Here is a 55,883-nt window from a genome sequence, read left to right on the forward strand (position 1 = left end):
CCCCCCCGCCGTTGAGGATGCCGCCCAGCAGGATCCCGCCGAGCATTGCACCGCCCACGCCGTTGCTGCGGCGCCCGTAGCCGACTCCGCCGTACCCGGGGCCGCCGTAGCCCATGGGGGAGGTGAACTGGTCCACGTCCTGCTGCGCCGCGCGCTGGGCGGCGTCGGCCAGACGGATGGACTGGTTGGCCTCGTTGAGGGCCCGTTCGGGATCGGAGTTCTGCAGCTCGTGGGCGATCTCGAGGTGGCGCTCGGCCTCCGCGAGCTCGGTGCGGGCCCGCGCTCCCACCCCACCGCGGCGCGCCCACACGTAGTCGGACGCGGTGGTCAGGCTGGCCTGGGCGCTCACCAGGGCGTGGGAGAGCGTCTCCCGTGCGGAGCGGGCGCGGTCGTTCGCGGAGCGGACGTCCTGCAGTCCCTTGTCCAGCTCCGCCTTGGCCTGCGCGAGCCGGCGGGTGGAGCCGATCGGGTCGTAGCGGCCCGTGGCCATCTGCTGTGTGACCGTCTCCAGCACGGAGCGCACGCCGGCGGCGGCGCCCGCAAGCTCGGGGCGGGAGCCCTGCCGCACGAGGCCCTCGGCCTCGGCGACGTCCCGCTGCGCGATGCTCACGGCGTCCTTGAGGGACTCCTCCGCGCGGGCGAGCTCCCGGCGGGCGTTGTCCACGGAGTCGACGAGCCGGGCGGCCTGCCCCTGCGCCTCCTCCGCCGCGCGGATGTCCAGCACGGCCTCGGAGATCTGCCCCGCGTCCAGGTGCTGCTGCGCCCGGGTGGTGGAAGCCTCGGCGAACTCGAGCCGCTCCCGCGCCTGCTCGCCGTTGTCGCGGACGGACGCGAGAGCGGCGTCGTCGTACTCGCCGTGCAGCGAGACGAGCTGGGCCTCGACGTCCCGCAGCCGCGGCGCCGTGGCGGCCACCGCGGAGCGGACGCGCTCGAGCGCCTCCGGGGCGCGCGTCTCCAGCTGGCGCAGCCCGGCGAAGTTCTGCTCCTGCTCGGCCAGGGGAGCGCGGGCCTGCCGCGTGCGCTCGATGATCTCCCCGAGCCACGCGCGCTGGTCCGCCTCGCTGTCCGGAATGTGGTCCTCGAGCTTCTGCTGCAGCTCGAACGAGGCGCGCATGTGCTCCTTGGCGCGGGCGAGCGCCTCCTCGAACGGGCGCGTCTGCTCGCTGCCGTACTGCAGCTGCGCGAACGCGAGCTCCTGCTCCGAGTGCTGGATGGCGTTGTCCGCCTCCACGAGCGCGGACCCGGCCTGCTTGTGCAGCTCGGGCAGCGGGACCAGCGGGCGCTGGGGTGCCGCGCCACCGCGTGGGCCCTCGCCCCCGGACGGTCCGCCGGGGCCCGGCTGCCCGCCCTGCGCACGACGCCGCCGCGAGCGCATCACGGTTGCGGCACCCACCCCGGCGGCCGCCACACCGCCCGCCAGCAGCAGGCCGGTCACGGCGCCGCCGGCGCCCGCCCCGCCGAGCTCCCGGTCGATCCCGTCCACGGCGCCCTGGGCGGCAGCGTCCCAGTCCCCGGTGCGCAGCGCGGGCGCGATGTGCTCGTCGTAGATCTTCTGCTGCTCGGACCGCGACAGCGGGCCGGAGGAGTTGGCCACGAAGCGCGCCTGCTTGGACTGCGTGGCCACGGCCAGGACGGCGTCGTTGGTCCCGAAGCCGTTGGTCCTCGCGAACTTCTGGACCCACTCACCGGGGTCCGTGGGATCCGTGAAGGTGTCCACGTACACCACGTAGAGGGTGATGCTGTGCTCGTTCGCCAGCTCCGAGATGTCGTTCTGCAGGCCCGAGGTGTCCCCGAGTGCGCCGCTGGTGTCCACCACGCGCTGGCCGGGATCCACCCGGGAGGGCGGCTCCGCGTGCGCGGCCGGGCCCGCCACCAGGCAGGCGCCCGTGAGCAGAGCGGCGGGAATCGTGCGGTGCCAGGCGGTGCGTGGTGTCATGACCCTCGTTCCGATTGGATGTCAGCCCGGTGGACGTGCGGCGCCCGGTGCGCCCGGGGAAGGTCCCGCCGTCCGGTTCACAGGATACGCGTCGGTGTCAGCGGGGTCACACGCCGGTGGTCCGGGACCCCTCGGCGTTGTCGTGGCACCTTCGCGGAGGACGTCCAGCGCCGCCCCAGTCGGACCGGGCATACTGGTGGTCCGCAACCTGTCGGGCCGGTCACCGGTACCCCGCTCTACGAGGAGAGAACATGGCTGATTCCCACGATCCGCGCACCGGAGGCGATCCCCAGGGACCGGTGCCCCCGTACGGCCAGTACGGCGCGGGCCAGCAGGGCGGTGCCACGAACCCCCAGGACGGTTCGGGGTGGCAGTCCCAGGAGACCCGGCCGATCCCGCCCGCCGGGGCAGAGGGCTCCCCCCAGTACGGCGGCGCCTCGTACGGCGACGCGCCCGCCGACGGCCACTACGGGAGCGGACCGTACGACGGCGCGGGGTACAGCGGCGCAGCGTACAGCGGCGGGGGGTACGACGACGGCTCCGGGGCCGGCTACCCGCCCGCGGCAGGGGGGCCGGGATGGGACGGGCAGGAAGGCGGTGCCTATCCCGCCCAGGACGGGGCGGCGGCACCGAAGCGGAAGTTCTCCGGAGGGACCATGATCGCCGGGATGGCCCTCGCCGGGCTGCTCGGTGCGGGTGTGGCGGTCGGTGCCGGTGCGGTGGGGGACAACAACGCCACCGGCGGCACCAGCAGCTCGCCCGTGATCGTCAACGACACCGAGTCCGTCAACGAGATCACCGCCGCCACCCAGAAGGCCTCCCCGTCCGTGGTCACGATCTCCGCGGCGTCCGGCAACGAGGCCGGCACGGGCTCGGGCGTGCTGCTGGACGACCAGGGCCACGTGCTGACCAACACCCACGTGGTCACCCTGGACGGTGCCGCCTCGGACGCCAAGATCGAGGTGCAGGCCGCTGACGGCTCCGTGCGCAAGGCCACCGTGGTGGGCACCGACCCCGAGTCCGACCTCGCGGTCATCAAGATCGACCCCAGCGGTCTGACCCCCGCGGTGCTCGGGGACTCGGACAAGCTCAACGTGGGAGACGCCGCGATCGCCATCGGTGCGCCGCTGGGACTGAGCGGGACCGTCACGGACGGCATCGTCTCCACGCTCAACCGAACCATCGCCGTGGCGTCCTCGGCCGCCGAGGACACCCCGGACGACTCCCAGCAGAGCCCGGGCGGTCCGCAGGACTTCTTCTTCAACTTCCCGGACAACGGGCAGTCCGGCTCGCAGTCCGCCAAGTCCAGCGTGTACCTGAACGTGATCCAGACGGACGCGGCCATCAACCCCGGCAACTCCGGTGGCGCGCTCGTGAACTCCGCCGGTGAGGTGATCGGCATCAACGTGGCGATCGCCTCCGCGGGAGGTTCCTCGGGCGAGTCATCGGCGTCCGGCAACATCGGCGTGGGCTTCTCGATCCCGTCCAACACCGCCAAGCGCGTGGCGGACGAGATCATCAAGGACGGCAAGGCCACGCACGGCTACCTGGGCGCCTCGGTCTCCCCGTACGTGCCCTCCGGCAGCTCCTCGGACCAGTTCTCCTCCGGCGCCAAGGTGCGCTCGGTGGAGTCCGGATCTCCCGCCGCGGACGCTGGGCTGAAGCCCGACGACGTGATCACGTCCTTCAACGGCAAGCCGATCACGGACGCGGACGCCCTCACGGCAGGGGTGCGCGAGCTCGCCGCGGGCTCGGAGGCCGAGGTCGTCTTCAAGCGCGGCAACGACGAGCAGAAGGCCACCGTGACCGTGGGCAACGCCGCGGACCAGAAGAAGTAGCCGCGTCCCTGCGGTGACGGGCCGGCAGCCACCGGTCCGTCACCGCAGGGGCCGCGTCACATCAGGTGCCACGCCAGGGACGGTGCGCGGCGGCAGGGAACGGGCCGGGCGGCGTCGTCCCCCGTGGATCACACCCCGTCCGGGAAGCCCAGCTGGCGCCACGCCTCGTAGAGGGCGATCGAGGCCGAGTTTGCGAGGTTCAGGGAGCGGCGCCCCGCCAGCATGGGGATCCGCACCCGCTCGTGGACGCGCTCGTCCGCGAGCACCTCGTTCGGCAGTCCCGTGGACTCGCGTCCGAACAGCAGGACGTCCCCGTCCCGGTAGGCCACGTCCGTGTGGCGCGTGCTCGAGTGGGACGTGAACGCGAAGACCCGCGCGTCGCCGAGGGCGTCCCACAGTGCCTCGACCGTGGGGTGGACGTCCATCACCGCGAGGTCGTGGTAGTCCAGGCCCGCGCGGCGCAGGTTGGCGTGGTCGAAGTTGAAGCCGAGCGGCTCCACGAGGTGCAGACGGGCACCCGTGCACGCGGCGAGCCGGATGGCGTTGCCGGTGTTGCCGGGGATCTCGGGGGTGTGGAAGACGAAGTGGAGCATGGCTGCGAGTCTAGGCCCCGTCTGCGCCCCGCACGCGGCGGTCCCGGCCCCCTGGGGATGCCTGACCGGCCGTGCGCGGCGCGGCGCCGGTCGTAGGATGGGCCCATGCCCACGCCCCGCGTCTACATGGACCACGCCGCCACCACGGACATGCTGCCGGAGGCCGTGGAGGCCTACCTGGAGCAGGCCAGGCGGGGCGGCAACCCCGCGTCCCTGCACTCCGGCGGGCGGTCCGCGCGCATGGCGCTGGAGACGGGGCGGGACGCCGTCGCGGCCGCCATGAACGCGGAACCGGTGGAGATCATCCTCACCTCCGGGGGCACCGAGGCGGACAACATGGCGGTGCTCGGCCTGTTCCGCGCCGCCCGTGAGGCGGACCCACGACGCACCGTGATCGTCCTGTCCGCCGTGGAGCACCACGCCGTGTCCGAGGCCGCGGAGTGGCTCGCGGCGCACGAGGGCGCGGAGCTGGTCTGGCTCGACGTCGACGCCACGGGACGTGTGGACCCCGGGCAGCTCGAACGGCTGCTGGCCGAGCGCGCGGCGGAGGTTGCGCTGGTCACCGTGATGTGGGCCAACAACGAGGTGGGGACGGTGCAGCCGGTGGCCGAGCTGGCCGCCCTGTGCGACGCCGCCGGGGTGCCCTTCCACGTGGACGCGGTCCAGGCGTTCTGCGCCGTTCCCGTGGACGCCCACCTGCCCGGGATCAGCACGCTCGCGGTCTCCGCGCACAAGCTCGGCGGGCCCATGGGGGTGGGCGCCCTCTACGCGCCGCGCACCGTGCGTCTCGCCGCCACGAGCTTCGGCGGCGGACAGGAGCGCAGCGTCCGCTCGGGCACCGTCAACGCCGCCGGCGCGGCGGCCTTCGGCGCGGCCGTGGAGGCCGCGCAGCGCGGGTTCCGGGACGAGTTCCTGCGCCGGGCCACCCTGCGCGACGCCCTCGTGGCGGGCATCCGGGAACGCGTCCCCGAGGCGGTGCTGCGCGGACCAGAGCCCGGCAGCCCGGCCGAGGAGTGGGAGCACCCCACCCGGCTGCCCGGCAACGCACACGTCACGTTCCCCGGGTGCGAGGGCGACTCCATGCTGTTCCTGTTCGACGCCGCCGGGGTGGCCCTGTCCACCGGCTCGGCGTGCAGCGCCGGGGTGCCCCGGGCCTCGCACGTGCTGCTCGCCATGGGCGTGGACGAGCAGACCGCCCGCGGGGCGCAGCGCTTCTCCCTGGGCCACTCCAGCACGTCGCAGGACGTGGACACCGTCCTCGACGCCCTCGTGGACGTCCACGCCCGGGCCCGCGCGGCAGGGCTGTCCGGACACGTGCCGGCGTCCTTCACGTCCTGAGCCGCTGCGCCGCGGGGAATAGCCGCCCCGGGGTGCGGGTTGTTAAGGCGTCTCGTCCAACCACAACCTTCCGAAGGGGACCCCGTGCGCGTTCTGGCAGCAATGAGTGGCGGTGTGGACTCCGCGGTGGCCGCGGCCCGTGCGGTGGACGCCGGGCACGACGTCACGGGTGTGCACCTCGCCCTGTCCCGGACCCCGGGCACGCTGCGCACGGGCGCTCGCGGCTGCTGCACCATCGAGGACTCCCGGGACGCGTGGCGCGCGGCGGAGAAGCTCGGCATCCCGTACTACGTGTGGGACTTCTCCGAGCGCTTCCAGGCGGACGTCGTGGACGACTTCGTGGCCGAGTACGCCGCCGGACGCACCCCCAACCCGTGCATGCGCTGCAACGAGAAGATCAAGTTCGCGGCACTGCTGGAGAAGGCCCTGGCGCTCGGCTTCGACGCCGTGTGCACCGGCCACTACGCGAAGGTCGTGGAGGACGCGGACGGCCACAAGGAGCTGCACCGCGCCGCGGACTGGGCCAAGGACCAGTCCTACGTGCTGGGCGTGCTCACCGCCGAGCAGCTCGAGCACGCGATCTTCCCCCTCGCCGAGACCCCCTCCAAGGCGCAGGTGCGCGCGGAGGCGGAGGAGCGCGGGCTGTCCGTGGCCACGAAGCCCGACTCCCACGACATCTGCTTCATCCCGGACGGGGACACCCGCGGCTGGCTCGCGGAGCACATGGATCTGGACCCCGGGCGGATCGTGGACACCGAGGGCAACGAGCTCGGGGAGCACCGGGGTGCGCAGGCCTACACCGTGGGTCAGCGCCGCGGCCTGCACATCGGCCGCCCGGCTCCGGACGGCAAGCCGCGGTTCGTGCTGGAGATCCGCCCCAAGGCCAACGAGGTGGTGGTGGGTCCCGAGCAGCTGCTCGCGATCGACGTCATGGAGGGCATCCGTCCCTCCTGGGCCGGGCTGCCCCCGCGGGAGGTCGCGGCACTCGGCGACGACCCCGAGGCCCGTTCCGAGGAGTTCGAGGTGACCGTGCAGGTCCGCGCCCACGGGGATCCCGCACCGGCCCGCGCGTGGCTCACGCGTTCCGAGGGAACCCCGCGGCTGCACGTCCGTCTGGACACGGCCCAGCGCGGTGTGGCCCCGGGTCAGACCATGGTGCTCTACCAGGGCACCCGCGTGCTCGGCCAGGCCACGATCGACGCCGCGTTCGCGGACCGCGCCCACCACGCGTCCGTCTGAGCGGAGTCCGTTCACCGCCGGCGGGGCGGTCACGACGACGCCGCGGGGCTGTGTGCCAGGGCTCGCCCGCCCTCCGGGGCGGGTGCCGGGTGCCCAGCGAAGAGCGCGCGGGGTCGGGTCCGCGACCCCGTTTAGAGTGGTGGTCATGAGTTCCGCGACCGATCCCGCAGACCACGCACCCCTCGATCCCGCCGCGGGCGGGGCGGGGCTCGGTGACACCGCGTCCGCCCGGCAGCGGCTGGACGCGATCCGGGGCACGATCGACAACATCGACGCCGCGCTGATCCACCTGCTCGCCGAGCGCTTCAAGGCCACCCAGCGGGTGGGCACGCTCAAGGCGGAGAACGACATGCCGCCCTCGGACCCGGAGCGGGAGAAGGCCCAGATCGAGCGGCTGCGCAGTCTGGCGGTGGCCGCCCACCTGGATCCCGAGTTCGCGGAGAAGTTCCTGAACTTCATCATCAGCGAGGTCATCCGCCACCACGAGGCCATCTCCGAGGACCACCAGCGCGGAACGGACGCATGAGCGGGTTCGCCACGGACGCCGTCACCGCCACCCTGACCCGGCCCCTGCGCGGCACGGACCTCGTGGAGACGTTCACGGTGCTGCGGGGCGAGCTCGGGGCCCCGCACCGCGCGGCCGTCCCTCTTCTACCGGACCGCGGGCCGCACGCGGAGCTCGCGGCGCGCACGTGCGCGATCCTGGAGTCCCTGCACGCGGACCGGCAGCCGCACGGCTGGCGCGTGACCGGCGTCGCCGGGGACGACTCCCGCCAGGCCCGCGGACTGCTCGCGAGCGACCTCAACGCGGTGGCCGACGTGCTCGGTGCGGAGTCCGGGGCGGACTCCGCACCCGTGGTGCTCACCCTCCTGGGGCCGGTGTCGCTCGCGGCCACCGTCCACGTGCGCAACGGTGAGAAGCTGCAGTCGGACCCCGGGGCGCGGCGCGACCTGACGGAGTCCTGGTGCGCGGGGATTGCTGGTCTGATGGCTGCGCTCCGGCGCAACACCGACGGCCGCGGCGCGGTGCTCGTGCTCTCGGAACCCGAGCTGGACAGGGTTCTGGAGGGCACCATCCCCACCGCGAGCGGCTACCGGACCCTGCGTGCCGTGCCCCGCCCGGAGGTCCGGGCCGCCCTGACCGCGGCGGTCGGCGCGTGCCGTGACGCTGGCGCCGCGTCGGTCGTGCTCGACGCCGGAGCGGCCGGCGTGCACTGGGCACCCCGCTGCGGTGCCGACACCGTGGTGGTGCCCCTTCCCTCGGGGAGCACGCGGGAGTGGGAACCTCTTGCGGCCCTGCGCGAGGCGGGTCTGCGGCTGTGCTTCGACTCCGCGGGGACCACCGAACCGGCACGAACCACCGTCGAACGGCTGCTCGGTCCGTGGCACGAGCTGGGCATGGAACCGGCGGCTCTGCTGGGAACCATCCTGGCGCCGTCGTCCCGGATCAGTGAACTGGCGCCCCCGCAGCTGCCCGACGCGCTGCGGCGGGTGACCGGGGCGTGCGGCGCGCTCACGGAGGCGTGCAACGAGGGTTGACCCCGCTCAGGCCGTAGAATCGGCACACAGGACGCGGGTCGTCGGCCGCGGCCGACCCCGGAGCAGGAACGAGGGCGAAGGCAGGCCATGAAGGCGAGAATTCTGGTGGTGGACGACGACGCCGCGCTGTCCGAGATGATCGGCATCATCCTGGCGTCGGAGGACTTCGAGCCGGTGTACTGCTACGACGGTTCGAGCGCCCGTGAGGTCTTCCGCTCGTCGGAGCCGGACCTGATCCTCCTCGACCTGATGCTCCCCGGAATGGACGGCATCCAGGTGTGCCAGCAGATCCGCGCGGAGTCGGACGTGCCCATCGTGATGCTCACCGCCAAGTCCGACACCGCGGACGTGGTGCGCGGGCTCGAGGCCGGCGCGGACGACTACGTCCCCAAACCCTTCAAGCCCGCCGAGCTCGTGGCGCGGGTCAAGGCGCGGCTGCGTCCCATGGACCGCGGGGCCACCCAGGAGATCACGCTCGGCGACATCGTCATCGACGTCACCGGCCACACCGTGACCCGGGGCGGGGAGGAGATCTCCCTGACGCCGCTGGAGTTCGACCTGCTCGCCACCCTCGCGCGCTCGCCGCACCAGGTCTTCAGCCGCGACGAGCTGCTGCGGGACGTGTGGGGTTACCCCCACGCGGCGGACAACCGGCTGGTCAACGTGCACGTGCAGCGGCTGCGCTCCAAGGTGGAGCGCGACCCCGAGAACCCCGAGGTGGTGCTCACGGTGCGCGGCATCGGGTACAAGGCCGGCGGGCACCCGCATAAATGACGGCGAGCGCAGCACCGCCGGCGTCGACCCCGGCACCGCGCCGCCGCCCCAAGAGGTTCCGCAGGATCCGCCTGGGGCGCCGCGTGCTGTTCCGCCGCTGGCGGCAGTCGTTGCAGTTCCGCGCCATCGCGATCGCCCTCACGCTGACCTCCGTGGCGTTCCTCGCCACGGGCAGCTTCCTCTCCCACCAGATTGCGGACCGGCTGTTCACGGACCGGCTGAACCAGGTGCTCGAGGAGGCGCGCACGGACATCAGCGTGGCCCAGGCGAGCTTCGACGCCTCGGACGCCTCGGACCGCACCGAGGTGCAGGCGCTGATCAACTCGACCATGGGGAGCCTGAGCCAGGACACGGACGCCGCCGACCACCGGTGGATCCTGATCCCCCTGGACCAGGGCTCGGGGCAGTCCTTCGTGGGGGTCCAGGCGGAGAGCTCCTGGATGACCTCGGCCACCGTTCCGCAGCAGCTGCAGCAGCGCGTGGCCAACGCGGACGGCACCTACTGGCAGCCGGCCTCGGCCCGGATGACGGAGAACGGTGCCGAGCAGCCCGTCATCGTGGTGGGGGACGTGGTGCAGCTGAACCAGAACTCGCGCTACGGGCTGTACTTCGTGTACGACTTCTCGGATCCGCAGGCCACGCTGGACTCGATCCACGCGGTGCTGCTGCTGTCCATGGTGGCGCTGCTGCTGCTCGTGGGCACCATCGTCTGGTACGTCACCCGTGAGGTGGTCCGCCCCGTGTCCAACACGGCACGCGTGTCCCAGCGGCTGTCGGAGGGCGACCTCGACGTGCGCATGCAGGTGCGGGGGACCAACGAGGTGGCGCAGCTGAGCCGCTCCTTCAACCGCATGGCGGACTCCATCCAGACCCAGATCACGCAGCTGGAGCAGCTGTCCTCGATGCAGCAGACCTTCGTCTCGGACGTCTCCCACGAGCTGCGCACGCCCCTGACCACCGTGAAGATGGCCGCGGAGGTGCTCTACAACGCCCGCGAGGACTTCGATCCCGTCAACCGCCGCTCCGCCGAGCTGCTGCACAACCAGGTGGACCGGTTCGACTCCATGCTCTCGGACCTGCTCGAGATCTCCCGCTTCGACGCCGGCGCCGCCCGCCTGGACATGGCCTCCACCGACATCTTCTCCGTCATCTACGACGTGGTGGAGGCCGCGGCCCCCATCGTGCTGCGGTCCGGCTCCGAGCTCACCGTGCGTTCCACCCTCACCCGGTGCGTGGTGCAGATGGACCAGCGCCGCATCGACCGGATCCTGCGCAACCTGGTGACCAACGCCCTGGAGCACGGAGAGAGCCGACCCGTGGACATCTACGTGGCCGCCAACGAGAACTGCGTGGCCGTCGCGGTGCGGGACCACGGCATCGGGATGACCGAGGAGCAGACCGCGAAGGTGTTCAACAGGTTCTGGCGCGGGGACCCCGCGCGGGCGCGCACCGTGGGCGGCACCGGTCTGGGGCTCGCGATCGCCACGGAGGACACCCGGCTGCACGGCGGCCGGCTGGAGGTGTGGGCCGAGCCCGACAACGGGGCGTGCTTCCGACTCACGCTGCCGCTGCTGCACACCCAGTCCCTGGACCCCGAGCTGGTCAACCCGCTGGACATGCCGCCCGCCGAGAGCTTCACCGAGTCCACCGCCCGGGTCACCGACACGGGATCGCTGCAGCTGACGGCTCCGCCCGTGCAGCCCGCCATGGAACCGGACACGGGACAGATGCTGATTGCGTTCCCGCCGGCACCGGGGGGCGGCTCCGGGGGCGAGCGGGCGACGCCGTCCGACGCCGGGAGCACGCAGGACGAGAACGGTGGCCGGACCGAGGACGTCCGGGGGAGCGGATCCACGGCGGCTGGCCGCAGCGAGGGGACGGAGAAACCATGAACCACGGGTGGACCACACCCCGGCGCCCGGACACCGTGGGCGGCACCACGCGCCGTCGACGATGCGCCGCAGCCGCCCTCGCGGTGGGGCTGTCGCTGACGCTGTCCGCGTGCGGGGCCATGCCCCGTTCCGGGCCCGTGCACAAGGTGGTGGAACCCACCGAGCAGTCCCAGCAAAGCGCCATGGCGTACAACCCGCAGGCCCCGCGGCCCGGTGCGTCCGCCCAGGAGGTCGTGGAGGGCTTCCTGGCGGCGGGCGTGGGGGCGCAGGACGACTACTCGGTGGCCCGCCAGTACCTCACGCCGCAGCTGGCGACCACGTGGAAGCCGGACGCCCGGGTGCTGATCCACTCGGGTGAGCCCACCACGGTGCCGCGGCTGAACGAGGGCGAGTTCCGCACCACGATCGAAGTGGGTGCCGTCCTGGACGCCGAGGGGGTGCGCACGGCTCAGCCCCGGGGGAGCACGCGCGTGCTGGACTTCGCGCTGACCTCGGTGGACGGTCAGTGGCGCATCTCCCAGGCCCCGGACGGCGTGATCATCCCGGACACGGACTTCGCGCAGATCTTCTCGCCCGTGGACCTGTACTTCTACTCGGCCAACGACAGCACCACCGTGGTCCCTGACCCGCGATGGTTCGCCAAGCGGCCCACGGCGTCCACGGCCGCGGTGCGCGCGCTGCTGAGCGGGCCCGCGTCCTACCTCGAGGGCTCTGTGTCCAGCGCGCTCCCGCAGAGCGCCACCCTGTCCAAGTCCTCGGTTCCCGTGTCCGGTGGGACCGCGGCGGTGGACCTCAGCATGTCCGGTTTCGATCCCGCGGACGTGGAGCAGGCCCGCCGGATGGACCAGCAGCTGCGCGCCACCCTGCAGTCCGTGCCGTCCGTGGAGGACGTGGACCTCACGGTCAACGACGCGCCCGTGGACACCTCCGGGCGTGCGGGGGCAGACTCCACGCGGTCCGTGACCGTGCCCAACCGCCAGGTCGGCGTCTCGGACAACCAGCTGGCGTTCTACCAGGGAGGACAGACGGAGCTCGTCCCCGGTCTCTCACTGCCGGACGGGGCCAAGGTCACCAAGCCGGGAATGGACACCGAGGCCTCGACCTTCGCGTTCGTGGACGCTGCGAGCGGCGCGATGTACACGGTGTCCTCCGGCGAGCAGGCGCAGCGTCGCTGGACGGGCACCGCGCTCACCCGCCCCAGCTTCGACCGGCAGGGCTGGGTCTGGGGATCCGACCGCTCCGGCACGGTCCACGCCGCGCCGGCAGCCGCCGAAGGCTCCGGGCGCACCGTCGGAGCAGACTGGTTGAAGGACCAGCACGTCGCGTCACTGCGCATCTCCAGGGAGGGCAACCGCGCCCTGGTGGTCACCACGGACGAGTCCGCCCAGCGCTCCACGCTGTGGATCTCGGGCGTGGTGCGTGATGACTCCGGCCGGCCGGTGGAGCTGGAGAAAGGCAACGCCGTAGCTGCGGACGTGGACGTGAACACGGCGCAGTGGATCGGCTCGGACGAGTTCGTGACCACGGCGCTGAACCAGGACAGCAACGCCCAGCCCCGCCGGTACTCGGTGTCGGGGACCTACGAGGACCTGCCCTCCCTCACCGGCGTCACGTCCATCACGGGCGGCAACGGACCTGCCGCCGTCTACGGCGCCTCGGACGGCAAGCTCTACATGCTGACCGGCAGCTCGTGGGCGCTGCAGAGCGAGGACGTCACGGACACCTCCTTCGCGGGGTGACCGCGCCGGGGCCCGGCGCACCACCGGCACCACCGTGCGCAGAGCACTGCCCAGTGCCGGTCAGGGCTGGTGGTTCCGGAATCCTCGGGCTGGACTGGACGGATGACAGCCGACCGCACTGGACCACCGCCGCGCTCTGCCGCGATCCCACTCCCGGCACCCGGGCTTCACCCCGGTTCCCCGAGCCGAGGGCAGTACCGGCCCCCGGGCACCGCCCCGGTGCGTGCTCCGCGTCCAGCGCCACCGCCGGACACCCGTGGTCTGCAGGGCACCACTGCCGCGCACGGCCACGGTCTTCCGCCGGTTCCTCTCCCGCTCCGCCACCCCGCGCCACCACGGCCGGCCGCCGAGGCCGCCCGGCCAGGCTCGTGGGGCGGGGCCGTCACACCGCAGTGGTTCACCGCCGGCACCCGGGCGCGCTGGGACCGCGCGGCCGCCCGCCTCGTCGACTGGTGTGCACAGGCCGTGGAACTGTTCCTCCCCGTCTCGTGCGCGGTGTGCGGGGAGCCCGGTCGTACGCTGTGCCGCCCGTGCCGTCTCGTGCTGCGCCGCTGCACCGCCGCCCCCGGGCAGGTCACCGCGCCGGAGGTGCTGCGGGACCAGGGAGTCAGCGTCTTCGCGGCAGGGGAGTACGAGCACGAGCTCGCGGCGTGCCTGCTGGCGTACAAGAACGGTGGTCGCACCGATCTGGCCCCCGTCCTCGGGGTCGTGCTCGGGGCTGTCCTCGCCGCCGCGGCGCGGGACGTGAGGGAGCACGGCCGCGGCCCGCTGCTGTGGGTGCCCGTCCCCACGAGCGCCCGCGCGCGTCGTCGTCGGTGGTTCGACCCCGTGGCCTGCCTGCTCGACGCCGCCGCGCTGCCTCCCGGAACTCGCGTGCACCACGCGCTGCGCCACAGGGGAGGCACGGTTCGCGGCGCGCGAGGTCCGCAGAAGGGCAGGGGGAGGAGGCAGCGGGCGCGGGCCGTGAGGGGGTCGATGCGCGCCCAGGACGTGCGGGGACGCACCTGCGTGGTCGTGGACGACGTCCTCACCACGGGAGCCACCATGGCAGAAGCCGTCCGGTGCCTCACCAGGGCCGGCGCTCACGTGCCCGCGGTGGTCACGATCGCCGGGGTGCGGGCCGGGCGTTCACCCCGGGAGAACTCCCAGACGTCGGACGCCGTTGTCCGTGAATTTCCCTGAGGTTTCATCTAGCGTTGGACCACGGGAAGCAATGAAGGTGTCCCGTGTGGGAGAGCAGCACGTCCCGCGCCATCCTCAAGATGTGGAGGGTCTCATGGAACTGAACATCCAGGGCCGCAACGTCACTTTGCCGGACCGATTCAAGGAGTACGCCGAGGAGAAGAGCGAGCGTTTTCAGCAGCTCGGCGACAAGGTCCAATCCATCGAGGTCAAAGTCACCAAGGACAACGGCGCCTCCGGCCACCAGGGCATGCGCGTGGAGATCACCGTGGTCGGCCGCGGACCGGTGCTGCGGGCGGAGGCCCGCAGCGACGACAAGTTCGCCGCGTTCGACGAGGCGTACGGCAAGCTCGTGGAGCAGCTGCGGCGCGCCCGGGACCGCCGGAAGATCCACCGCGCCGGGCACCAGAAGCCGGTCGCGGTGCACGAGGCCACGGGCTCGCTGCCCGTGGTGCCCTCCGGCTCCTTCGTGGGCTTCGCGAGCGAGCAGGAGCTCTCCGCGGCCGAGGACGAGGCCTTCAGCCCCGACTACCCGCTGAGCGACACCCCCACACCCGTGGAGATCCGCCGCAAGCGCTTCCCCGCCCACCAGATCACGGTGGACGAGGCCGTGGACCAGATGGAGCTGGTGGGCCACGACTTCTTCCTGTTCGTGGACAGGGAGACCCAGGAGCCATCCGCCGTCTACCGCCGCAAGGGCTGGGAGTACGGTGTGATCAGCCTGAGCCAGGACGGGCGGTCCGAGCAGGAGAAGGTCCGGGCCTACCAGTCCGAGACCTCCGCCGCGGATTCCTGAGCCACCCCTGACGCGCGCCCACGCGCGCACCATGTCACGAGCGGGCCCCGCGACCACGTCGCGGGGCCCGCTCCACTGTGAGGGACCGCTCGGAGTCCCTCACGTACACTGTTCGGCGGTGCACCCTCTGTTCTGCCCGGTGCCCACCAAAGATCTCTGAGGAGCGAACACACGTGGCGTCATTCCTGGAAACGGTTCTCCGCACGGGCGACAAGCGCGTCCTGAAGCGACTGAGGACGTACGCGGACGCCGTGAACAGCCTCGAGGACGGGTTCAAGGAACTCACGGACGCGGAGCTGCGGGCAGAGACGGACGCGTTCCGGGAACGCATCGCGGACGGCGAGTCGCTCGACCGGCTGCTGCCTGAGGCGTTCGCCGCTGTGCGCGAGGCGGCGTCCCGGACCCTGGGCCAGCGCCACTTCGACGTGCAGATCATGGGCGGTGCGGCACTGCACCTCGGCTACATCGCGGAGATGAAGACCGGTGAGGGCAAGACCCTGGTGGCCACGGCCCCGGCGTACCTCAACGCGCTCTCGGGCAAGGGCGTGCACGTGGTGACCGTCAACGACTACCTGGCCGAGTACCAGGCCAACCTCATGGGCCGCGTCTACCGTTTCCTGGGCCTGGAGACCGGGGTGATCCTGGGTGGTCAGGAACCCTCGGTGCGCCGCGAGCAGTACGCCGCGGACATCACCTACGGCACCAACAACGAGTTCGGCTTCGACTACCTGCGCGACAACATGGCGTGGACCAAGGACGAGCTCGTCCAGCGGGGCCACCACTTCGCGATCGTGGACGAGGTGGACTCCATCCTCATCGACGAGGCCCGCACCCCGCTCATCATCTCCGGCCCTGCCTCGGGGGAGGCCAACCGCTGGTACCGCGAGTTCGCGACCGTGGTGAAGACGCTCTCCCCGGAAACCGACTACGAGGTGGACGAGAAGAAGCGCACGGTGGGTGTGCTCGAACCGGGCATCGAGAAGGTCGAGGACTGGCTCGGCATCGACAACCTGTACGAGTCCCAGAACACCCCGCTGATCGGATTCCTCAACAACGCGATCAAGGCCAAGGAGCTGTTCCGCAACAACAAGGACTACATCGTCTCGGGCGGCGAGGTGAAGATCGTGGACGAGCACACGGGTCGCGTGCTCGCCGGGCGGCGCTACAACGAGGGTGTCCACCAGGCCATCGAGGCCAAGGAGGGCGTGGACATCAAGCCCGAGAACCAGACGATGGCAACCATCACCCTGCAGAACTACTTCCGCCTGTACGACAAGCTCTCCGGCATGACGGGCACCGCCCAGACCGAGGCCGCAGAGTTCATGAACACGTACGAGATCGGCGTGGTGGCCATCCCTCCGCACCGTGGCATCGCGCGCGAGGACAAGCGGGACGTGGTCTACAAGAACGAGGCCACCAAGTACGCGGCCGTGGTGCGCGACATCGAGGAGCGCCACGCGAAGGGTCAGCCCGTGCTCGTGGGCACGGCCTCGGTGGAGAAGTCCGAGTACCTCTCCCGGCTGCTCGCCAAGCGCGGTGTGCGCCACGAGGTGCTCAACGCCAAGAACCACGCCCGGGAGGCCGCGATCGTGGCCCAGGCCGGACGCAAGGGCGCGGTCACCGTGGCCACCAACATGGCGGGGCGCGGCACCGACATCATGCTCGGCGGCAACGCGGAGTTCAACGCCGTGGAGAAGATGGCGGAGCTGGGACTGGACCCGGAGCGGGACGCCGAGGAGTACGAGGCGCGGTGGCCCGAGGTGCTCGAGGCTTGCGAGGAAGCCACCCGGACCGAGCACGACGAGGTCCTGGAGGCCGGCGGGCTCTACGTCCTGGGCACGGAGCGTCACGAGTCCCGCCGCATCGACAACCAGCTGCGCGGGCGCTCGGGGCGTCAGGGCGATCCGGGGGAGTCCCGGTTCTACCTGTCGCTGTCCGACGACCTCATGCGCCTGTTCAACCCCGGTGCCGCCCAGCGGCTCATGGCGATCGCACCGGATGACGTCCCCGTCACGGGGCGGCTCATCACCTCCGGGATCGCGAACGCACAGAACCAGGTGGAGGGCCGCAACGCCGAGCAGCGCAAGAACGTGCTGAAGTACGACGACGTCCTCAACCGCCAGCGTGAGGTGGTCTACAAGGACCGCAGGCGGATCCTCATGGGAGACGACATCGAGGACCAGATCCGGCAGTTCACGGAGGAGGTCATCTCCTCCGTGATCGTGGAGCGCACCGGCAGGGGCCACCCCGAGGACTGGGACATGGACGGCCTCTGGGATGCACTGCGGGCCATCTACCCCGTGTCCCTGACCCCCGAGGAGGTCGCCGAGGAGGCGGGCGGGCTCCCGCGCCTGACCAGCGAGTTCCTGCAGGAGCAGATCCTCTCGGACGCCAGGGTGATGTACCAGGAGCGCGAGGAGGAACTCGGCTCCGAGGCCATGCGCAACCTGGAGCGCCGGGTGCTGCTGTCGGTCATCGGCCGGCGCTGGCCCGAGCACCTCTACGAGATGGACTACCTCAAGGAGGGCATCGGGCTGCGGGCCATGGCCCAGCGCGATCCCCTGGTGGAGTACCAGCGGGAGGGTCATGCGATGTTCCAGGACGTCATGGCCGCCATCCGCGAGCAGACGGTGGTGACTCTGTTCCACCTGGAGGTCCGCAAGCAGCGCACGGGAGCGGACGGTGGAGCCGTGGAGCTGAGCACCCCCCAGCGCCCGGCATTCCTGAAGTACACCGCCCCGGACGAGGACGGCACGCCCACGGCAGCCGTGGAGCGGGAAGGCTCCCCCGGCGTCGGTTCCTCGGACACCGTCGACTCGCAGGTCGACGCGGACGCCGCGGGCTCCACGGCGGCGCAGGGCGAGACTGCGTCCGCGGCCGTGTCGGAGGACTCCCAGGAGGTTGTCTCCAACCGGGCGCAGCGCCGCGGGAAGTCGGCGAGGAGCAGCTCCAAGGCCAGGCGCGGCAAGCGCCGCTGAGACCGGTACCGCAGTGGCGGGTCACCCCACCTCGAGGTGGGTGACCCGCCACTGCCGTGCCGAGCGCTCGATGCGCAGCGCCACGGCGCGAGCACGGGTGGACTCCTCCACCACGAGCGACGCCTCGTAGCAGCCGGGGGCCGGGCTGCAGACGCGGACCCGGCGGACGCGGGCGGCACGGTGCACCTCGAACAGGCCCCGCCGCTCGGGGCACTGCTCCTGCACGAGCTTCAGCATCGCGGCACGCTGGGTGAACCGCTCGACCACGTCGGGCTCGGTCCACCGGGACAACTGGGAAGCGGGCCGGGTTCCGGCCAGGATCTCCACTGCGGCCTGACCGATGCTGCGGGCGATCGCGCCCACGCGCTCGCTCTCGCTGCGTCCGGTGAGGGCGGCGGCCGAACGGTCCTGCCGCCACGCGTAGCCGCCCGGTGAGGTGCGGGGTGTCGGTGCGGGAACGGCGATGCTCATGGTGGGCTCCTTGGTGGATGGGGCAGTGCATTCGGTCGGGGGGTCGGAGTGCGCCGGCGGCCGGTCAGGAGTCTCGCGGGCGTCGGGGACGGAGCGGCGCGGCGCGCGGCGGCGCTGCCCGGACCGCGGGGCCGCGGGGTGGGCGGTCATCCGGGGACTCCCGCGCTTCCCAGCAGCTGCGGTGGCACCCGCAGCTGCTGGCCGGGTCGGATCAGGTCCCCGTTCGCTTCCAGGACGTTGAGCTCCGCCCAGGAGCCCAGGTGCCGGCACACGTCCTCGTCCGTGGCCCGCGCACCCAGCAGCTGCTCCGTGAGGTCCCACAGGGTGTCGCCTCGGACCACGGTGAGGGAGCCGTCGACCACCCGCTCCGGTGCGGGTGCGTGCGTCGGCAGGGGAGCGTGCGTCGTCGTGCGCGGGGCGTGCGGCGAGTGCGGAAACCCGGGTGAGCCGGGAGCCTCCGGGCGGGCACCGGGGCTGCCCGGCGCCGCGGTGGCCGACTCGGGCTGCGGGGCCGGGGGAACGGACGGATGCACCGCGGCGTCGCCCGGTGCTGGAACGATGTCGTCGGTCGGCGCGAGCTGCTCCGTGCCCGTGGTCGGTGGTCCCCAGAACGGATCCACGGGGGCGTCGGCGGCGTGGGCGGGGACCACCGTGACCAGCTGGGCTCCCACGAGGGCGGCGGTGGTGCGGGCGATGAGCGCGGGAGTGAGGCGCCGCGCCCAGCGCTCCGCGCCCCGCCACCGGAGCACGTGCGCCACCAGGGCCACCCCGGCCATGGCCAGACCACCGAGCCACCAGGCCGCCACCGCGAGGCAGGCCGCTGCTGCGGTGACGGCCAGGGAGAGTTCTTGCGCGTCGAGGGCCCCGGCGGCGCTCAGCTGCGCGCTCCAGCGCAGCCCCAGCACACCCGTGACGGTGGCCAGAACGGGGACGCCGGACCACAGAACAGCTGACCGGCGGGAGGTCGGGGAGGGGCTGGGAGAGGGTGATCCCATTTTTGGCTCCGAAAAGTGTTGTTTGATGTCATTTGACATGTCTAGATCATCCGGTGCCCGTGGCTGCGAGTCAATGACCCATGAATACGGATGCAACCCGGCCGGAGTGCGGCTGTGGTGCGACGTCAGGCCCCCGTAGTGTGTGGCGCGGTGACGGCGGAGCCTCGGGACCGGGGCGGCCGTGCACGTCGGGGACGCGCCGTCGGTGTGGCGCCGGTTCGCGAGAGCTCAAGGGCACGGCCCACGGCGGCCACGGGAAGGAGATCGGCATGCGGTGGGACGAGCTGTTCCACGATATAGAGTCGCAGCTGGAACGGGCCCGGATGAGTCAGGTGGAGCAGGAGGCCGTGGAGACGGCGCGCGCCGAGCTGGCCAGGCTCAGTCTGCTGGAGCGCCTGGCCGCGCACCGCGAGTCCACGGTGCGGCTGCGCCCGGCCCACGGGGAGACGCTCGAGGGCGAGCTCGTGGACGTCGGCGCGGGCTGGGCCGTGGTGCGCGAACGCCACCAGCAGCACCTGGTGCCGCTGCACTCGGTGGTGTGGTGGGAAGGGCTGCCGCGACGGTTCGAGGTGCTCCCGGAGCGGTCCACCGTCCGCCGGCTCGGCATGGGTCACGTGCTGCGGGCCCTGAGCACCGCTCGCGTGCACGTGCGGGTGGCCCTGCGGGAGCGGGGCGGGCAGGGCGACCTAGAGGGCACGGTGGACGCGGTGGGTCAGGACTTCTTCGACCTGGCCGTCCACCCCGAGGACCAGTTCCGCCGGCGGGCGGCGGTCACGGGTGTGCGGACCGTCCCGTTCCAGGCCGTGGCGCTGGTCTCGTCAGTGGACCCGGGCTGAGGTCTTCACTGCAGGGTGCCCTCACGCACGGCGTGCTGGGTGCGCTCGTACCCCTGCTGGATGTACTCCTCCAGCTTGGCCTTCTCCACGCGCCACTGGCCGCGACCGCCCACCTGGATGGCGGGCAGCTCTCCGGATCGCACCATGGCCCTGGCCTGCGGCACGGAGATGCACAGGATCTCGGCCACGTCCGCGAGAGTGAGGAATCGTTGTTGCGACATGGTCGTGCTTCACGTCCTTTGGAGTGAGATGGTGCGAAACGGGTCGGTTTCCGCTCTAAGTGTCCCACGAGATGAGAGCAGGAGCTGCTTGTCAACATGGGGAGCGGGGAATGGAGCCGTGGCCTCCTGTGTCCACATGACGCGCGTCACGCTACTGCCCAGCGCCCCCGCGCGGCACACTCGTGGGTAACCGGCAGGAGCCGGTCACGGGGGAAGGACACGGAGCATGGGACGTCAGCCAACACCGGAGCGGTCAGGGCACTCGAGTGCGTCGGCCGTCCGTTTCCGCAAGCCGTCGTGGCGGGACCCCCGGCTTCTGGTCGGACTGCTGCTGGTGCTGCTCTCCGTGCTGGGGGGGATCCTCCTGGTGGCCGCCGCCAACCGCAACGAGCCCTACTACGCCGCCGCGACCGACCTTGCCGTGGGGCAGCGGGTCACTGCCGAGGATCTCACCACCGTGGACGCGCACCTGCAGGAGACCTCCTCCCAGTACATCCCGGGGGTGCAGCCGTTGCACGAGGACGCGGTGGTCACCCAGCGGGTGCCGCGGGGGCAGCTGGTCCCCGCCGCGTCCATCGGCACGGCCGACCACCTGGACCGGACCTCCGTGGGCATTGCCCTGCAGACCCCCCTGCCATCCCAGGCCGACCCGGGGGCGCACGTGGACGTCTGGGTGGCCAAGCCCAAGCCCAGTGGACGCGGGTACGTGGAGCCGAAGAAGCTCGTCACGGCCGCGGAGATCGCACGCGTCGACACGACCGACACCGCGCTGGGCGGCTCCGGGGGCGTCACCGTTCACGTGCTCGTCACCCCGTCGCAGGTGGCGCCGCTCGTGGACGCCCTCGGCAACGACGCGAAGGTGACCCTGGTGCCCAACACTGCGGGGAGCGGCTCGTGAGCATCTCCGTGGTGACCCTCGGGTCCGGCACGTGGGAGCTGGTGGAGCGGCTCGAGCGGCTGCACGGGGAGGTGACCGTGGTGCGGCGCTGCCTCGAGCTCTCAGAGCTGCTCGCGTGCGCGCACACGGGCATGGCGCAGCTGGCGCTCGTGGCGGAGGGCGGCGAGGACCTCACGGCGTCGCTGCTCGACCAGCTCGCGAGCAGTGGCCTGCGGGTGCTGGTGGTGGAGGGCCACGACGATCTGCGACTGTCCCAGCTCGGAGTGGGGTCCGTGGCGGCGGCGGTCACGGGGTCTGAGCTGTCGGAACGGATCCTCGGGGCCATGCAGGATCCACCCCGATCCCACGGTCGGGGCGAGCCCCGGGAGGACGCGGGCGCGCCCGGCTCGGAGCCGCCGAGGCACCCCGGTGCCGTGGACGGGTCCCGGGCCGCAGGGCCGGACGGGGAGGACGCGCGGAGCGGGGAAGGGCGGCAGGGCGACGTCGCCCGCGCCCGGGGGTCCCGGGGCCACACCGAGGAGGCCGATCACGGGACCGGTCCAGTGCCACCCACCGCCGGTGACGGCGTCGGGGAGAGCGCCGAGGACGGCGGGGAGCGCGAGCTGTGGCACCCGGAGGGGGACGTGGACGCCGGAGCAGGCGACGACGGGGTGGAACCCCGGCTCGTGGTGGTGTGGGGACCCGCCGGGGCACCGGGGCGCACCGTGGTCGCGATCAACCTCGCGGCCGAGGCGGCCCTGCACGGCGCGCGCGTGCTGCTGGTCGACGCGGACACCTACGCGGCGTCGGTGGCCGCGAGTCTGGGCATGCTCGACGAGGCGGCGGGGCTCGCGCAGGCCTGCCGGCTCGCGGACCAGGGGAGGCTGGACGCCGACACCCTGCGCCGCTGCGCCACCCCGGTCTCCGTGGCCGGCGGATCCGTGGCGGTGCTGAGCGGTCTCACGCGCCACGACCGGTGGCCCGAGCTGAGGGCGTCGGCGCTGGAGCTCGTGCTCGAACGCGCCCGCCAGGTCTGGGACCTCGTGGTCGTGGACGTCTCCTCCCCGCTGGAGGCGGACGAGGAGATCAGCACCGACTTCCTGGCCCCGCGCCGCAACGCCGGGGCGCTGATTCCTGTGGCCGCGGCGGACACGGTGATCGCCCTGGGCGCGGCCGACGCCCTCGGGGTACCCCGCCTGGTGAAGGCCCTCCCGGACCTCGACGACGCGGCACCCGGGGCCGCGGTGCTGGTGGTGATGAACAAGCTGCGTCCCGCGGCCACCGGGCGCGCCGCCCGCGCGGCCGTGACCGAGGCATGGGAGCGCTTCTCCCCGGGGCACCCGATCGCCCACACGCTGCCGTGGGACCCCGCAGTGTGCGACGCCGCCCTGCTCGCGGGAGCCGTGCTCGCCGAGACGGCGCCCCGCAGCGCCCTGCGCCAGGAGATCACCGCGCTCGCGCTCGCGGTGCGCCGGGGCGAGGCCGTGTCCGCCGCGGCGTCGGGCGCGGCGACCTCCGGTGGGACGGGCACTAGGCTGGGGCGTCGGATGGGCGCGTGGTTGCGCCGGGACTGAGAGAAGAGGCGGCCGCACATGGCATTCACCGATCCGCTGCGCTGCGTGGCGGACTTCGACGCCGGCGACGCCGAGTGGCTCCACCTGCTCGTGGGGGACTGGCAGCTCGTTGCGGACCTGGGCTTCGGGGACCTGCTGCTCTGCTTCCCCCGGGAGGTGGTGGCCGCCGCGCAGAGCCCCACGGGCCAGCCGATCCCCCGGGAGGGCACGGACTTCCTGGTGCTCGCCCACGCCAGACCGACCACGGGGCCCACCGCCTACCAGAAGGACCTGGTCGGGGAGCTCGTGAACGGGCCGGCGGCGGGCACCCTGCGCCGGGCATGGATCGATCGTCGGATCGAACGCACGGGCCCCTCGGAGTGGTCGAACCTGGCCTCCCGCTCCGTCACGCTGGTCCCGCTGGTGCGGAACCAGCGGACGATCGCCGTGGTCAGCCTGACCACGGATCCGCAGCGCGAACGGCTGCCCTCCCGCATGGAACTGGTCTACCGGGAATCGGCCGCCGACCTGCTGCGCATGGCGAACCAGGGGACGTGGCCGGACTTCGCGGTGCGCAGCGACTCCCGCAGGGGAGCTCCGCGCGTGGGGGACGGCATGCTGCGACTGAACGCCTCCGGGGTGGTGGAGTTCTGCTCGCCCAACGGTCTCTCCACGTTCCGGCGCCTGGGCTTTCGCGGAGACCTCACCGGCCAGAACCTGCTGCGGGTGGCTCGCCAGCTCCCGCTCACCGCCCCCGGGGTGGACGAGACCCTGGCGCCCGTGCTGGCGGGGACCATGCCGTGGCGGGCCGAGCTCTCGGGGGTGAAGGCATCGGCGACCTTGCGCGCCATCCCCCTGCGTCAGGGCTCGGAGCGCACGGGAGCACTGCTGCTGTGCCGGGACGTCACCGAGCTGCGTCGGCGCGACCTGCAGCTCGTCTCCAAGGACGCCACCATCCGTGAGATCCACCACCGGGTGAAGAACAACCTGCAGACGGTCTCCGCGCTGCTGCGGCTGCAGTCGCGCCGCATGCACTCGGAGGAGGGGCGCAACGGGCTCCAGCAGGCGATGCGCCGGGTCAGCTCGATTGCCCGGGTGCACGAGTCCCTCTCCCACGAGATCTCCGAGGACGTGGACTTCGACGAGCTGATGCGCCACCAGGTGAAGCTCGCGGTGGAGACCGCCTCGGCGGGCCAGCGCGTGCGCACGGAGGTCCACGGCTCGTTCGGCCGGCTGCCCTCGAAGAGCGCGACGTCCGTGGCCCTCGTGGTCAACGAACTCGTGGCCAACGCCGTGGAGCACGGGCTCAGGGACCGGGACGGCACCGTGGCGATGTCCGTGCGCCACCTCGAGGACGAGACCACGGAGACGGGAGAGACCGACCGTGTGCTCGAGATCGCCATCGAGGACGACGGCAGCGGCATGGGGGCCACGGTCATCGAGGAGTCCGGGGTGAGCGCCTACCGACCCCCTGCAGAGGGCGAGGGGCTGGGCATGCAGATCGTGCGGACCCTCGTGGCCAGTGAGCTGCGCGGCAGCATCCGGTGGCAGTCCGCGGAGCAGGGCGGGACGAGTGTGGTCATCACGGCCCGGTTCCGCCAGCCGGCGTCCGGGCGGCGGTGACGGGGCCCACCTGCGACCGGATGCGCGAACGGCCCGTGTTCCACCGGGTGGCGGAACGCGGGCCGTTCGGCGTGCGTGCGGATCTCAGGAGGCGCGACGGGCGCGGGCGGCGCGGCGCTTGAGCGCCCGGCGCTCGTCCTCGCTCATCCCGCCCCACACACCGGCGTCCTGACCGGACTCCAGGGCCCACTGCAAACAGGTGTCCATGACCTCGCACGTGCGGCACACGGCCTTGGCCTCATCGATCTGCAGGAGGGCAGGGCCTGTGTTTCCCACGGGGAAGAACAGTTCGGGGTCTTTCTCCAGGCAAGCTGCGCGACTACGCCAGTCCATGACGATGACACCGCTCCTTTCGGGAATTCGTGGTGTGCCGGTCCGCAGGAACCCGGGGGAGCGCGGCGACCAGCCGCGTGGAGGAACCTGGCCATGACACAGAAAAGGCCCGTGAGATCGGGCCTTTGGGGATCTGTCACTACTTTCCCACGTAAACACAGCGTAAACAAGAGTCTGAGCGCTACATCACACCCGGGGCTTGCATCCTCCCTGTTGCGCGGATGGACGGGGCATGCCGGGCACCGGGGGAGGTGCTCTCACTACAGTGGACGTGTCCAGGTCCCCTCCCGAAAGGCCCGCCATGAACCCCCCGGTGTCCCGCTCCACCACCCAGGCGCCCGGCGCCCGGCCCTGGACCGCGACGGTCGTCGCCGTGCTGGTGGCGCTGGAGTCGCTCGCGCTGCTCGTGATCGCGGTGGGGCTCGTCGTGTCCCTCTTTACGGGCCACGTCCTGCCGGTTGCCGGCATCGTCTTCGCTTCCGTGGTCCTCGTGGGTGGAGCACTGTGGCTCGCCGCGGCGGCACGCGGGGTGCTCGGCGGTATGCGCTGGCCGCGCGCGGCCGTTCTGGTCTCCCAGGCCTTCCTGCTCATCGTGGGGCTGTCCTTCCTGCAGGTGGCACTGGGCGGCTGGGGCATGGCGCTCGCGGTGGTGGCGGTGGTCACGATCCTGTGCCTGTTCGCCCCGCCCACCGTCGCGTTCATGCACCGCACCCGGGACGACGCCGCCCGCTGAGATCCCGGAGCGCGACTGAGGTGGCATCCCCCTCCGCGGTTGCCGGAGCCTGCCGTACCGCACTGCGCGGGGCCAGCCGAGGCTCCCCCGCCGCTCTGGGGGATGCCACGCCAGATCTGCCGGGCACGACGTGGTGGCAGGCCATGACGTTCTGCCGGCCCGCTTCGTCACCGGGCTGTCACGGAGGTGCGCCCCCACTCACGAACCGGTGGGCGGCAGGGGGCACTGCAGGGGGGTCACGGTGCCCCGGTGCACCCAGAACCCCCGTCCCGGTGGCCCACCCAACGGCTGACCGGTGAAGGAGGCCCCGAACGTGTCCCCGTCAAAGCTGCGGCGGGGCCTCAGGACCAGGGCGTCCGCGGTGTGCCGCCACGTCAGCAGCGGTGGGAACGTGGCCGCCGGGGAGTCCGTGAGCTGGATGCCCACGATCACCCGCACGCCCGGAAGCAGCCAGGGCTCCTCGGTGGCGGGAGGGAGCGCGGAGCCCGCACCGTGGAGCGGGAGACCGTCCCGCTCCACCGCTGCCGCGCGGTGACCCGGTGCGGATCCACCGGCGCCGTACGCCACCGCATGGGGATTCGCGGCCGCGGGTTCCGGGTGCGGGGAGTGCGGCTCTCGGGGAGGGGCGTCAGCGTCGGGTCTCCCCGTCCACGCCGCGGCGAACGCCCGCAGGACGTCGGGTGCCAGCCGGTCGGCGTCGTCCAGGACCACGGTGGTCGGGCGGTGCACCCCGCCCAGACGGCGCAGCAGGGCAGGGACGTCCTCCGCGGTGCGCAGAACGGGGTGCAGCACGTCGTGGCGCGCCGTGCTCGGTCGCTGGTGCGCGGCCCCGGCCTCCGGGTCGAGGTGCGCGCGGGCCGCGGCCAGGAAGCTGCTGCGCCCGCTGCGGGCCGGGCCCGCGACGACGAGCGTGGACCCGGGGCCCCACGGATGGCAGCACGGGGACCCGTCCCGGGTGACGCCCAGCACGAGACCCGCGGAACGCGGGGTGGGAGGGGTCCACGATCTCGGCAGCGGGAACGCGGGCGGCCACGGGTGGGGAGCGGCAAGCGGCTCGACCGCGAGGGCCGTGTCCGGCACCGCGGTCGTCGTCGGGCACGGGTTCGACCGTCGTGCGGGACCGGCCGGTGCGGCGTCGCCACCGGCGAGCTGCACCACGGCCATCCGCTCCGCGCGGGGAGCAGCGGATCCCGGCTCACACCTGTCCGTGGCCGGCCCACTCAGGGCGGCGCGTCCCGGATGGGCCGAGAACGGCGGCAGGCGCGGCCATTGCAGCAGCGCGTCCGGGCTCTGTCCCTCCGGCAGGTGCAGCCGGTTGGGTCCGACGTGGGAGGCCCTGCCCGTCGCGAGGGCCCGGTCGCCGGTGACCAGTGCGGAGAGCCCCAGGGCCGTGCCGGTGGAGACGAGGGCGAGGACGTCGTCCTCCAGGTGGGCCCAGGACCCTGCCCGGAAGTGCTGGCAGCAGCGGTCCCAGTCCTCCACGGCCAGCACGGCCCGGGACCTGGCGCCCGAGACGGACTCCTGCCGCCCGCCCAGACCGGCGCGGAGCGTGTCGAGCAGGTGCGCCACGTCCCCCGGTTCGTCAGCGCGTGCCCATCCCCGCAGTGCCGGGTGCGCGGCCACGCCCTCCGCGCTGGCCACCCCGTCCAGTGCGTGATCCGATGCCGTGATGACGTACAGCGCCACGGGGTTCGCGGCGGAGACGCCGGGCAGCACCAGCGCGGCGCAGCGCCGGAGCAGAGCCGAGAACCAGCCGTGCACAGCCGCGGGGCGGCCGATGAGCGCGAGAGCCCCGTCCTCCCAGGGCCGCCATGCGGCGCGCCCGCTCCAGTGCTCCGCGGGGTTCTCCGCCGGACCCAGGTCCACGGCGTCACCGACGCCGCTGGGGAGCGCGTCCGCGTTCGCGGGCAGGGCCGGTGGCACTGCCCGGCTGCCGCCTGGGCCACCCCGCGGATCGTCGGGCAGCAGCGCGGGCGTCTCGTCCGCCGAGGCCCAGGAGTCGGCCACGTCACGCACCGCGGCCGCCACATCCGGTGGCGGTCCGGAGTCGGCAGGACCCACAGACCGACCCGCCCGCGGCGGCCCGTGGTGGCGCGCCGGGTCCGTGAACGTGACCACGGGGGATGGGGGAGCGGGTGGCCGCATCCGTGTCAGAACGGCGGCCTGCACCTCGACCGCGGGTCCGTCTCCGCGGTCGAGGTACCCCCGGCCGGGCAGCCCGGACGGGATGCGGGCCGCCTGGGTGCCCCCGACGACGTCCACGGACTCCTGCTCCGTGCGCACGCGCAGGCAGAGCGCCTGGGTGACGTTGGTGCGAACGTCTGCGGGCAGGGCACCCTGGGGGCGCTGCGTGGCCAGCACCAGGTGGACCCCCAGGGACCGTCCCACGGTCGCGACGACCGCGAGTTCCTGTGCAGCCTCCGGGAACGCGTCCGTGAGCATCTTGGCCTCGTCCACCACCACGACCAGCTCCCGGATCGCGGGGGTCTGGGCGTCACGCCCCAGCACCTCGGCCATGTCCCGCAGACCGTGCGCTGCGAGGACCAGCTCGCGGCGTCGCAGCTCGGAGCGCAGGAACAGCAGCGCCCGCCGGATCTCGTCCGCACCCAGGTCCGTGAGCAGTGTGGTGAGGTGGGGCAGCCCGGTGAGGGGCGCGAGGGCGGCACCGCCCTTGAAGTCGATGAAGACGAACTCCAACCGGCGCGGTGGGCACTGCGCGGCGAGGCCGGCCACGATCGTGCGCAGCACCTCGGACTTCCCGCATCCCGTGGTGCCGGCGATCAGCAGGTGGGGGTGCTCGTCACTCAGCTGGATGTGCTCGACCCCGGCTCGGGAGACGCCGAACGCGGCACTCAACACATTCGCCGGGCCCGCTGCCGCCGGGGAATGTCCCGCCCTCGTGCACGGGGTGTCCGCGGAGACGGCGTCGTGCGACGCCTCCGTGCCCTGGGGGTGTGCGGGTGTGCCACCGTACGCGCCCAGGCCGTGCGCGCCCGGGCTGTGCGCGCCCGGACCGTGCGACGCCGGGAGGGCGGCGTCGTCGTTCGTGAGAGCCAGGAGCTCGTGCGATCCGAGACGGCGGGGCAACCGGCCGCCAGCCGTTCCGACCCCTGCGCTCGACACACGAGCCCATGCGGCCACCGCGCGGGCGGCCTGCTCGCTGCCCACCGTGTCCGGGAGGAACTCGATGCTGAACCGCTGGTCCTCCCCGGACAGCCCCGGCACGGCGTCGCACCTGCGGGTGGTGAGGCGCACCTGCGCACCGGATCCGGTGAGGACGGCTTCCCCGTCGTCGAGCGGGGTCGCGTGGGCCACCACCACGCGCAAGAGACCGGTGCGTCGCGGGCGCGTGCGGGCGTCGTCTGCTGTGAGCACCTCCAGGCCTGCGGTGCCCGGTGGTTCGTCCTCCTGCGGGGGAGTCGACTCGGCAGGAGTCTCCGCTCGGAGCGGGGCCTGCCACGCGAGGTCCGGGGACACGACGAGGCGGCCCAGCGCACCGGGGCCGGTGAACAGCTGGACCACCAGGGCATTGAGCACCCCCGCAGCCCGACGGTGATCCAGGGCGAGGGTGAGTGACGGGAGTGCCGCGAGGTCCACGATCACGGGTGCGCTGGGGTGCCACACCTCCCGCACGCCCACACCCTGCCCCCGGGACACGTTGCCGCCCCGCGCCCCGTGGCCCAGCCGGACCCAGCGTGCCGCGGCCGCCCGGTCCAGCTCTCGCCGCGGACGGCCACTCCCCTGGCGTCCTGCCCCCGTGGAGGTGCAGGCCACCACGGGTTCTGGCGCGGCTCGGGGTGCGAATGCAGCGCCCGCGACGGAGCCGGTGGAGGTGTGGCCCGCGGCTGAGAAGCCACGGTCCGAGGTGAGCGCCCGGCAGCGGTGGAGGACCTCGGCGGCCGAGGGCGCGGCGTGCGCGCACCGGCGGAGATCGCGGTCCAGCGCGGCTCGCAGCCGGTTGCTCGTCTCTCTGCGGGCGCCTCGTTCGCCCACCCATCCCACGACGGTCGTGACGGCCCCGAGCGCGCTGAACACCAGGAAGAACCACCAGTGGGTGACCACCGCGATGCCGATCCCCGCGAGCAGGGGCAGCGCACCCGTGATCATGGTGAGCCTGGCACGGCGGCGGGACGGGGCGTCGACCGTCAGAGGACGGGAGGGGTTCGCCTCCTGCGCGGTGATGCCCGGGGGCGGCTCCTGCTCCCCGGGCCAGGACGGCGAGCTCCCCGGCGCTGCGGGCAGTTCCACCCGGAGCCAGCTGAGACGGCCACCGCGGTGCAGCCGCACCCGGTCCCCGGAACCGAGGCGGGTCCCGGTGGGAAGGACCTTAAGCCCGGTGTCGTCGAGCAGCAGGGAGAGGTCCGCTCCGGAGGTGGAGGGGCTGCCCGGGGGCAGCAGGACCGGCCCGTCGTCCTGGAGGACGACGTCGCAGCGTCCCCTGGTCAGAACGAGGCGGGTGCCCGCACCGGTACCCTCCACGACCTCGACCGTCGTCGCGTCCTGCTCGTCACCCGGCGCCTCGGTTGCCGTGTCGGCGGCAGCGGGCGGCTCCGTGCACAGAGGGCCGAGCAGCCGGTCGGTTCTCTCCGGCCGTCCCGTGGCGGTGTGTTCCCGGTCGTCCGCCACGGGAAGCAGCACCACCGTGGCGCCGTCCACCAGCGGGGCGGCCCCGACCGTCAGCCGTGCCAGATCGAGGCCCTCGACCGTGGCGCGGTGCTCGGTGCCCACGAGCCGGGCGAGCTCGGCGGCCAGGTGCGCGCCGTCGCTGGCGGGGGCGGCGGTGACGGTCGCGGTGTGGGTGGTGCGAGTCCCGCTCCAGACGATGTGCAGGGTCAGGTGCATGGCGGCAGTACACCGTGCGGGGGAGCGGGCCGTCCGGTGCGGCCGTGCCGCGGGGGACCGGGCGCGTGCACACCCTTCGCGACGAGCGGCTGTGCAGTGAGCTCGACGTGCGGTCGTCCGCGAACCGTGACCTCCCGGCCCCGGGTCACCGGCCATGCCGCAGCGGACTCCGTCCCGCGTGCACCGAGCCGCGCATGAGAAAGTAGAGGCCATGAAACCCCGCAAGGTCGTCATCGTCAGCCGCATCTTCCTCCCCGAACCGGCCGCCGCCTCCTTCCGGCTCGCCGCGCTCGCCCGGGGCTTCGCCGCCGAGGGTGCCCAGGTCACCGTTCTGACCACTCGGCCGCCGAAAGGCATGGATCCCGCCTCCGTCTCGGAGCCGTACGACATCGTGCGCGTGCCCGTTCTGCGCGACAAAGAGGACTACGTGCGTGGAGTGGCCCAGTACCTGAGCTTCGACGTCCAGGCGTTCGCGCGGCTGCTGGTCATGGACGCGGACATCGTGGTGAGCGAGCCGCCGCCCACCACGGGACTCGCGGTGTGGCTGTCGAGCGCCCTGCGGCGTCGTCCGTACATCTGGTACAACCCGGACGTGTGGACCTCCGCCACCCTGAACATGGACGTGCCCGGCGTGGTCACCCAGCTGATGCGCGCCGCGGAGACCGTTGCGGCCCGTCGCGCCGGGGGCGTGATCACCGTGTCGGAGTCCATGGGCGAGGAGCTGCACCGCGTGACCGGAACGCCGTGGGAGAGGATGTTCGTGGCCGAGAACGGCATCGACACGGACACCTTCACCCCGGAGGGGCCCGCCGCGGACGTGCCCGCCCCGTACTTCGTGTACGCGGGATCCATCTCGGAGTGGCAGGGCATGGACGTGTTCGTCGAGGGCCTTGCGCGCATCCTGCCGCGTCATCCTGAGGCGGTGCTCCACGTGCTCGGACGGGGCTCGGACCTTCGGCGGGTGCAGGAGGCCGCGGCGCGCCTGGCCCCGGACAACGTGGTGTTCCACGGGGTCCAGAGCCCCGCCCGCACGGCGGCGTTCCTGCGGGGTGCGGTGGCCGCGCTCGCGTCCGTGGTGCCGCACTCGGGGTACGACTTCGCCAAGCCCACGAAGCTCTACGCCGCCGCCGCGTGCGGCGCCCCGTCCATCTATGCGGGCGTGGGGGCGGGTGCGACTCTCGTCACGGAGAACGAGCTCGGAACCCCGGTGGACTTCACGCCCGAGGCGGTCGCCCGCGCCATGGAGGACGCCCTCGCGGCCTCGAAGCACGGAGCCCGGGACGCCGTGCGGGAACGCCGCAGCCGGTGGGCTCGCGAGCACGCCTCACTCGCGGCCTCGGGGCGCGCTGCCGCGGCGTGGGTGCTCAGCGGCTTCCGGACCGGCGCCAGCTGAGCTGCCCTGCGGCCCAGGTTCCCCGGCGCCGCTGCGGGCAGGTGGATCGCCCGCGGACGACGCCGCTGGGCCGCCACCGCCGGCCGCGCACCGCGGCGTGACGGATCCCACGCCGCCCTGCGCAACGCGAGTCACGCGGGGCGGAACCAGCGGCGTCCGGTATTTTTAGGCACGACGATCTCCGCGCACGGATCGCGGAAGACCCTAGGAGGGACACATGAACACTGATCTGGTGGTCGTGGGCTCGGGACTGTTCGGCTTGACCGTGGCAGAACGAGCGGCACGTGAATTGGGTTTGAAGGTCACCATGATCGACCGGCGGCCCCACCTGGGCGGCAACGCCTACAGCGAGAACGAGGAGCGCACCGGGATCGAGGTGCACCGCTACGGCGCGCACCTGTTCCACACCTCCAACGAGCGCGTGTGGGAGTACGTGAACCGGTTCACCCAGTTCACCAACTACGTGCACCGCGTGTACACCCGCCACCAGGGCGAGGTGTACCCCATGCCCATCAACCTGGGCACGATCAACCAGTTCTTCCGCGCGGCGTACTCGCCCGGCGAGGCCCGCGAGCTGATCCGCGAGCAGGCCGGCGAGCTGGCGGGGACCGACCCGCAGAACCTCAACGACAAGGGCATCCAGCTGATCGGGCGGCCCCTGTACGAGGCGTTCATCAAGCACTACACCGGCAAGCAGTGGCAGACGGACCCCAAGGACCTGCCCGCCTCGATCATCTCCCGGCTGCCCGTGCGCTACACGTACGACAACCGCTACTTCAACGACACCCACGAGGGTCTGCCCGTGGACGGGTACACCGCGTGGCTCGAGCGCATGGCGGACCACCCGAACATCGACGTGCGCCTGGACACGGACTTCTTCGACGACTCCCAGGAGTTCTCCAAGTCCAACGTGGTGGGCCAGGTCCCCGTGGTCTACACGGGTCCCGTGGACCGCTACTTCGACTACGCCGAGGGTGACCTGTCATGGCGCACGATCGACCTGGAGGAAGAGGTCCTGGACATCGAGGACTTCCAGGGCACCTCCGTGATGAACTACCCGGACGCGGACGTCCCCTACACCCGCATCCACGAGTTCCGTCACTTCCACCCCGAGCGGGACTACACCAAGGACGCCACCGTGATCATGCGGGAGTTCTCCCGTTTCGCGGAGAAGGGCGACGAGCCCTACTACCCGGTGAACACGTCCGAGGACCGCGAGAAGCTGCTGGCCTACCGTGACCTCGCGCAGGGCGAGTCCTCCGTGCTGTTCGGCGGGCGCCTGGGAACCTACAAGTACCTGGACATGCACATGGCCATCGGCTCGGCGCTGTCCATGGTGGACAACAAGATCGCACCGCACTTCACCTCGGGTGCGCCCCTGACCAGCGGAGGAGTGGACGCATGAGCCCGGAGCACGCCGAACAGTCGCACGCCACGACCGGTGACGGGCAGCAGTACCTGGCCAAGATCAACACTCAGCCCCGCAGCGAGAAGGATCTGCGAGAGGTCGCGCGCGTGGTGTTCCCAGCCGACAAGGACCTGGATGCTCTGCCGCTCTACATCGATGGTCCGATCAACGTGGAGGGGCCGTCCTCCGTGGGCGCGGACACCGCCAACCAGCACCCGGACGACATCATCTCCCGCCGCTCGGTGCGCATCCGTCCGGGGCGCCGGGTGTCCTTCGGCTCGTACTTCAATGCGTTTCCCGCCTCCTACTGGCGGCGCTGGACCGTGGCGGACTCCGTCACCCTGCGAGTCCGGACCACCGGGGCCGGGTCGCTGATCGTCTACCGGTCGAACGCCCGCGGGGTATCCCAGCGCGTGGAGGACAGGCGCGTGGACGGCTCCACCACCTGCGAGTTCGAACTCACCCTCGCACCGTTCGGCGACGGCGGCTGGTACTGGTTCGACCTCATCTCCGACGAGGAGGGCATGGTCCTGGATGCGGCGTCCTGGCTGGTGCCGTCCCACGGACGTGCCGTGGGTCGCGTGACGCTGGGCGTGACCACGTTCAACCGCCCCGACTACTGCGTGAACACCATCAAGACGATCGCACAGGCCGACGGACTGGACGACGTCCTGGACGAGCTGATCATCGTGGACCAGGGCAACAAGCTGGTCCAGGACGAACCCGACTTCCCCGAGGCTCAGGAGGCCATGGGCGGGAAGCTCCGCATGATCCGCCAGGGCAACATGGGCGGTTCCGGTGGGTTCGCGCGCAACATGTACGAAGTCGTGGAGGGTCGCCGGACCCCCCAGGGGATCGAGAAGTCCGACTACGTGCTGATCCTGGACGACGACATCCTCCTGGAGTCCGAGGGTGTGCTGCGTGCCGCCGCGTTCGCGGACATGTGCCACACCCCCTCGATCGTGGGCGGGCACATGTTCGACATGTACAACAAGCCCCTGCTCAACGCGTACGCGGAGGTCGTGAACCCCTACCGGTTCCTGTGGGGCCCCATTGACGGCCTGGGTGCCGTGGACTTCGCGGAACGCGGTCTGCGCTCCCGCCCCAAGCTGCACCGGCGCTGGGACGCGGACTACAACGGCTGGTGGATGTGCCTGATTCCGCGCACCATCCTGGAGGACATCGGCCTCTCGCTGCCCGTGTTCATCAAGTGGGACGACTCCGAGTACTCGCTGCGCGCCAAGGCCGCCGGATACCCCACCATCTCGCTGCCGGGCGCGGCCGTGTGGCACGTGTCCTGGGCGGACAAGGACGACGCAGTGGACTGGCAGGCGTACTTCCACGAGCGCAACCGGCTCATCGCGGCTCTGCTGCACTCGCCGTTCGCCAGGGGCGGGCGCATGCTGCGGGAGTCGCTGACCACGGACACCAAGCACGTGGTCTCCATGCAGTACTACCCGGCGAAGTCCGTGCTGCTGGCCATCCAGGACGTCCTGGCCGGACCGGAGCGCCTGCACGAGATGCTTCCCACGCGCATGCCCGAGATCCGCGCCATGAAGGACGACTACTCCGACGCGCGCGTGGTCAAGGATCCTGCGGAGCTGCCCCCGGTGCGTCGGTCCAAGCCGCCGAAGACCATGGAGGCGCCCAAGTCGCCCACCAAGGCCCAGCTGATTCCGTGGGCGCTGCGCACCGTGCTGAAGCAGACGCTGCGGCCCGTGCGCAGCATGGCCAAGGAGTACCCCGAGGCCACCGTGGCCCACATGGACGGCCACTGGTCCTACCTGGCCACGCTCGACTCGGCGATCGTCTCCAACGCGGAGGGCACCGGCGCGTCGTGGTACCGCCGGGACCCCGCCCAGGTGCGCGAGCTGATGGCGGAGAGCGTGAAGCTCCACGCCGAGCTGCTCTCGCGCTGGGACGCCCTCAGCGAGCAGTACCGCGCGGCGCTGCCGGAGATCACCTCGGTGGACGCCTGGGCCCGCACCTTCGGGGAGAACGGCCCCGCACAGTAGTTCGGCCACCCGCTCGACGCCGTACGCCCACCCGGGCGTGCGGCGTCGACGTGCATGCGGTGCGCACGCCAGGAAGAACGCACCGTGCCAGGAAAGGACGGCAGATGAAAACCCAAGCTCCCGCTACGCACTTGCGGCCTCCGGGGCAGGACCGTGGGCTGAGGGACGTGTTCGCGAACAGGTTCCTGCTCAGGCTGATCGTGGACAAGGAGATCCAGATCAGGTACCGGGGCACGGTCCTCGGGCTGCTCTGGTCCTACCTGAAACCGGGCGTGCAGTTCCTGGTCTTCTACATAGCCATGGGCGTGTTCCTGGACCTCAACCGCGGCATCGAGAACTTCGCCGTGTACCTGTTCTCGGGCATCGTGGTGATGAACCTCTTCGGCGAGGTCTTCGGCAACGCCTCCAGGTCCGTGGTGGCCAATGGGGGACTGCTCAAGAAGATCTACCTGCCGCGGCAGCTGTTCCCCGTGTCCAACCTGCTGGTGGCGATGATCCACTTCGTGCCGCAGCTGGTCATCCTGCTGCTGGCGTGCTTCCTGACCGGGTGGCACCCGGGGGCCAAGCAGCTGCTCGCGGTGGTCGTGGCCACCGCGATCATCGCGCTGTTCTCGCTCGCGCTGGGCATGCTGTTCACCACGTTCAACGTGTTCTTCCGGGACGCGGAAAACATCGTGGACCTCATCATCATGGTGTCCACGTGGGCCTCTCCCGTGCTCTACATGTGGACCATGGTCCACGAGAAGCTGTGGGACTGGGTTTACTACGTGTACATGGTGAACCCCCTGACCGTGGCGGTGGAGCTGTTCCACTACGGCTTCTGGTTCCCCACCACGGACACGCCGCAGATCTGGCACGTCCCGCCGCACCTGCTCACGGGGTGGACCCCGTTGGCGATCGTCACCAGCCTGATCCTCTTCTTCCTGGCGGACCGCCTGTTCCGCTCGCAAGAGGGCAACTTCGCGCAGGAGCTGTGAACCATGTCTACTTCAGCCACCCAGACCACCCCCGGTCGCACGGACGCGGACCTGGCCATCAGGGTCCGCCACATGACCAAGGAATTCGTGCTGCGCCACACGCGCTCCATGAAGGAGGCCTTCGTGTGGCTCGTGAAGGGCCGCAAGGGCGACCTCACCGCCAAGTTCACGGCGCTGAACGACGTCTCCTTCGACATCCACGACGGTGAGACGGTCGCCCTGCTGGGCTTCAACGGCTCCGGCAAGTCCACCACCCTGAAAATGATCTCCGGGGTGATGAACCCGGACTCCGGGGAGATCCTCACCCGGGAGAAGGTGGCGGGGCTCATCGAGGTGGGCGCGGGCTTCCACCCGGATCTCACGGGCCGGGACAACGTCTACCTCAACGGTGCGATCCTGGGAATGAGCAAGGAGGAGATCGACGCCAAGTTCGACGACATCGTGGCGTTCTCGGAGATCGCGGAGTTCATCGACACCGAGGTGAAGTTCTACAGCTCGGGCATGTACCTGCGCCTGGCCTTCTCCGTGGCCATCCACACGGACCCCGAGGTGTTCCTGGTGGACGAGATCCTCTCGGTGGGTGACGAGCCGTTCCAGAAGAAGTGCATCGGCCGCATCAAGGACCTCGTGCGCCGCGGCAAGACCCTGGTGGTGGTCAGCCACGACCTCAACCTGGTCATGGACATCTGCGAGCGCGGGATCGTCATGGACCACGGCACCAAGGTCTTCGACGGCAACGTCTACGGCGCGGTGGCGCACATGCGCAACCAGCCGGAGGAGGACGTCCGCCGGGAGCATGCCGAGGGCATGGCCCGCGCGCTGGAGGACAAACGCCGCAAGCGCGAGTGGCAGGCCCGCGAGGCCGCCGAGCGCGGCGAGGAGTTCGTGCCCCAGTACGACCCGGACCTGGACGGCCCGCTGGCTGGCTGAGGCCCCCTGTTCCCCGACGACGGCGCCGCGAGAGACGTGCTCTCGCGGCGCCGTCGTTCATGCCAAGGGGTCTTTCACCCGCACCCGGTGATCTTGTAGAGCTTGGCCTCGGGGCCGGTCTGAGCCACGAGCTCGAAGCCGTTCTGGGGCGTGAGCTGGTCGTAGCCGGCGGTGTCGAAGTAGGCGAACGGATTGACCGGCCGCGTGCCGAAGTCGAGGACGAACTGGACGTTGTGCTTCTTCACGGCTGGGCAGACCTCCGGGTCCGTGGTCAGCTCATCCAGGTGGTGGGCGATCACGGAGGCCTCCCGGTCCGCCACGAGACCGTTGTGGGGAAAGAGCACCTGCGTGCCAGACAGGGCGTAGGCCTGCGAGGTTCCGGTGAGCGGGTTGCCGAAGACCACGGCGTCCTGGGGGACGTAGTCGGGCAGCTCGAGCAGCAGCTCCCGTTCCTCGGGCGAGACGAGCGCGTAGGGGTAGTCGGTGCCGGCAGCGTACTGGCTCCTGCCGTAGTTCACGATGTCCGTCATGGGCTGCGTCTGCAGCACCTGCCAGCCCACCAGCACCGCGAGGAACCCGCCGACCACGGCGGAGACCCGGGAGTGGACCACAGGCGGGAGACGCGTGGCGGTGCCCCGGACCGGGGAGGGTGCCCCGGGGTTCTTCGCTGCTCGGGAGACGGTTCGGCGGGCACCGGACACCGCCCAGTGCAGCACTGCGAGAGCGCCGGCGGTGGCCATGGGGACGGCGAGCACCGGGATCAGGGCCAGGATGCGGTTGACGTCGTTGTACCAGATGCCGCCCCAGTCGTAGCGCAGGCCGGCGTCCCTGGACGAGGACACGAGCACATAGAGCCACACGAGGAAGGCCCAGGCCGCGACGACCCAGCGCGAGGAGTGGCGCAGCAGAGCAGCCGCGCCCAGGAGCACCACGACGACCAGGGCCCAGGGAAGGTGCGGGGCGTTGGGGTCGACGGTGGCCAGTGCCTCGCCCAGTGCCTGGGGCTCCGAGGCGTGCGGCTTCCACGTGGATGCGGACTGGCTGGCGCGCGCGGCGAACCAGATCTGCTGCAGGACCAGGATCTCTGCGATGAGCCCGGCTCCGCCGGCGGCCTTGAGCCACCAGGGGCTGCTGCGCCGCAGACTCCGCCACCACACCGTGAGCATCATGATCCACAGCAGGGCCAGCCCCACGATCACGGTGGAGGGGTGGGCGAGTCCCACGGCTCCGGTGACAGCCAGGATCGTGATCCACAACCCGGTCTTCGAGCCTGCACGGGGTTCTTTCGAAAGGCCGAGCGCCTCTGTGAGCAGCCCCAGCCAGAGGGGGAGGAAGGCTATCGACATGCCATTGGGAAAGAGGACCCCGTAGAAGCTCAGCAGGTACGGGAAGGCTGGGAAGCTAGAGGCCATCAGCCCGGCAGCCACGGACACTGCGGGGCGGGAGCCGAGCAGCCGGGTGGTCAGGTGGAGACAGCCCAGCACCCAGGCCACACCGCACACCATCATGGTCATGGCGTTCGCGGTGAGGACCACGGGGAGGTCGGTCACTTGGGTGACGAACGCGGCGGTGTCGTGCCACGCCGCCGGGTAGAACGTCGGTTCTCCCACCCCCAGACCGCCGAGGGTGAGCGAGGAGGCCTGTCCGGTGTCCTGGATGTAGCGCACCGCGTTGTAGTGGAAGTTCGCGTCGTACGTCTGGGAGTAGGCGTCCGGGGTCTGCATGATGAGGTGCAGCCGCTGCACCACGACCCCGATGCCAAGTGCGGCCGCGCACCACAGCCCCACGGTGGAGGTGGTGACGCGCTCCCGCCAGGGGACGGCGTCCGCCCACGGGCCGGCCAGCAGGCGGCGTCGTGCGGGGAGCAGCACCAGCCACAGTGCGAGGGCCACCACGACGAATGCGAGGGCGACGGTGAGGGGGTTCCACGGCACCCCCACGAGCCCGAAGATCACGGCTGAGGCACCGAAGCCCGCCACGGACAGTGGAATCGCCGCAGCGCACCGGGTGAGCCCGCGCAGGCCGAGAGCCACGCTGAGCAGCGCGCCCGGAAGGACCATCAGGATCCCCACCAGCGCGTACGAGGGAAGTGCTTCTAGCCAGCTCACGGGATCCATGACTCCAGACGTCAGGGGGGGTGGGTACGTGGGAAGTTTAGTGGACGGGGTGCGGGCACCCGGACGGGGTCCGCGGTGGAACTCGCAGAATCCTGGGAGGTCTCCGGCCGTCCACGGGGGAGCGGCTGCCGCCGCGCGCTGTGGAACAATGGGGCCCGTGAGTCGAGCGTGGATTGTGATGCCCGTGTACAACGAGGCCGAGGTGGTGGGTGAGGTCCTGGAGAATCTCCGGCGGACCTTCCCGCACGTGGTGTGCGTTGACGACGGCTCCACGGACGACTCCGCCCAGATCTGCCGGGACGCCGGAGCCGTGGTCGTCCAGCACCCCATCAACCTGGGGCAGGGTGCCGCGCTGCAGACGGGTTTCGAGTACGCGCTGCAGGACCCGGAGATGGACTGCGTGGTCACGTTCGACTCGGACGGTCAGCACCGCGTGGTGGATGCGTACGACATGGTTCAGCGCATCCGCAGCGGCGAGGCCGAGGTGGTCCTGGGCTCGCGCTTCCTGGACGACCGCACCCAGGTCTCACAGCTCAAGCGCCTGGTGCTGCGCACCGCCGCTTTCGTCTCCAAGTTTACCAGTGGCATGGACCTCTCCGACGCCCACAACGGGCTGCGCGCGATCGACCGCCACACCGTGGCCAAGCTGCACCTGCAGCAGAACCGCATGGCGCACGCCTCGGAGATCGTCAACCGGTTCGCCGAGCTCAAGCCCCGGTGGGTGGAGCACCCCGTGGAGATCATCTACACCGACTACTCACGCGGCAAGGGGCAGTCCCTGCTCAACGGCGTGAACATCCTGGCCGAACTGTTCGTGAAGTAGCGGAGCACACGCATGACCATCCTGGTTCAAGTAGTCCTCATCCTGGCCGTTGCGTACGGCGCCCTCACGCTGGTGCGCGGCGGGGCCAACGCCAAGCACCAGGCCATCCGGCGACTGGGTGCGGTGGCGTTCTTCTTCTTCGCCGCCGTCTCCATCCTGGTCCCGGACGTCGTGACGCAGCTTGCGCGCGTGCTCGGCATCGGCCGCGGCACGGACCTGGTGCTCTACGGGCTCGTGGTGCTCTTCATGATCACCCAGTACACCTCCGCCCAGCGCCGCCGGGTGGACGAGGTCAACATCACGCGCCTGGCGCGCCACATCGCCATCTCGGAGGCGGAACGTCCCTGGGATCCCGACGCCGCCCACATGGACCGCGCCTCGGTGCTCACCTTCGCGGCGGAGTCCCCCACGTCCCGCCCGTCGGAGGAGCCGCACGCCGGCCCGGCCGGCCCGGGTACGGGCTCCGCCCAGCCGGACACCGGGCACGACGCCGCCCGGGGCGGTTCCACGGCGTTCTGACCTCGCGCTCGGCACGGTGACCCGTGTCACTTTTCATGAGGATGCATTCTGCGTCCGAGCATGACGCGCGGAGGGCGTGCCATTCGTGCAGGTCAGCGCGGTTATCCACAGAACGCGCCGTCGAGCGTGTGCGCCGCGCGCATTTTGCCCTAGCGTTCCCCCCAGAGATGACCAGCCAGTAACGGGTTCGGGGGAACCCCAGGGGGAGCCATGGCCACGGGTGTCACCGAGGACGCGATCGGACTGATCGAGGCGGACGTGCGCGAGCAGATCCGCCGCGCGGGGCTCGACCCGCTGCACGAGGTGGAGCCCACCCGCCAGATCGTGGCCTCGGTGGTCTCCGACTACGACGTCCGCTCCGCCCGCGCCGGGCTGCCCCGGATCCAGGACCTGGACGCCACCCGCAAGACCGTGCTGGACCTCGTGGCGGGCTACGGTCCGCTGCAGCCGTACCTGGACGACCCCGACGTCGAGGAGATCTGGATCAACGGGCCCACCGAGATCTACGTGGCCCGCGGCGGCGAGTCCGAGCTCACGAGTCTGGCGCTCAGCGAGTCCCACGTCCGCACGCTCGTGGAGCGGATGCTGAAGTCCTCCGGGCGCCGCCTGGACCTGAGCTCCCCCTTCGTGGACGCATCCCTCCCGGACGGCTCCCGGCTGCACGTGGTCATCCCGGACGTGACCCGCGCCCACTGGGCCGTGAACATTCGCAAGTTCGTTGCGCGTGCGCGGAGGCTGCAGGACCTGGTCGCGCTGGGCTCGCTCACCACGCAGGCGGCTGATTTCCTGCACGCCGCGGTGGCCTCGGGACTCAACATCCTCGTCTCGGGGGCCACACAGGCGGGGAAGACCACCATGCTCAACTGCCTGTGCGCGGCCATCGGCCCGCGGGAGCGGGTGGTCACGGTCGAGGAGGTCTTCGAGCTGAGGGTGGCGCTGCGCGACGTCGTCGCCATGCAGTGCCGCCAGGCGAACCTCGAGGGCACGGGCGAGATCCCGCTGCGCCGCCTCGTGAAGGAGGCGCTGCGGATGCGCCCGGACCGGCTCGTGGTGGGGGAGGTGCGGGAGGCGGAGAGTCTGGACATGCTCATCGCCCTGAACGCGGGACTGCCGGGGATGTGCTCGCTGCACGCCAACTCCGCGCGGGACGCCGTCACCAAGATCTGCACCCTGCCCCTGCTCGCCGGGGACAACATCAGCAGCGCCTTCGTGCTCCCCACCGTGGCCTCGTGCTTCGACCTGGTGGTCCACTGTGAACGAGACGCCACGGGCCACCGGCGCGTGGCGGAGGTCCTGGCGGTGGGCAACAGAGTGGAGAACGGCGTCATCGAGACCTATCCGGTCTTCCGGCTCGAGAACGGGGTCCTGCGCGCGGTCGCCTCCGAGGTCCCGTCCTCGGAGAAGTTCGTGCGCGCGGGGTACGCGCCCGCCGCGCTCATCCGCGACGACGCACCGCCGTCCTCCCCGGGGATGGTCGAGGACGGGCCGGAAGCGTCGGCCCCTGCGGTGGAACCTTCTGCGCCCCGCGGAACGGGTCGCGTGGCCGAGGGCGGGAACCAGGGCCGCGCCGGGGCAGGCAGGGCGCGTGCGGGACATCGCGCGAGCAGCCGGGGCGGACAGTCACGGGGGAGGTCCTCGTGAGCTCCCTGGTGGGAGCCCTGCTGGGCGCGGGAGTGTTCCTCGTGTGGTGGTCGTGCTGGACACGGCCCACGGGGACGAGAACGAGGCACGCCGGAGCCGGGAGATTCCGCACGCTCCTGCTGCAGGCGGGGCTGCCGGGGGTGGCACCTGCCACCTTCGTGGCTCTGAGCCTGGCGCTGGCCGGTGTCGCGGGGCTGCTCACGTTCGCCGTGACCTCCGCGGTGGTGTTCGGGCTGTGCGTCTTCGTCGTCGCGCTCGGCGTCCCGCTCTGGCTGGCACGACGCCGTGCTCGACGCCGCACGGCCGTCCTGCGGGAGGTGTGGCCGGACGTCGTCGACCACCTGAGGTCCGCCATCCGCGCGGGCATGGGCCTGCCTGAGGCCCTCATACAGCTGCAGTACCGCGGGCCCGAGCCGCTGCGACCCGCCTTCACGCAGTTCGCGGCGGACTACCGGGCCAGCGGTCAGCTGCACGGTTCCCTGACCCTGCTCAAGCAGCGCCTGGCGGACCCCGTGGCGGACAACATCGTCGAGGCGCTGCGCGTCACGCGCGAGGTGGGCGGCACGGACCTGGGCAAGCTGCTCGGCACGCTGTCGGAGTTCCTGCGGGAGAACGAACGAACGCGCAGCGAGCTCGAGGCACGCCAGTCCTGGACCGTCAACGCCGCGCGGCTCTCAGTGGCGGCCCCGTGGCTCATCCTGGCTCTCATGGCCACGCAGCCCGCCGCCGTGCAGGCCTACAACACGGCTGCCGGTGCCGTGGTCCTGCTGGGAGGCCTGGTCGTGTCCGTGGTGGCCTATCAGCTCATGCTGCGCCTCGGCGCGCTCCCCGAGGAACAGCGGGTGCTGCGATGAACATCCCCGTGACCTCAGGAATCCTGGGACTGGTCCTGGCGTGGGGCCTGTGGCTCGTGTGGGTGGCCGTGAGGGCCGGAGGAGCGCCGAGCTTCGCAGACCGGATCGCGCCGCAGCTCCGGGCCGTGGAACTCGAGGGCGGGATCCACACCACTGCGTGGGGCGCGTCCCGCAGGCCGGGGAGGTCGCTCACCGGCACCGCGGGCAGTGCCGTGATGGCCTGGATCCTGGAACGCACGGCCCCGCTGTTCTCCGACGCGGACGTCCTGGCGCGGCGACTGGTGCGGGACGGGTCGCGCAAGGACGTCATGGACTTCCGCGCCGAGCAGGTGCTGTGCGGTGTCGCCGGAGCCGTGGCGGGGGCGGCCTCCGGACTCGCGCTGGCTGTGCGGGCCGACGTCCATCCGGCCGTGGTGCCGATCGCCGCATTCCTGGGGGCCGGGACGGGGGTCTGGGCGCGCAACCAGTGGCTGACGCGCAGCATCCACCGGCGGGAGAAGCTGATGCTCGCCGAGTTCCCAGCCGTGGCCGAGCTCATGGCGCTCGCCGTGGGGGCGGGAGAGAGCGCGGTGGGAGCCCTCGAGCGCGTGTGCCGTGTGGCCGAAGGGGAACTGGCCGGGGAATTCCGCGCCGTTCTCGCGCAGACCCGGTCGGGTGCCGGGCTGAGCACGGCGTTGCAGGACTTCTCCGCCCGCACCGACGTGGTGGCCCTCGGCCGGTTCGTGGACGGCATCGTCGTGGCCATCGAACGCGGGACGCCGCTCGCGGACGTGCTGCGCGCCCAGGCCCAGGACGTCCGCGACCACGACAAGCGCGTGCTCATGGAGGTCGCGGGCAAGAAGGAGATCGCCATGCTGGTCCCCGTGGTCTTCTTCATCCTGCCGCTGAGCGTCGTGTTCGCGGTGTTCCCCGGACTCGCCGTGCTCAACCTCGGCTTCTGACGTCCCATGCTTCCCACCCCATGAATCCACCCCGAGAAGGAGACGACCATGAAACACCTCATGCGCTGCCACGCAGGACTGCTGTGGCTGCTGATCGTTGCCGTGCCCGCGCGACTGGCACCCACCGAGGACGACCCCGACCGCGGGGACGTCCCCGGCTGGGTCATGCTCACCCTGATGTCCGCGGTTCTCGTGGCCGGGCTGCTGCTGATTGCGCGTCCGGCGCTGGAGGGACTGTTCCAAGATGCCATCAACCGCGTCTCGGGACTCTGAGGGCTCCTGCGATCCGGACGCGGGGAACGCGGTGGCCGAGTACGTCATGGTGCTGGCACTGGCCGTCGTGCTCTTCGGCATGATCCTGCAGCTCGGCTTCACGCTGCACGTGCGCAACACGCTCATCGACGCAGCGGCCGCGGGTGCCCGCTACGCGAGCCTGGCCGACCGCACGGACGCGGACGGCGCCGAGCGCACCCGGGCGATCATCACGGACGCCGTGGGAGCGGGCTACGCGCAGAACATCACGGTGTCCCGCACCGGGGTGGGAGAGCTGCCGGCCATCGAGGTGCACGTGGTCGCGCCGCTGCCCGTGGTGGCCACACTCGGCCCAGCAGATGCTCTGGAGGTGAGCGGCCATGCGGTCGACATGGACGCCTGACAGCTCTCCCGACCACGGGCAGCTGGACGACCGCGACCACGGGCAGCCGGAGGATCCCGATCGGGGCAGCGCGGTGATCGAGTTCATCGGCCTCGGACTGCTGCTGCTGGTCCCGATCATCTACCTCGTCATCACGGTGTCCCGTGTCCAGGCGGGTTCCTTCGCGGTGGTGGCCGCCGCGGAACAGGCCGGGCAGGCCATCAGTGTGGCGCAGGCCGAGGACCTCAACCGCGCCGGGGTCCACGACCTCGCAGCCGTGGCTGCCCGGGACCACGGCTTCGCGCCGCAGGACCTCGCTGTCACCGTCTCGTGCTCGGATGGCTCGTGTGCGTCCCCGGGAGCGGTGGCCACCGTCCATGCCAGCCTGACCGTCCAGCTGCCCGGCATGCCGGGGTTCCTCACGGCCACGGTCGCAACCCTGACCTCCGACGTCACAGTGGTCTCCGGGAGGTACTCGTGACACCAGGGATTCCGGCTTGCGCCAGGGATGGCCACAGCACGCGTCCCACGGGAGGAAAGACCTCGGTCCGTGCACCGGTCCACGCCGGTCGCGGCCCGGCGGCAAGGATCATGGGCCTTGTGGCCGCACGGCGGTCCGCGGTGGCAGACATCGATGCAGATCCGGACAGCGGGCAGACCACCATCGTGCTGATCGGCTTCGCCCTGGTCACCCTGCTGCTCGTGGTCACCGTCCTGGCGATCACGAGCGTCTACGTGGGGGAGCGGCAGCTGCAGTCGCTCGCGGACAGGGCCGCCGGCGCCGCCGCGGACACCTTCACCACCGTGGACCGCTCCGCAGGTGGACCCCCTACCGCGATCCTGACGGACGACGCGGTGGCGAACTCCGCCGCGAGCTACCTGGGCACGGTGGGAGCATTCCAGGACGTCAGCGGATTGTCCGTGGGAGCTCCCACCGGCTCACCGGACGGCACGACGGCGCAGGTCACCCTCACGGCCGTGATCCACCCTCCCGTGGTCAACGTGATCATCCCGGCGGGTGTGCCCATCAGTGCCACCGGGGACGCCCGCGCCGTGATGCGACGGTGACTGCCGTTGAACCGCGGGAGATCCGCGCGGCCGGGTTCATGCTGGTTCGGCACCTCCCCGGGCAGGGCAACGGGCGCACAGGACGCGCGACCAAACTCACCGGTCGAGCGCGCCGTCCGAAATGTCGTGGATCGACCGACCGCAGGTGGTCGACCGGGTCGGAGAAGGCCGGGGGCGGCGTCGTGGATCCACGACGCCGCCCCCGGCCTTCTCACGTGGCGCGGATCAGTGCCCGCGCACCAGCCGCAGCGCACGGAGCGCCCGGTTGGCCCACCGGAACGGTGGGAACAGCAGCAGGAGGCGGAACGCCCTGCGGGCTCCCACGTGGCGCACAGCGCGCCACAGTTCGGCGCGGAGCACGGGGCCCAGGGTCTTGCGGGACGAGCGGGACATGGTGGATCGGTCCTTTCGGAGGGGGTGGGTTCCAGGTGGAGCCAGGTCAGTACTGTTCCCAGTCTCGGGGCAGCACGGCGGAGGTGTCGAACGGCTCCCGTTCGCTCACCACGCCGTGGCGGTCGATCACGGTGACGTGCTGAGGCGATCCCCGCCGGGAGCCGCCCGTGATGCGGGCGTCCGAGTCCGCGACCACGTTGAGCAGCTCCACCCCGGAGCCCACGTGCACGCCGTCGAGCAGCACGCAGTTGCGCACCACCGCGCCGGCCTCGATGGTCACGTTTTCGCCGATCACGGAGTGCTCCACGGTGCCGGCCACGCGCGAACCGGGGGCCACCAGGGAACGGGACACGGCGGCGTCGTCCGCGATGAACGCGGGCAGCAGGGGTGCCTGGCCGCTCCAGATGGGCCACGCGGGGTCGTCCAGCGTGGCGCCGTCCCCGTCCAGCAGCTGCTGCTGCGCGGTCCAGTAGGACTGGATGGTGCCGAGGTCCATCCAGTACCCCAGGTGCCGGTGCTCCACCACGGTGTGGTGCTCCAGGACGTGCGGGATGAGGTCCTCGCCGTAGTCGCCCAGCTCACCCAGGGTGTCCTGGAGGTGGTCCAGGGCGTCCAGGAGAACGTCCGTGGAGAACAGGAACATCTCGCCGGCCACCAGGTTGCTGCGCGGTTGCTCGGGCTTGTACTCGAAGCCGGTGACCTCACCGGACTCGCAGGTCTCCACCACGCTGTACCGGGAGGGGTCCTCGGAGACCTCGGTGGTGACCATGGTGAGGTCCGCGCGCTTGGTGAGGTGGGTGTCGATCACGCTGCGGAAGTCGATGGTGTAGAGGTGGTCCGCGGAGAGCACGAGCACGAGGTCCGGGTCCGCCTCCCGGATCAGCGCCGCCTGGCGAAAGATGGAGTCCGAGTTGCCGGATGCGAAACCCTCGCCCTCCGCGCCCTGGTACGGGGGCAGGATGTGCAGCCCGCCGTGGGAGCGGTCCAGGTCCCAGGGCCGCCCGTTGGCCATGTAGAAGTTGAGGTCGTGGGGGAGGTACTGCTGCACCATCCACACGTCCGGGATGTGGGAGTGGGCCAGGTTGGACAGGGAGATGTCGATCAGCCGGTAGGTGCCACCCACGGGCAGCGCGGGTTTGACCACGGTGTCGGTGAGGGCTCCCAGGCGCGAGCCCTTGCCCCCTGCCAGGACCAGTGCGAGGACGGTGGGGCGTTGCATCGTCAGTCTCCTTGGGGATGGGCGGTTCCCCCAATGTTAGCGGCTCACGGGCCCGGGAGGCCATGACGTAAAGTGGTCTGTCATGGCCACCATTGACTACGCTGCAGAAATCCGTGCTCTCCGCGCCACCTACGACTCCGTGGCCGCGGTCAGTGACGCCGAGACGCTGCTGAAGGAGATCACGGAGCTCGAGCAGCAGGCCGCCGCGCCGGACCTGTGGGACAACCCGGACGAGGCCCAGAAGGTCACGTCCCAGCTCTCCCACAAGCAGTCCAAGGTGGACCGGCTGCGCAAGATCGAGAGCCGCATCGACGACCTCGAGGTCATGGTGGAGCTGGCCGAGGACGAGGACGACCAGGAGACCCGGGACGCCGCCGCGGAGGAGCTCACCTCCATCCAGAAGGCGCTGTCCGAGCTGGAGATCCAGACCCTGCTGGCGGGCGAGTACGACGAGCGCGAGGCCGTGGTCACCATCCGGTCCGGTGCCGGTGGCGTGGACGCCGCGGACTTCGCGGAGATCCTCATGCGCATGTACCTGCGCTGGGCGGAGCGCCACGGGTACCCCACCAAGGTGCTGGACACCTCCTACGCGGAGGAGGCCGGGCTGAAGTCCGCCACGTTCGAGGTCAAGGCCCCGTACGCGTTCGGCACGCTGTCCGTGGAGGCCGGCACGCACCGCCTGGTGCGGATCTCGCCGTTCGACAACCAGGGGCGGCGCCAGACCTCGTTCGCCGCGGTGGAGGTCATCCCGCTCATCGAGTCGGACGACACCGTGGAGATCCCGGAGTCCGAGCTGAAGGTGGACGTGTTCCGCTCCTCCGGTCCCGGTGGCCAGTCCGTGAACACCACGGACTCCGCGGTGCGCATGACCCACATCCCCACGGGCATCGTGGTGTCCATGCAGAACGAGAAGTCGCAGATCCAGAACCGCGCCGCCGCGCTGCGCGTCCTGCAGTCCCGGCTGCTCCTGCAGCGCCAGGAGGAGGCGGACGCCAAGAAGAAGGAGATGGCGGGGGACGTCAAGGCGTCCTGGGGTGACCAGATGCGCTCGTACGTGCTCAACCCGTACCAGATGGTCAAGGACCTGCGCACCAACTACGAGGAGGGCAATCCCAGCTCCGTGTTCGACGGCGGGATCGACTCCTTCATCGACGAAGGCATCCGCTGGCGTGCCGGGGCGCGCCGCGACGACGAGAACTGAGTCTGCACCGCACCATCCGGCCCACCCACCGGGGTGCCGGGAGCGCGGGGCAGCAGTGAGGGAAGAACAGGCCGATGGCCAAGAAGAACGCTGATGACGGCCGCCAGATCGTGGCCAACAACAAGAAGGCACGGCACGACTACGCCATCCTGGACACCTACGAGGCCGGACTGGCGCTCATGGGCACCGAGGTGAAGTCTCTGCGCATGGGGCGGGCGTCCCTGGTGGACGCGTTCTGCCAGTTCGACAGCCGCGGTGAGCTGTGGCTCGAGCACGCCCACATCCCGGAGTACCTGCAGGGCTCGTGGACCAACCACTCGGCCCGGCGCCGTCGCAAGCTGCTGCTGCACCGCGCGGAGCTGGACAAGATCGCGGGCAAGACCCGCGAGGCCGGCTACACCATCATCCCGCTGTCGCTGTACTTCGTGGACGGCAAGCGCGTGAAGGTGGAGATCGCCGTGACGCGCGGCAAGCGCGAGTACGACAAGCGCCAGACCCTGCGCGAGAAGCAGGACAACCGCGAGGCCCAGCGTGCCATGCGCTACCGCAACATGCGCGGCTGAGCCCCGAGCGCCTCACACGGCCGGTGCCTCCAGACGGAGGTGCCGGCCGTTCCAGTTCCGCCGCAGCCAGCGGTCGTGGGAGGCGACGACGACGGTCCCCGGGTACTCGGGCACGGCCGCCTCGAGCTGCGTGGCCAGCACCAGGGACACGTGGTTGGTGGGTTCGTCCAGCAGCAGCACGTGCGGCGGGTCCGCGAGCAGTGCCGCCAGAGCCAGCCGACGCCGCTGGCCCACGCTGAGCTCGCCCACCGGCCGGTTCTCGTCCCGCCCCGCGAGCAGCCCGAACGTGCCCAGCGGCACCGTCTCCGCGAGTTCCTCGCCCACGAGGTCCCGGTAGACCCTCGCCGCGGTGCGGTCCGGGTCCGCGTGGGACACGGAGTCCTCCTGCCCGAGCAGTCCCACACGCACTCCCGGGGCACGGTGCACGGAGCCGCCCGTGGGCTCCGACCGTCCCGCCAGCAGACTCAGCAGGGTGGACTTGCCCGCACCGTTCGCCCCGGTGAGCAGCCACTTCTCGCCCGCCCCCACGGTGAGGGAGACCGGTGCGAGGCGGTGCTCCACGGTGACCCGCGATGCCGTGAGCACGGGGCCGGAGGCACGGATGCGGCGCGCGGCGTCGTGGTCCGCGGCCGTGAGTCCGCGGAAGAACAACTCCCGCGGGGGCTTGCGCACCTGCTCCTGCTCGAGGGCGGCCAGGCGCGTGCGGGCGTCGTTCAGGCGGCGTGAGACCACGGTGGCGTTGCGGTCCGCGTAGAACTTCCTGGCCGCCCGCGCCTCCGTCCGTGGGGCCCTGCCCGAGTGCCCGACGGCCTGCTGCTCCTGGACCGTGGCCCGCAGCTTCCTCAGCTGGTCCTGCTCGTCCCGGTAGGAACGCTCCCAGCGCTCGCGCTCGTCCAGCCGCGCCAGGACGTACTGCGAGTAGGTCCCGCTGAAGCGGGTCACGCCGATTCCCGTGCCCGTCCCGTCGCCCACGAGGTCCACGGTCACGGCGTGGGGACGCGGGGCCGGGTCGAGGTCCACGAGGGAACCGACCGTGGCGTCCAGGAACGCGCGGTCGTGGCTCGCGAGCAGCACCGGGCCGTGCCACGAACGGAGCGTGGCGGACACGAAGTCGAGGGCGGAGTCGTCCAGGTGGTTCGTGGGCTCGTCCAGCAGGAGCACGTCCGGGGCGCGGAGCAGGGTCCACGCGAGGGACAGCCGGGCGCGCTGCCCGCCGGAGAGCTCCCCGGTGCGCCGCTCGCGGGCGACGCCGCCCAGGCCGAGTCCGTCCAGCGTGGCACCGATCGTGGAGTCCACGTCCCACGCGCCGGTGCGTTCCGCGGTCTCCAGGGCCTCGGCGTAGCGGGTTCCCGCGCGCTCGTCGTGCGGGGCGGCGGCCAGGGCGCGGGCGGCGTCGTCGACGGCGCGGGCCGCGTCCCGAGCGGGGCGCACCGCGGCCGCCACGGCCTGGGCCACGGTGTCCTGCGGTGGGATAGGCGGTTCCTGGTGGAGCAGGCCCACGCGGGCGGGCCCACCGCCGGGACCGACGGCGCGCACGGTGCCGGCATCGGGCGCGCGCAGACCCGCCAGGATGCGCAGCAGGGTGCTCTTGCCGGAGCCGTTCTCACCGATCAGCCCGCTGGGGCGACCGGTGGTGACGGTGAAGGTGATGTCCGTGAGGACGCGGTGGGTGCCGAACGAGGCGGAGACCCCGTCCACCTTCAGGTGGGTGCCCGCGGGGCCGGACGTGCTGGACGCTGCGGTTCCGTGCGCGGACGCGGAGGAGGGGATGCGGGATGAGTTCACGAGAGTCCTCGGATGGTCGCGGTCCCCGCCGGGCAACGGCCTCGGGCGCGGGGAATCGGGAAGGACTCATCGGGACATGGCGCCCACCGTAGGGCACGGGACGGGGGAGGGCAAGGGCTGGCCCGCCGGGGGCGGCACCACTGGCCGGCGATCCACTCGCAACCTCTCCACGGCCGAAGCTGGTGCGCCCGGGGCAATCCCGCGCTCTGTTGACGTACGCGCACGTGCGGACGTATTCTTGTGTGTCCACGGCACCGCACGGTTTTCCGCGCAGTGGCGTGGTGCTCATTGAAAAATGAATACGGGGATGATCGGTTTCGACGATGTGAGTTGAGACAGGGGAAGCGGGCCGAGGATGCAGAGTCATCTCGTCAACGCTCTCTGCAAAAAATATAAGTGCCAAATCCAAGCGCACTGACTTCGCTCTCGCTGCGTAAGTAGCCCGAGCAGTCTGTCAGCCCAGGTTCACCTTCGACCTGGAATCTGACATCAGCTAGAAGGTCACTGCTCTGGACGTACGTCACGGACGTCCAGGGGACTTCTACGTGACTGAGTCCGGCGGCCACTCGTGTGCGAGATGGCCGGGACTGAGAAACCTGCAAGCACACTGCGCCCGGAGAAGCCCTGACAATGCTGCATCGGACGGGGGTTCAATTCCCCCCATCTCCACCCGTGATGTCCACGAACATCGAGAACACCTCGGACCCTGCGGTCCGGGGTGTTTTTTCATGCCCGGAGCCCTGCGGGTCGCAGCGGGGCCACCGAGAACCGGGTGCAGCTCGTGTGGGAGACTGGCTCTCGACACCACACACCACGACTGAAAGGCAGGCGCCTCCATGAGCGAGCGTTTCCCCGAGAACTCGGGTTCCTCCTCGGCCTCGAACGGCGAGCAGCCGCAGTACGGCCAGTACTCGGTGGACCGGGGCCAGACCTCAGCGGCCGGGCAGGACCGGTACGGACAGGACTTCTCCGCACAGGCCACGGGCACGGGGCAGGAGGGCTACGGCACGACCGGCTACGGCGGCTCCGCGTCCTCCGGCGCGCAGCACGGCGGCTCGGGCTACGGCGGCTACGGTGACTCCCAGTACGGTGCCGGCGGCCAGTACGGCCAGCAGACCGGAGGGGAGCACGGCTACCCCGGGCAGCAGTACGGCGTGCAAAATCCCGGGAGCCAGGGCTACGGCCCCCAGGGCTACGGGGCGCAGCAGGGCTACGACTCCCAGAACTCGAACGGCTACCCCACGCACTACCAGGACGGCTACTCCCAGCAGCCGTACGGCCAGCAGCCCTACAACGGACAGGATCCGTACGGCCAGAACACCGCGCCCTCACCGGGCAAGGGCCTGGCCATCGCGTCGCTGGTCCTGGGCATCCTGGGCATCCTGACCTTCTGGTTCGGAGGTCTGGGTGGCCTGATCGGGCTCGTGGGCCTGGTGCTCGGCATCGTGGGCCTGGTCAAGATCCGCAAGGCCCGCCGGGAGTCCCCGGCACTCGCGGTCGTCGGCGTGGTGCTCTCGTCCCTCGCGGTGATCGGCGGCATCCTCATGGCCGCGGTCTTCGCCTGGGCGTTCAGCTCCGTCAGCGACTGCATGGAGTACGCGACCCAGGGGGACGAGGCGAGGTACAACCAGTGCCTCACGGACTCGCTGGAGGGCAACACTCCCAGCACCTGATCCAGTCCGGCGGATCCGGGGCACGTTCCGGGGTCTGCCGTTCGGCAGCGGTACGACGACGCCCGGTACCTCCACAGGGGAGGTGCCGGGCGTTTTCGCGCCAGAGGGGTGCCGGCCGAATGCCGAGCCGGGACGGGGGCGGGGCGGCGAGTCGAGCGCCGCGCCGAGGTCCGGGGGCTCAGCCAGCGCTGTCCTGACGCGTGCCTAGAACGTCGAGGGCGGCGTCGTGCAGGGTGCCGTTGCTCGCCAGGGCGTTCGGTCCGAACGGTCCGTCCTGCCCCGCGAGCGAGGTGAAGCGCCCGCCGGCCTCGGTCACGATGGGCACCAGGGCCGCCATGTCGTGGAGGTTCAGCTCGGGTTCGCACGCGAGGTCCACCGCGCCCTCGGCCACGAGGCAGTAGGACCAGAAGTCGCCGTAGGCCCGCGTGCGCCACACCCGGTCCGTGAGGTCCAGGAAACGGTCCCGGACACCCAGCTCCTGCCACCCGGACAGCGACGAGTAGGAGAGGGAGGCGTCGTCGAGCGTGGCCACGGAGGAGACGGAGAGCCGCTGCGCCTGCGAGAGCGAGCGGCCCGTGAAGGCCCCGGAGCCGGCGGCCGCCCACCAGCGGCGGTTCAGCGCGGGCGCGGAGACCACGCCCACGACCACCTCGCCGTCCTCCACCAGGCCGATGAGTGTGGCCCACACGGGGACACCGCGCACGTAGTTCTTGGTGCCGTCGATGGGGTCGATGATCCACTGCCGCCCGCCCGAGCCCGTGGCGCCGAACTCCTCGCCGATCACGGCGTCCCGGTTGCGCACGCGTCCCAGCTGGCCGCGGATCACCTGCTCGGCCTCCCGGTCCGCGTCCGTGACGGGGGTCAGGTCCGGTTTGGTCTCCACGGTGAGGTCCTGGGACTTGAACCGTTTCATGGTCAGGCCGTCTACGGAGTCCGCGAGGATGTGGGCCAGGCGGAGGTCGTCCGTGTGGTTGCTCGGTGCGCGCATGCCCCTACGTTATCGCCTGTCCGAGCTGCTTCTCGCTGTCGCCCTGCTGGGTCTCCCCGCGCGACGCCGCCAGCAGCCTGCGCAACGACTCCAGCCGCTCCGGCGCGGCGGGAGAGGCCTCCGGCCGGTGCACCCAGGCGTCCAGTGCGCAACCGGGGGAGTCCTCCGTGTGCCGACAGCCCCGCGGGCAGTGCGCGGTCGCGGGCACGAGGTCCGTGAACGCGTTGAGCAGGTTCTCCTCGGGCACGTGTGCGAGGCCCAGGGAGCGGATGCCGGGGGTGTCCACCACCCACGTTCCCGGACTCGTTCCCGGGACCGTGAGGGCTCTGGCGGAGGAGGACGTGTGACGTCCGCGCCCCGTGACGTCGTTGACGCCGCCCGTGGCCCGCTCCGCCCCGGTGAGGGCGTTGACCAGCGTGGACTTGCCCACGCCGGAGGGGCCCAGGAACACGCTGACGTGCCCATCCAGCAGGTCCCGCAACCGCGCGAGGGAGTCCTCCGACACGGCCAGGGACTCCTCGTGCAGCCCCGCCTCCGGGCGCTGACCCCGGTCCGTGGCGCGCTGGGTGGTCACGGTGAGGACGTCGAGGTCGTGCAGGTAGTCGAGGAACTCGGTGGGGTCCGCGAGGTCCGACTTGGTCATGCACACCACGGGGGTGATGTCCGCGTCCCACGCGGCGGCGAGCCCACGGTCCACGAATCCCGTGCGGGGCGTGGGGGAGGCGGCCGCGAGCACCAGGACCAGGCGGTCGGCGTTCGCGACGATCACCCGCTCCACGGGATCGGTGTCGTCCGCGCTGCGTCGCAGCACCGTGGCGCGGGGCTCGATCCGCACGATCCGGGCGAGAGTGTCGGGCGCGCCGGAGACGTCCCCGACGACCCCCACCAGGTCGCCGGGCACGATGGGACGGCGGCGCAGCTCCTTGGCGCGCACGCACAGCACCGTGACGGGCTCGGGGCCGTCCTCGTCCACCACGCACGTGTACCGGCCACGGTCCACGGCCACCACGCGGGCGACCACGGCGTCCTCGTGGGACGGGCGCTGCTTGGTGCGGGGACGGGAGCCACGTTTGTTGGCGCGCACCCTCACGTCCGACTCGTCCCACGTCCTGCGCGCCACCGCTCAGGCCCCCGTGCCCAGCAGACCGGCCCACAGCTGCGGGAACTCCGGCAGCGTCTTGGCGGTCGTGGCGATGTTCTCCACCAGCATCCCCGGGACGCGGAGCCCCAGGATGGCGCCGGCGGTGGCCATGCGGTGGTCGTGGTAGGTGTGGAACACGCCACCGTGCAGGGGAGCGGGGGAGATGATCAGACCGTCCTCGGTCTCGCGGACGTCGCCACCCAGCGCGTTGAGCTCGGTGCTCAGCGCGGCGAGCCGGTCGGTCTCGTGCCCGCGCAGGTGGGCGATGCCCCGCAGCCGGGAGGGCCCCGTGGCGAGGGCGCACAGTGCCGCCACGGTGGGGGCCAGTTCACCAGCCTCGGAGAGGTCCAGGTCCACGCCCTGCAGCTGGTCCGGACCGGTCACGGTGAAGACCCCGTTCTGGACGGTCACGCGCGCCCCGAAGCTGGGCAGGATGTGGCGCCAGTGGTCGCCGCCCTGCGTGGTGTGCGCCGGCCAGTCCGGGATGCTCACGGTGCCGCCGGTGGCCACGGCCGCGGCGAGGAAGGGCCCGGCGTTGGAGAGGTCCGGCTCCACGGTCACGTCCAGGCCGGCCACGGTCCCGGGCTCGACGCGCCACTCCCGCTCGCTCACGCGCTCAGCGCTCACGCCGGCGTCCCGCAGCACCTGCAGCGTCATCCCGACGTGCGGCAGGGACGGCACCCCGCCGGGGGCATCGTGGCGCAGCACGAGGGCGGAGTCGAAGCGCACCGCGGCCAGCAGCAGTGCGGAGACGAACTGCGAGGAGCCGCTCGCATCGATCGTGACCGTCCCGCCGGGGACGGCTCCGGTGCCGACGACGCTCAGCGGCAGGGTACCCCGACCACCGTCCTCCACCCGGACACCGAGCTGCCGCAACCCCTCGACCACGGGAGCCATGGGACGCACCCGGGCGGCGTCGTCGCCGTCGAGGACGACCGTGCCCGAGCACAGGGCGGCCACGGGGGGCACGAAGCGCATGACCGTGCCCGCGAGTCCGCAGTCCACGGTCACGGGCCCGTCCAGCACGGCGCCCGGGGACACGGGGTCGATCCGCAGGTCCGGGCCGAACGGGCCCGGACCGGGAAGTTCGGTGACCGCGGCGCCCAGCTGCTCGAGCGCGGCGACCATCAGGGCACTGTCCCGTGAGTGCAACGGCTTGCGCACCACCGAGGCCCCGCTCGCCAGCGCGGCGAGCACGAGGTACCTGTTGGTCAGGGACTTGGACCCTGGCACCGCCACCGTGCCGCTCACGGGTGAGCCGTGGGCGGAGGG

The 55,883-nt window shown here is 71.6% G+C and carries 47 protein-coding genes and 1 other RNA gene; 34 read left to right on the forward strand and 14 right to left on the reverse strand.

The genetic code is table 11. The features are described from left to right. Positions 1-1,936, reverse strand: a 1,936-nt coding sequence (locus D9R02_RS02570; RefSeq protein WP_147435322.1) for a TPM domain-containing protein, incomplete at its 3' end; no start/stop codon positions are given. Positions 1,937-2,187: 251 nt separating this feature from the next. On the opposite strand from D9R02_RS02570, the gene D9R02_RS02575 reads away from it, so the two are divergent. Next, positions 2,188-3,774 carry a S1C family serine protease gene (locus tag D9R02_RS02575; RefSeq protein ID WP_039101765.1) on the forward strand — a complete coding sequence of 529 codons (1,587 nt, stop codon included), beginning with the start codon at positions 2,188-2,190 and terminating at the stop codon, positions 3,772-3,774. A 128-nt stretch (positions 3,775-3,902) separates the two neighbouring features. Here D9R02_RS02575 and D9R02_RS02580 read toward each other — a convergent pair whose 3' ends face one another. Next, entirely contained in the window at positions 3,903-4,367 is a 465-nt protein-coding gene (locus tag D9R02_RS02580) for a tRNA (cytidine(34)-2'-O)-methyltransferase (RefSeq protein ID WP_039101766.1), read from the reverse strand. A 105-nt stretch (positions 4,368-4,472) separates the two neighbouring features. On the opposite strand from D9R02_RS02580, the gene D9R02_RS02585 reads away from it, so the two are divergent. The 10 genes from D9R02_RS02585 to secA all read left to right on the forward strand — a co-directional run bounded on the left by D9R02_RS02585 (position 4,473) and on the right by secA (position 17,844). After that, positions 4,473-5,705 carry a cysteine desulfurase family protein gene (locus tag D9R02_RS02585; RefSeq protein ID WP_039101767.1) on the forward strand — a complete coding sequence of 411 codons (1,233 nt, stop codon included), beginning with the start codon at positions 4,473-4,475 and terminating at the stop codon, positions 5,703-5,705. 84 nt (positions 5,706-5,789) lie between these two features. Continuing rightward, positions 5,790-6,944, forward strand: a complete 1,155-nt coding sequence (gene mnmA / locus D9R02_RS02590) for a tRNA 2-thiouridine(34) synthase MnmA (protein ID WP_102613150.1) — start codon at positions 5,790-5,792, stop codon at positions 6,942-6,944. Between the two features lie 145 nt (positions 6,945-7,089). Further along, on the forward strand, positions 7,090-7,470 hold the full coding sequence (locus D9R02_RS02595; protein ID WP_102613254.1) for a chorismate mutase: 381 nt from the start codon (positions 7,090-7,092) through the stop codon (positions 7,468-7,470). Beyond that, on the forward strand, positions 7,467-8,483 hold the full coding sequence (locus tag D9R02_RS02600; protein ID WP_121566273.1) for a hypothetical protein: 1,017 nt from the start codon (positions 7,467-7,469) through the stop codon (positions 8,481-8,483). Before D9R02_RS02595 ends, D9R02_RS02600 begins: the two co-directional genes overlap by 4 nt. A gap of 87 nt (positions 8,484-8,570) precedes the next feature. Further along, complete coding sequence (gene mtrA, locus D9R02_RS02605) at positions 8,571-9,257, forward strand: MtrAB system response regulator MtrA (protein WP_039101770.1); 687 nt, start codon at positions 8,571-8,573, stop codon at positions 9,255-9,257. Next, positions 9,254-11,149: an MtrAB system histidine kinase MtrB gene (gene mtrB, locus D9R02_RS02610; protein WP_121566274.1), complete on the forward strand. Its 1,896-nt coding sequence runs from the start codon at positions 9,254-9,256 to the stop codon at positions 11,147-11,149. Before mtrA ends, mtrB begins: the two co-directional genes overlap by 4 nt. Next, positions 11,146-12,888, forward strand: a complete 1,743-nt coding sequence (locus tag D9R02_RS02615; RefSeq protein ID WP_235586663.1) for an LpqB family beta-propeller domain-containing protein — start codon at positions 11,146-11,148, stop codon at positions 12,886-12,888. Before mtrB ends, D9R02_RS02615 begins: the two co-directional genes overlap by 4 nt. A 465-nt stretch (positions 12,889-13,353) precedes the next feature. Beyond that, entirely contained in the window at positions 13,354-14,070 is a 717-nt protein-coding gene (locus D9R02_RS02620; protein ID WP_070636721.1) for a ComF family protein, read from the forward strand. 94 nt (positions 14,071-14,164) lie between these two features. Continuing rightward, entirely contained in the window at positions 14,165-14,866 is a 702-nt protein-coding gene (gene hpf / locus D9R02_RS02625; RefSeq protein ID WP_121566275.1) for a ribosome hibernation-promoting factor, HPF/YfiA family, read from the forward strand. A 173-nt stretch (positions 14,867-15,039) separates the two neighbouring features. Next, the gene (gene secA, locus D9R02_RS02630; RefSeq protein ID WP_121566276.1) at positions 15,040-17,844 is read left to right on the forward strand and encodes a preprotein translocase subunit SecA; all 2,805 of its coding nucleotides are present in this window, start codon (positions 15,040-15,042) and stop codon (positions 17,842-17,844) included. 21 nt (positions 17,845-17,865) lie between these two features. Here the strand turns inward: secA and D9R02_RS02635 are convergent, their stop codons facing one another. Together D9R02_RS02635 and D9R02_RS02640 are read right to left on the reverse strand one after the other, a co-directional pair. Next, a complete protein-coding gene (locus D9R02_RS02635) occupies positions 17,866-18,315 on the reverse strand; it encodes an Rv3235 family protein (RefSeq protein WP_121566277.1) in 450 nt (149 codons plus the stop codon). A gap of 146 nt (positions 18,316-18,461) precedes the next feature. Beyond that, complete coding sequence (locus D9R02_RS02640) at positions 18,462-19,310, reverse strand: LysM peptidoglycan-binding domain-containing protein (RefSeq protein ID WP_135009884.1); 849 nt, start codon at positions 19,308-19,310, stop codon at positions 18,462-18,464. Between the two features lie 269 nt (positions 19,311-19,579). On the opposite strand from D9R02_RS02640, the gene D9R02_RS02645 reads away from it, so the two are divergent. Next, entirely contained in the window at positions 19,580-20,146 is a 567-nt protein-coding gene (locus D9R02_RS02645; protein WP_121566278.1) for a hypothetical protein, read from the forward strand. 5 nt (positions 20,147-20,151) lie between these two features. On the opposite strand, the gene D9R02_RS02650 is transcribed toward D9R02_RS02645, so the two are convergent. Next, on the reverse strand, positions 20,152-20,367 hold the full coding sequence (locus tag D9R02_RS02650) for a helix-turn-helix domain-containing protein (RefSeq protein ID WP_019309417.1): 216 nt from the start codon (positions 20,365-20,367) through the stop codon (positions 20,152-20,154). A gap of 226 nt (positions 20,368-20,593) precedes the next feature. Between D9R02_RS02650 and D9R02_RS02655 the strand changes: the two genes are divergently transcribed. From D9R02_RS02655 to D9R02_RS02665, 3 genes are read left to right on the forward strand one after another with little or no spacing between them, the layout of a single operon-like run. Further along, positions 20,594-21,265 (forward strand): hypothetical protein, encoded by a 672-nt coding sequence (locus D9R02_RS02655; protein ID WP_259463897.1) that lies wholly within the window; start codon positions 20,594-20,596, stop codon positions 21,263-21,265. Continuing rightward, a complete protein-coding gene (locus D9R02_RS02660) occupies positions 21,262-22,818 on the forward strand; it encodes a CpaE/TadZ family protein (protein WP_121566279.1) in 1,557 nt (518 codons plus the stop codon). Before D9R02_RS02655 ends, D9R02_RS02660 begins: the two co-directional genes overlap by 4 nt. Before the next feature lie 18 nt (positions 22,819-22,836). Next, a complete protein-coding gene (locus D9R02_RS02665; RefSeq protein ID WP_039101777.1) occupies positions 22,837-24,420 on the forward strand; it encodes a sensor histidine kinase in 1,584 nt (527 codons plus the stop codon). 84 nt (positions 24,421-24,504) lie between these two features. Here D9R02_RS02665 and D9R02_RS02670 read toward each other — a convergent pair whose 3' ends face one another. Then, a complete protein-coding gene (locus D9R02_RS02670; protein ID WP_039101778.1) occupies positions 24,505-24,753 on the reverse strand; it encodes a WhiB family transcriptional regulator in 249 nt (82 codons plus the stop codon). Between the two features lie 301 nt (positions 24,754-25,054). On the opposite strand from D9R02_RS02670, the gene D9R02_RS02675 reads away from it, so the two are divergent. Beyond that, the gene (locus tag D9R02_RS02675) at positions 25,055-25,486 is read left to right on the forward strand and encodes a hypothetical protein (RefSeq protein WP_039101779.1); all 432 of its coding nucleotides are present in this window, start codon (positions 25,055-25,057) and stop codon (positions 25,484-25,486) included. A gap of 198 nt (positions 25,487-25,684) precedes the next feature. Here D9R02_RS02675 and D9R02_RS02680 read toward each other — a convergent pair whose 3' ends face one another. Beyond that, the gene (locus tag D9R02_RS02680) at positions 25,685-30,328 is read right to left on the reverse strand and encodes an FtsK/SpoIIIE domain-containing protein (protein ID WP_121566280.1); all 4,644 of its coding nucleotides are present in this window, start codon (positions 30,326-30,328) and stop codon (positions 25,685-25,687) included. A 211-nt stretch (positions 30,329-30,539) separates the two neighbouring features. Between D9R02_RS02680 and D9R02_RS02685 the strand changes: the two genes are divergently transcribed. The 5 genes from D9R02_RS02685 to D9R02_RS02705 all read left to right on the forward strand — a co-directional run bounded on the left by D9R02_RS02685 (position 30,540) and on the right by D9R02_RS02705 (position 37,051). After that, entirely contained in the window at positions 30,540-31,721 is a 1,182-nt protein-coding gene (locus tag D9R02_RS02685; protein ID WP_070636717.1) for a glycosyltransferase family 4 protein, read from the forward strand. A 217-nt stretch (positions 31,722-31,938) separates the two neighbouring features. Next, positions 31,939-33,126, forward strand: coding sequence for a UDP-galactopyranose mutase (gene glf / locus D9R02_RS02690; protein ID WP_059281461.1), 1,188 nt, complete (start codon positions 31,939-31,941; stop codon positions 33,124-33,126). Further along, positions 33,123-35,144, forward strand: coding sequence for a glycosyltransferase (locus D9R02_RS02695; RefSeq protein ID WP_102613136.1), 2,022 nt, complete (start codon positions 33,123-33,125; stop codon positions 35,142-35,144). Before glf ends, D9R02_RS02695 begins: the two co-directional genes overlap by 4 nt. Before the next feature lie 104 nt (positions 35,145-35,248). Further along, the gene (locus D9R02_RS02700) at positions 35,249-36,121 is read left to right on the forward strand and encodes an ABC transporter permease (protein WP_102613135.1); all 873 of its coding nucleotides are present in this window, start codon (positions 35,249-35,251) and stop codon (positions 36,119-36,121) included. A gap of 3 nt (positions 36,122-36,124) precedes the next feature. Beyond that, positions 36,125-37,051, forward strand: coding sequence for an ABC transporter ATP-binding protein (locus D9R02_RS02705; protein ID WP_121566281.1), 927 nt, complete (start codon positions 36,125-36,127; stop codon positions 37,049-37,051). A 74-nt stretch (positions 37,052-37,125) separates the two neighbouring features. Here D9R02_RS02705 and D9R02_RS02710 read toward each other — a convergent pair whose 3' ends face one another. Then, complete coding sequence (locus tag D9R02_RS02710; RefSeq protein WP_310793800.1) at positions 37,126-39,159, reverse strand: DUF6541 family protein; 2,034 nt, start codon at positions 39,157-39,159, stop codon at positions 37,126-37,128. A 157-nt stretch (positions 39,160-39,316) separates the two neighbouring features. Here D9R02_RS02710 and D9R02_RS02715 point away from each other — a divergent pair, with 157 nt between their 5' ends. The 9 genes from D9R02_RS02715 to D9R02_RS02755 all read left to right on the forward strand — a co-directional run bounded on the left by D9R02_RS02715 (position 39,317) and on the right by D9R02_RS02755 (position 45,648). After that, on the forward strand, positions 39,317-39,991 hold the full coding sequence (locus D9R02_RS02715; protein ID WP_070636712.1) for a glycosyltransferase family 2 protein: 675 nt from the start codon (positions 39,317-39,319) through the stop codon (positions 39,989-39,991). A 12-nt stretch (positions 39,992-40,003) separates the two neighbouring features. Continuing rightward, on the forward strand, positions 40,004-40,510 hold the full coding sequence (locus D9R02_RS02720; protein ID WP_047979079.1) for a DUF2304 domain-containing protein: 507 nt from the start codon (positions 40,004-40,006) through the stop codon (positions 40,508-40,510). A gap of 210 nt (positions 40,511-40,720) precedes the next feature. After that, positions 40,721-42,151, forward strand: a complete 1,431-nt coding sequence (locus D9R02_RS02725; RefSeq protein ID WP_047979080.1) for a TadA family conjugal transfer-associated ATPase — start codon at positions 40,721-40,723, stop codon at positions 42,149-42,151. Then, positions 42,148-43,005, forward strand: coding sequence for a type II secretion system F family protein (locus D9R02_RS02730; protein WP_121566283.1), 858 nt, complete (start codon positions 42,148-42,150; stop codon positions 43,003-43,005). The genes D9R02_RS02725 and D9R02_RS02730 overlap by 4 nt, the downstream gene beginning before the upstream one ends. Further along, a complete protein-coding gene (locus D9R02_RS02735; protein WP_121566284.1) occupies positions 43,002-43,946 on the forward strand; it encodes a type II secretion system F family protein in 945 nt (314 codons plus the stop codon). Before D9R02_RS02730 ends, D9R02_RS02735 begins: the two co-directional genes overlap by 4 nt. A 48-nt stretch (positions 43,947-43,994) precedes the next feature. Continuing rightward, positions 43,995-44,219, forward strand: coding sequence for a hypothetical protein (locus D9R02_RS02740; protein WP_047979082.1), 225 nt, complete (start codon positions 43,995-43,997; stop codon positions 44,217-44,219). A gap of 31 nt (positions 44,220-44,250) precedes the next feature. Continuing rightward, a complete protein-coding gene (locus D9R02_RS02745; RefSeq protein WP_082142078.1) occupies positions 44,251-44,601 on the forward strand; it encodes a TadE/TadG family type IV pilus assembly protein in 351 nt (116 codons plus the stop codon). Next, a complete protein-coding gene (locus D9R02_RS02750) occupies positions 44,579-45,061 on the forward strand; it encodes a hypothetical protein (protein ID WP_235586651.1) in 483 nt (160 codons plus the stop codon). The genes D9R02_RS02745 and D9R02_RS02750 overlap by 23 nt, the downstream gene beginning before the upstream one ends. A 140-nt stretch (positions 45,062-45,201) precedes the next feature. Then, a complete protein-coding gene (locus D9R02_RS02755) occupies positions 45,202-45,648 on the forward strand; it encodes a pilus assembly protein TadG-related protein (protein WP_259463898.1) in 447 nt (148 codons plus the stop codon). 225 nt (positions 45,649-45,873) lie between these two features. Here D9R02_RS02755 and D9R02_RS12060 read toward each other — a convergent pair whose 3' ends face one another. Beyond that, on the reverse strand, positions 45,874-46,041 hold the full coding sequence (locus tag D9R02_RS12060; protein ID WP_164481619.1) for a hypothetical protein: 168 nt from the start codon (positions 46,039-46,041) through the stop codon (positions 45,874-45,876). A gap of 46 nt (positions 46,042-46,087) precedes the next feature. Next, complete coding sequence (locus tag D9R02_RS02760) at positions 46,088-47,260, reverse strand: glucose-1-phosphate adenylyltransferase family protein (protein WP_047979086.1); 1,173 nt, start codon at positions 47,258-47,260, stop codon at positions 46,088-46,090. Between the two features lie 82 nt (positions 47,261-47,342). Here D9R02_RS02760 and prfB point away from each other — a divergent pair, with 82 nt between their 5' ends. Both prfB and smpB read left to right on the forward strand, forming a co-directional pair. Continuing rightward, positions 47,343-48,461 carry a peptide chain release factor 2 gene (gene prfB, locus D9R02_RS02765; protein WP_059281811.1) on the forward strand — a complete coding sequence of 373 codons (1,119 nt, stop codon included), beginning with the start codon at positions 47,343-47,345 and terminating at the stop codon, positions 48,459-48,461. Positions 48,462-48,535: 74 nt separating this feature from the next. Further along, positions 48,536-49,024 carry an SsrA-binding protein SmpB gene (gene smpB / locus D9R02_RS02770; protein WP_121566286.1) on the forward strand — a complete coding sequence of 163 codons (489 nt, stop codon included), beginning with the start codon at positions 48,536-48,538 and terminating at the stop codon, positions 49,022-49,024. A gap of 12 nt (positions 49,025-49,036) precedes the next feature. Here the strand turns inward: smpB and D9R02_RS02775 are convergent, their stop codons facing one another. Then, entirely contained in the window at positions 49,037-50,809 is a 1,773-nt protein-coding gene (locus D9R02_RS02775; RefSeq protein WP_183085938.1) for an ABC-F family ATP-binding cassette domain-containing protein, read from the reverse strand. A gap of 303 nt (positions 50,810-51,112) precedes the next feature. On the opposite strand from D9R02_RS02775, the gene ssrA reads away from it, so the two are divergent. Further along, positions 51,113-51,481: a transfer-messenger RNA gene (ssrA, locus tag D9R02_RS02780) on the forward strand. 164 nt (positions 51,482-51,645) lie between these two features. Next, positions 51,646-52,482, forward strand: coding sequence for a DUF4190 domain-containing protein (locus D9R02_RS02785; RefSeq protein ID WP_121566287.1), 837 nt, complete (start codon positions 51,646-51,648; stop codon positions 52,480-52,482). A 178-nt stretch (positions 52,483-52,660) separates the two neighbouring features. On the opposite strand, the gene hisN is transcribed toward D9R02_RS02785, so the two are convergent. The 3 genes from hisN to aroA all read right to left on the reverse strand — a co-directional run. Further along, positions 52,661-53,470 (reverse strand): histidinol-phosphatase, encoded by an 810-nt coding sequence (gene hisN, locus D9R02_RS02790; protein ID WP_121566288.1) that lies wholly within the window; start codon positions 53,468-53,470, stop codon positions 52,661-52,663. Between the two features lie 4 nt (positions 53,471-53,474). Then, positions 53,475-54,590, reverse strand: coding sequence for a ribosome small subunit-dependent GTPase A (gene rsgA, locus D9R02_RS02795; protein ID WP_070638468.1), 1,116 nt, complete (start codon positions 54,588-54,590; stop codon positions 53,475-53,477). A 3-nt stretch (positions 54,591-54,593) separates the two neighbouring features. Beyond that, positions 54,594-55,883, reverse strand: a 1,290-nt coding sequence (aroA, locus tag D9R02_RS02800; RefSeq protein WP_121566291.1) for a 3-phosphoshikimate 1-carboxyvinyltransferase, incomplete at its 5' end; no start/stop codon positions are given.

Source organism: Kocuria rhizophila, from assembly GCF_003667225.1.
Lineage (GTDB): Bacteria > Actinomycetota > Actinomycetes > Actinomycetales > Micrococcaceae > Kocuria > Kocuria rhizophila.

Excerpts from the sequence above, each read along its gene's own strand:
- D9R02_RS02785 (WP_121566287.1), top strand. The coding sequence starts at position 51,646 with ATGAGCGAGCGTTTCCCCGAGAACTCGGGTTCCTCCTCGGCCTCGAAC.
- smpB (WP_121566286.1), top strand. The coding sequence starts at position 48,536 with ATGGCCAAGAAGAACGCTGATGACGGCCGCCAGATCGTGGCCAACAAC.
- D9R02_RS02640 (WP_135009884.1), bottom strand. The coding sequence starts at position 19,310 with ATGGGATCACCCTCTCCCAGCCCCTCCCCGACCTCCCGCCGGTCAGCT.
- D9R02_RS02615 (WP_235586663.1), top strand. The coding sequence starts at position 11,146 with ATGAACCACGGGTGGACCACACCCCGGCGCCCGGACACCGTGGGCGGC.
- D9R02_RS02740 (WP_047979082.1), top strand. The coding sequence starts at position 43,995 with ATGAAACACCTCATGCGCTGCCACGCAGGACTGCTGTGGCTGCTGATC.
- D9R02_RS02705 (WP_121566281.1), top strand. The coding sequence starts at position 36,125 with ATGTCTACTTCAGCCACCCAGACCACCCCCGGTCGCACGGACGCGGAC.
- D9R02_RS02750 (WP_235586651.1), top strand. The coding sequence starts at position 44,579 with ATGCGGTCGACATGGACGCCTGACAGCTCTCCCGACCACGGGCAGCTG.
- D9R02_RS02725 (WP_047979080.1), top strand. The coding sequence starts at position 40,721 with ATGGCCACGGGTGTCACCGAGGACGCGATCGGACTGATCGAGGCGGAC.
- D9R02_RS02585 (WP_039101767.1), top strand. The coding sequence starts at position 4,473 with ATGCCCACGCCCCGCGTCTACATGGACCACGCCGCCACCACGGACATG.
- hpf (WP_121566275.1), top strand. The coding sequence starts at position 14,165 with ATGGAACTGAACATCCAGGGCCGCAACGTCACTTTGCCGGACCGATTC.
- D9R02_RS02760 (WP_047979086.1), bottom strand. The coding sequence starts at position 47,260 with ATGCAACGCCCCACCGTCCTCGCACTGGTCCTGGCAGGGGGCAAGGGC.
- prfB (WP_059281811.1), top strand. The coding sequence starts at position 47,343 with ATGGCCACCATTGACTACGCTGCAGAAATCCGTGCTCTCCGCGCCACC.
- D9R02_RS02645 (WP_121566278.1), top strand. The coding sequence starts at position 19,580 with ATGCGGTGGGACGAGCTGTTCCACGATATAGAGTCGCAGCTGGAACGG.
- D9R02_RS02695 (WP_102613136.1), top strand. The coding sequence starts at position 33,123 with ATGAGCCCGGAGCACGCCGAACAGTCGCACGCCACGACCGGTGACGGG.
- D9R02_RS02595 (WP_102613254.1), top strand. The coding sequence starts at position 7,090 with ATGAGTTCCGCGACCGATCCCGCAGACCACGCACCCCTCGATCCCGCC.
- D9R02_RS02580 (WP_039101766.1), bottom strand. The coding sequence starts at position 4,367 with ATGCTCCACTTCGTCTTCCACACCCCCGAGATCCCCGGCAACACCGGC.
- D9R02_RS02600 (WP_121566273.1), top strand. The coding sequence starts at position 7,467 with ATGAGCGGGTTCGCCACGGACGCCGTCACCGCCACCCTGACCCGGCCC.
- D9R02_RS02715 (WP_070636712.1), top strand. The coding sequence starts at position 39,317 with ATGGGGCCCGTGAGTCGAGCGTGGATTGTGATGCCCGTGTACAACGAG.
- D9R02_RS02685 (WP_070636717.1), top strand. The coding sequence starts at position 30,540 with ATGAAACCCCGCAAGGTCGTCATCGTCAGCCGCATCTTCCTCCCCGAA.
- D9R02_RS02635 (WP_121566277.1), bottom strand. The coding sequence starts at position 18,315 with ATGAGCATCGCCGTTCCCGCACCGACACCCCGCACCTCACCGGGCGGC.
- D9R02_RS02675 (WP_039101779.1), top strand. The coding sequence starts at position 25,055 with ATGAACCCCCCGGTGTCCCGCTCCACCACCCAGGCGCCCGGCGCCCGG.
- D9R02_RS02735 (WP_121566284.1), top strand. The coding sequence starts at position 43,002 with ATGAACATCCCCGTGACCTCAGGAATCCTGGGACTGGTCCTGGCGTGG.
- mtrA (WP_039101770.1), top strand. The coding sequence starts at position 8,571 with ATGAAGGCGAGAATTCTGGTGGTGGACGACGACGCCGCGCTGTCCGAG.
- D9R02_RS02670 (WP_039101778.1), bottom strand. The coding sequence starts at position 24,753 with ATGGACTGGCGTAGTCGCGCAGCTTGCCTGGAGAAAGACCCCGAACTG.
- hisN (WP_121566288.1), bottom strand. The coding sequence starts at position 53,470 with ATGCGCGCACCGAGCAACCACACGGACGACCTCCGCCTGGCCCACATC.
- glf (WP_059281461.1), top strand. The coding sequence starts at position 31,939 with ATGAACACTGATCTGGTGGTCGTGGGCTCGGGACTGTTCGGCTTGACC.
- D9R02_RS02720 (WP_047979079.1), top strand. The coding sequence starts at position 40,004 with ATGACCATCCTGGTTCAAGTAGTCCTCATCCTGGCCGTTGCGTACGGC.
- D9R02_RS02655 (WP_259463897.1), top strand. The coding sequence starts at position 20,594 with ATGGGACGTCAGCCAACACCGGAGCGGTCAGGGCACTCGAGTGCGTCG.
- D9R02_RS02665 (WP_039101777.1), top strand. The coding sequence starts at position 22,837 with ATGGCATTCACCGATCCGCTGCGCTGCGTGGCGGACTTCGACGCCGGC.
- D9R02_RS12060 (WP_164481619.1), bottom strand. The coding sequence starts at position 46,041 with ATGTCCCGCTCGTCCCGCAAGACCCTGGGCCCCGTGCTCCGCGCCGAA.
- mtrB (WP_121566274.1), top strand. The coding sequence starts at position 9,254 with ATGACGGCGAGCGCAGCACCGCCGGCGTCGACCCCGGCACCGCGCCGC.
- D9R02_RS02680 (WP_121566280.1), bottom strand. The coding sequence starts at position 30,328 with ATGCACCTGACCCTGCACATCGTCTGGAGCGGGACTCGCACCACCCAC.
- D9R02_RS02650 (WP_019309417.1), bottom strand. The coding sequence starts at position 20,367 with ATGTCGCAACAACGATTCCTCACTCTCGCGGACGTGGCCGAGATCCTG.
- D9R02_RS02700 (WP_102613135.1), top strand. The coding sequence starts at position 35,249 with ATGAAAACCCAAGCTCCCGCTACGCACTTGCGGCCTCCGGGGCAGGAC.
- D9R02_RS02575 (WP_039101765.1), top strand. The coding sequence starts at position 2,188 with ATGGCTGATTCCCACGATCCGCGCACCGGAGGCGATCCCCAGGGACCG.